The organism is Hymenobacter miniatus, from assembly GCF_016427455.1.
Taxonomy (GTDB): Bacteria; Bacteroidota; Bacteroidia; order Cytophagales; family Hymenobacteraceae; genus Hymenobacter; species Hymenobacter armeniacus.
This window is the reverse complement of record NZ_JAELXR010000007.1, coordinates 229,707-287,377: the sequence shown is the minus strand read 5'-3', so window position 1 is coordinate 287,377 and position 57,671 is coordinate 229,707. Positions and strand designations below refer to the sequence as shown.

The 57,671-nt window shown below is 64.3% G+C and carries 43 protein-coding genes (2 of these 43 cut by a window edge); 22 read left to right on the top strand and 21 right to left on the bottom strand.

Features of this window, described 5'->3' with window-relative positions; translation table 11 throughout:
• Positions 1-1,407, bottom strand: the 5' portion of a protein-coding gene (locus JAO73_RS13375; RefSeq protein ID WP_198977507.1) for an ABC transporter permease. Its footprint begins 1,098 nt before the window's first position; only the first 1,407 of its 2,505 coding nucleotides appear in the window; the start codon lies at positions 1,405-1,407; its stop codon lies beyond the left edge, outside the window.
• 276 nt (positions 1,408-1,683) lie between these two features.
• Here JAO73_RS13375 and JAO73_RS13370 point away from each other — a divergent pair, with 276 nt between their 5' ends.
• On the top strand, positions 1,684-2,649 hold the full coding sequence (locus JAO73_RS13370) for an OmpA family protein (RefSeq protein ID WP_198977506.1): 966 nt from the start codon (positions 1,684-1,686) through the stop codon (positions 2,647-2,649).
• Between the two features lie 49 nt (positions 2,650-2,698).
• Here the strand turns inward: JAO73_RS13370 and JAO73_RS13365 are convergent, their stop codons facing one another.
• The gene (locus JAO73_RS13365; protein WP_198977505.1) at positions 2,699-3,376 is read right to left on the bottom strand and encodes an ABC transporter ATP-binding protein; all 678 of its coding nucleotides are present in this window, start codon (positions 3,374-3,376) and stop codon (positions 2,699-2,701) included.
• A 163-nt stretch (positions 3,377-3,539) separates the two neighbouring features.
• On the opposite strand from JAO73_RS13365, the gene JAO73_RS13360 reads away from it, so the two are divergent.
• A complete protein-coding gene (locus JAO73_RS13360) occupies positions 3,540-4,286 on the top strand; it encodes an arylesterase (protein WP_233169193.1) in 747 nt (248 codons plus the stop codon).
• On the opposite strand, the gene JAO73_RS13355 is transcribed toward JAO73_RS13360, so the two are convergent.
• Positions 4,283-4,510: a hypothetical protein gene (locus JAO73_RS13355; RefSeq protein ID WP_190921945.1), complete on the bottom strand. Its 228-nt coding sequence runs from the start codon at positions 4,508-4,510 to the stop codon at positions 4,283-4,285. The two genes, JAO73_RS13360 and JAO73_RS13355, sit on opposite strands and share 4 nt — an antisense overlap.
• 106 nt (positions 4,511-4,616) lie before the next feature.
• Here JAO73_RS13355 and murI point away from each other — a divergent pair, with 106 nt between their 5' ends.
• The 4 genes from murI to pelA all read left to right on the top strand — a co-directional run bounded on the left by murI (position 4,617) and on the right by pelA (position 11,391).
• On the top strand, positions 4,617-5,453 hold the full coding sequence (gene murI, locus JAO73_RS13350) for a glutamate racemase (RefSeq protein WP_198977504.1): 837 nt from the start codon (positions 4,617-4,619) through the stop codon (positions 5,451-5,453).
• 140 nt (positions 5,454-5,593) lie between these two features.
• A complete protein-coding gene (locus tag JAO73_RS23235; RefSeq protein WP_198977503.1) occupies positions 5,594-8,740 on the top strand; it encodes a choice-of-anchor Z repeating domain-containing protein in 3,147 nt (1,048 codons plus the stop codon).
• 206 nt (positions 8,741-8,946) lie between these two features.
• On the top strand, positions 8,947-9,303 hold the full coding sequence (locus JAO73_RS13340) for a cupin domain-containing protein (RefSeq protein WP_198977502.1): 357 nt from the start codon (positions 8,947-8,949) through the stop codon (positions 9,301-9,303).
• A 51-nt stretch (positions 9,304-9,354) separates the two neighbouring features.
• A complete protein-coding gene (pelA, locus tag JAO73_RS23030) occupies positions 9,355-11,391 on the top strand; it encodes a pectate lyase (protein ID WP_233169192.1) in 2,037 nt (678 codons plus the stop codon).
• 148 nt (positions 11,392-11,539) lie between these two features.
• On the opposite strand, the gene JAO73_RS13325 is transcribed toward pelA, so the two are convergent.
• From JAO73_RS13325 to JAO73_RS13300, 6 genes are all read right to left on the bottom strand, one after another.
• On the bottom strand, positions 11,540-13,330 hold the full coding sequence (locus JAO73_RS13325; RefSeq protein ID WP_198977501.1) for a hypothetical protein: 1,791 nt from the start codon (positions 13,328-13,330) through the stop codon (positions 11,540-11,542).
• A 16-nt stretch (positions 13,331-13,346) separates the two neighbouring features.
• Positions 13,347-15,605: a hypothetical protein gene (locus JAO73_RS13320; protein WP_198977500.1), complete on the bottom strand. Its 2,259-nt coding sequence runs from the start codon at positions 15,603-15,605 to the stop codon at positions 13,347-13,349.
• A complete protein-coding gene (locus JAO73_RS13315; RefSeq protein ID WP_198977499.1) occupies positions 15,602-17,224 on the bottom strand; it encodes a BatA domain-containing protein in 1,623 nt (540 codons plus the stop codon). The genes JAO73_RS13320 and JAO73_RS13315 overlap by 4 nt, the downstream gene beginning before the upstream one ends.
• Positions 17,225-17,299: 75 nt before the next feature.
• Positions 17,300-18,172, bottom strand: coding sequence for a DUF58 domain-containing protein (locus JAO73_RS13310; protein WP_198977498.1), 873 nt, complete (start codon positions 18,170-18,172; stop codon positions 17,300-17,302).
• Between the two features lie 73 nt (positions 18,173-18,245).
• Positions 18,246-19,223, bottom strand: coding sequence for an AAA family ATPase (locus JAO73_RS13305; protein ID WP_190921953.1), 978 nt, complete (start codon positions 19,221-19,223; stop codon positions 18,246-18,248).
• Positions 19,224-19,371: 148 nt separating this feature from the next.
• Complete coding sequence (locus JAO73_RS13300; protein ID WP_198977497.1) at positions 19,372-19,995, bottom strand: DUF4159 domain-containing protein; 624 nt, start codon at positions 19,993-19,995, stop codon at positions 19,372-19,374.
• Between the two features lie 160 nt (positions 19,996-20,155).
• Here JAO73_RS13300 and JAO73_RS13295 point away from each other — a divergent pair, with 160 nt between their 5' ends.
• Positions 20,156-20,785, top strand: a complete 630-nt coding sequence (locus JAO73_RS13295; protein WP_198977496.1) for a porin family protein — start codon at positions 20,156-20,158, stop codon at positions 20,783-20,785.
• Positions 20,786-20,819: 34 nt separating this feature from the next.
• Here JAO73_RS13295 and JAO73_RS13290 read toward each other — a convergent pair whose 3' ends face one another.
• The 8 genes from JAO73_RS13290 to JAO73_RS13255 all read right to left on the bottom strand — a co-directional run bounded on the left by JAO73_RS13290 (position 20,820) and on the right by JAO73_RS13255 (position 34,382).
• Positions 20,820-22,154 (bottom strand): TldD/PmbA family protein, encoded by a 1,335-nt coding sequence (locus JAO73_RS13290; protein WP_198977495.1) that lies wholly within the window; start codon positions 22,152-22,154, stop codon positions 20,820-20,822.
• A 119-nt stretch (positions 22,155-22,273) separates the two neighbouring features.
• Positions 22,274-23,926 carry a TldD/PmbA family protein gene (locus JAO73_RS13285; RefSeq protein ID WP_198977494.1) on the bottom strand — a complete coding sequence of 551 codons (1,653 nt, stop codon included), beginning with the start codon at positions 23,924-23,926 and terminating at the stop codon, positions 22,274-22,276.
• Positions 23,927-24,012: 86 nt separating this feature from the next.
• Positions 24,013-25,332: a TldD/PmbA family protein gene (locus tag JAO73_RS13280; RefSeq protein ID WP_198977493.1), complete on the bottom strand. Its 1,320-nt coding sequence runs from the start codon at positions 25,330-25,332 to the stop codon at positions 24,013-24,015.
• A gap of 13 nt (positions 25,333-25,345) precedes the next feature.
• Positions 25,346-26,998, bottom strand: a complete 1,653-nt coding sequence (locus JAO73_RS13275; protein WP_198977492.1) for a TldD/PmbA family protein — start codon at positions 26,996-26,998, stop codon at positions 25,346-25,348.
• A 215-nt stretch (positions 26,999-27,213) separates the two neighbouring features.
• On the bottom strand, positions 27,214-28,026 hold the full coding sequence (locus JAO73_RS13270; RefSeq protein ID WP_198977491.1) for a phosphatase PAP2 family protein: 813 nt from the start codon (positions 28,024-28,026) through the stop codon (positions 27,214-27,216).
• A gap of 180 nt (positions 28,027-28,206) precedes the next feature.
• Entirely contained in the window at positions 28,207-29,658 is a 1,452-nt protein-coding gene (locus JAO73_RS13265; RefSeq protein ID WP_198977490.1) for an efflux transporter outer membrane subunit, read from the bottom strand.
• A gap of 115 nt (positions 29,659-29,773) precedes the next feature.
• Positions 29,774-30,964, bottom strand: coding sequence for an efflux RND transporter periplasmic adaptor subunit (locus JAO73_RS13260; protein ID WP_198977489.1), 1,191 nt, complete (start codon positions 30,962-30,964; stop codon positions 29,774-29,776).
• An 85-nt stretch (positions 30,965-31,049) separates the two neighbouring features.
• Positions 31,050-34,382, bottom strand: a complete 3,333-nt coding sequence (locus tag JAO73_RS13255; RefSeq protein WP_198977488.1) for an efflux RND transporter permease subunit — start codon at positions 34,380-34,382, stop codon at positions 31,050-31,052.
• Positions 34,383-34,836: 454 nt separating this feature from the next.
• Here JAO73_RS13255 and JAO73_RS13250 point away from each other — a divergent pair, with 454 nt between their 5' ends.
• The 10 genes from JAO73_RS13250 (at position 34,837) to JAO73_RS13205 (ending at position 47,741) form a co-directional block, all read left to right on the top strand.
• Positions 34,837-35,295 (top strand): DUF6799 domain-containing protein, encoded by a 459-nt coding sequence (locus tag JAO73_RS13250; RefSeq protein ID WP_198977487.1) that lies wholly within the window; start codon positions 34,837-34,839, stop codon positions 35,293-35,295.
• Positions 35,296-35,346: 51 nt separating this feature from the next.
• Positions 35,347-37,269, top strand: coding sequence for a WG repeat-containing protein (locus JAO73_RS13245; RefSeq protein WP_198977486.1), 1,923 nt, complete (start codon positions 35,347-35,349; stop codon positions 37,267-37,269).
• A gap of 250 nt (positions 37,270-37,519) precedes the next feature.
• The gene (locus tag JAO73_RS13240) at positions 37,520-38,992 is read left to right on the top strand and encodes a CoA-acylating methylmalonate-semialdehyde dehydrogenase (protein WP_233169191.1); all 1,473 of its coding nucleotides are present in this window, start codon (positions 37,520-37,522) and stop codon (positions 38,990-38,992) included.
• Between the two features lie 245 nt (positions 38,993-39,237).
• Entirely contained in the window at positions 39,238-40,590 is a 1,353-nt protein-coding gene (locus JAO73_RS13235) for an aminotransferase class III-fold pyridoxal phosphate-dependent enzyme (protein ID WP_198977485.1), read from the top strand.
• Positions 40,591-40,686: 96 nt separating this feature from the next.
• Positions 40,687-42,060: a dihydropyrimidinase gene (gene hydA, locus JAO73_RS13230; RefSeq protein WP_198977484.1), complete on the top strand. Its 1,374-nt coding sequence runs from the start codon at positions 40,687-40,689 to the stop codon at positions 42,058-42,060.
• A gap of 242 nt (positions 42,061-42,302) precedes the next feature.
• Positions 42,303-43,169, top strand: a complete 867-nt coding sequence (locus JAO73_RS13225) for a nitrilase-related carbon-nitrogen hydrolase (protein ID WP_233169190.1) — start codon at positions 42,303-42,305, stop codon at positions 43,167-43,169.
• A gap of 90 nt (positions 43,170-43,259) precedes the next feature.
• Positions 43,260-44,585, top strand: a complete 1,326-nt coding sequence (locus JAO73_RS13220) for an FAD-dependent oxidoreductase (protein WP_198977483.1) — start codon at positions 43,260-43,262, stop codon at positions 44,583-44,585.
• Positions 44,586-44,726: 141 nt separating this feature from the next.
• Positions 44,727-46,121, top strand: a complete 1,395-nt coding sequence (gene preA / locus JAO73_RS13215; protein ID WP_198977482.1) for an NAD-dependent dihydropyrimidine dehydrogenase subunit PreA — start codon at positions 44,727-44,729, stop codon at positions 46,119-46,121.
• A gap of 295 nt (positions 46,122-46,416) precedes the next feature.
• Positions 46,417-46,680, top strand: coding sequence for a hypothetical protein (locus JAO73_RS13210; protein WP_198977481.1), 264 nt, complete (start codon positions 46,417-46,419; stop codon positions 46,678-46,680).
• 140 nt (positions 46,681-46,820) lie between these two features.
• On the top strand, positions 46,821-47,741 hold the full coding sequence (locus JAO73_RS13205; RefSeq protein WP_198977480.1) for a DUF6268 family outer membrane beta-barrel protein: 921 nt from the start codon (positions 46,821-46,823) through the stop codon (positions 47,739-47,741).
• A 9-nt stretch (positions 47,742-47,750) separates the two neighbouring features.
• On the opposite strand, the gene JAO73_RS13200 is transcribed toward JAO73_RS13205, so the two are convergent.
• Positions 47,751-48,929 carry an XdhC family protein gene (locus JAO73_RS13200; protein ID WP_198977479.1) on the bottom strand — a complete coding sequence of 393 codons (1,179 nt, stop codon included), beginning with the start codon at positions 48,927-48,929 and terminating at the stop codon, positions 47,751-47,753.
• A 242-nt stretch (positions 48,930-49,171) separates the two neighbouring features.
• On the opposite strand from JAO73_RS13200, the gene JAO73_RS23230 reads away from it, so the two are divergent.
• Together JAO73_RS23230 and JAO73_RS13195 are read left to right on the top strand one after the other, a co-directional pair.
• Positions 49,172-49,303 (top strand): hypothetical protein, encoded by a 132-nt coding sequence (locus tag JAO73_RS23230; RefSeq protein ID WP_262896062.1) that lies wholly within the window; start codon positions 49,172-49,174, stop codon positions 49,301-49,303.
• A 16-nt stretch (positions 49,304-49,319) separates the two neighbouring features.
• Positions 49,320-49,637 (top strand): Rossmann-fold NAD(P)-binding domain-containing protein, encoded by a 318-nt coding sequence (locus JAO73_RS13195; protein WP_198977478.1) that lies wholly within the window; start codon positions 49,320-49,322, stop codon positions 49,635-49,637.
• A gap of 107 nt (positions 49,638-49,744) precedes the next feature.
• On the opposite strand, the gene JAO73_RS13190 is transcribed toward JAO73_RS13195, so the two are convergent.
• The 3 genes from JAO73_RS13190 to JAO73_RS13180 are packed head-to-tail and all read right to left on the bottom strand — an operon-like array spanning position 49,745 to position 53,625.
• The gene (locus JAO73_RS13190; protein ID WP_198977477.1) at positions 49,745-51,985 is read right to left on the bottom strand and encodes a xanthine dehydrogenase family protein molybdopterin-binding subunit; all 2,241 of its coding nucleotides are present in this window, start codon (positions 51,983-51,985) and stop codon (positions 49,745-49,747) included.
• Complete coding sequence (locus JAO73_RS13185) at positions 51,982-53,007, bottom strand: FAD binding domain-containing protein (RefSeq protein ID WP_198977476.1); 1,026 nt, start codon at positions 53,005-53,007, stop codon at positions 51,982-51,984. Before JAO73_RS13185 ends, JAO73_RS13190 begins: the two co-directional genes overlap by 4 nt.
• A 24-nt stretch (positions 53,008-53,031) precedes the next feature.
• The gene (locus JAO73_RS13180; RefSeq protein ID WP_198977475.1) at positions 53,032-53,625 is read right to left on the bottom strand and encodes a (2Fe-2S)-binding protein; all 594 of its coding nucleotides are present in this window, start codon (positions 53,623-53,625) and stop codon (positions 53,032-53,034) included.
• A gap of 584 nt (positions 53,626-54,209) precedes the next feature.
• Here JAO73_RS13180 and JAO73_RS13175 point away from each other — a divergent pair.
• From JAO73_RS13175 to JAO73_RS13165, 3 genes are all read left to right on the top strand, one after another.
• Positions 54,210-54,887: a response regulator transcription factor gene (locus JAO73_RS13175; RefSeq protein WP_198977474.1), complete on the top strand. Its 678-nt coding sequence runs from the start codon at positions 54,210-54,212 to the stop codon at positions 54,885-54,887.
• Positions 54,888-55,010: 123 nt separating this feature from the next.
• Positions 55,011-56,420, top strand: a complete 1,410-nt coding sequence (locus JAO73_RS13170) for a sensor histidine kinase (RefSeq protein ID WP_198977473.1) — start codon at positions 55,011-55,013, stop codon at positions 56,418-56,420.
• Positions 56,421-56,579: 159 nt separating this feature from the next.
• Positions 56,580-57,671 carry the 5' portion of a SulP family inorganic anion transporter gene (locus JAO73_RS13165; RefSeq protein ID WP_198977472.1) on the top strand. 540 nt of this gene lie beyond the right edge of the window, so the window shows 1,092 of its 1,632 coding nt (coding positions 1-1,092); the start codon lies at positions 56,580-56,582; the stop codon falls past the right edge of the window.

The following is a 57,671-nucleotide window of genomic DNA, read 5'->3' as shown; positions in this document are numbered from 1 at the left end:
CGTGAGGGTTTGGTTTTGGGGCCGAAACAGGTTGGCCAGGCCCTGCCGCCACACGTAGCTCCAGCCGCTGGGGAAGAAGTTGCGCACCAGTTCCATCAGCAGGCGGCCCACGGCGCCCAAGGCCACCACCGCCACCAGCAGCCCCGCGCCGAAACCCAGCGCCGTTTTCCAGCTCTGGGTTTGCTGGTAGGCAAAGGCCAGAATGAACAAGCCAATGACGGCCATCACGAGTCCGCGCCACGCGTCGGGTTTTTCCGCCTCGTCTTCAAACGCCGTGCGCAGCACCCGCAGCGGCGACACTCGCCGCACGCTCAGCAGCGGCAGCAGGGCAAACAGCACGGCCATCAGCAAGCCTGTAGCCAAGCCAGTCAGCACGGCCGGCCACGAGACGCTCACGGTGATGTCGACGGGCAAAAAGTCGCCCAGCACGCGCGGCAACAGGCCCTGCACCACTGCGCCCAGCGCCGAGCCCAGCACGGCGCCCACCAGCCCCAGCCCCGCGGTTTGAATCAAATAGATGAGCAGCGCCTGCCGGCCGCTGGCGCCCAGGCAGCGCAGCACGGCCACGGCGGCCAGCTTTTCGCGCACATACAGGTTCACGGCGCTGGCCACGCCCACGCAGCCCAGCAGCAGCGCCACAAAGGCCACCAGGCTGAGGTAGCGGGTGAGGTCGGCGAAGGCGCGGCCGGTTTGCTCCTGGCGGGTGGCCACGGTGTCGGCGTCAATGTCGGCCTTGTCGAGGCGGGTTTGCAGGGTTTTCACCACGGCCGCCACGTCGGTGCCCGGCGCAAACTGGTAGGAGCGCCGGTATTGCAGCCGGCTGCCGCGCTGCACCAGGCCCGTTTGGCGCACCAGCGCAAGCGGGATAAACACCGTGGGTGCCACCGCCGAGCTGATGCCCGACTGTCCCGGCGTCTTCAATACCCGCCCGATGATGGGCAGCCGCACCTTGCCCACCTGCACCGAGTCGCCCACCCGCGCCCCAAACTGGGCCAGCAGCGCATCGTCGACCAGCGCGCCCGGCGCGGTGCTGTCCTGCACGAAGCGCTGGGCGGCGGTGCGCGGCTCGGTCTGCCAGTCGCCGTAGAAAAAGCCGCCGTCGCGGGCGCGCACCTGCACCAGCCGCACCCCCCGGTTGGGCCGAAACTCGACCATGGAGGCAAAGGCCACCTCGCGGGTGCGAGCCGTACCCAGCTGGTTGAGCGTGGGCCGCAGCTCTTTGGAAAACCCCTTGCTGCCGGTCAGCACCAGGTCGGCCCCCAGCAGCTCCCGTGCTTGCCCGCTGATGCTGCTGGCCAGGTTGTCGCCAAAGGAATTGATGCCCACCAGCGCTGCGATGCCCAGAATGATGCTGGCCATGAACAGCAGCAGCCGCGCCCGGCTGCGGCGGCTGTCGCGCCAGGCCATGCGGAAAAGCCAGGAAAAAGCGGGGCGAGAAGCGGGAGGAGTGGGGGAGGGCGTCACGGGAAGGAATGTAAAATTGGGGGCGCGGCATGGCAGTCAGTGAAACCTGGGTTACCACTGCATCAGCGGAGGCATAGACGTAGAAAGCAGGCCAGTCACTTTAAGCAGCTGTTCCGACAACGGTAACGGCCTGCGCGAAGTTGGCCACTGAGGCTGTGCGTTATTTAGCGCCTAGTGAGTTGCTTAAGGCACAATGCCGCGAATAAATTCGGCCAGAAAATGAAATCAAGGGTACTGTTTTCGCAAATGATGGGTCGGGTGGGGTGTTGGCTAGCACTGTTTGCCGGTTTCGTTGGGTGCCATTCGGCGCGGGTAGTGCCGGCAATTAGCAGCGGCCAGCCGTCTGCCGGGGTTCAACTGCCGGAGAAGCCACTGGTTCGCGTGCAAGGCCATTTTTATGGTCCCAAAGACTCCTTAACGGTGGTTCCAGGGGTGGCAGTGGACTTTAGTTGCTGCGGAACTGATGCGGCGGTGCAGCACTGGCGCGACACCACCAAGGCCGATGGGTCGTACCGCGTGGCCATGCCTGCGGGCCGTACTTATCTGGTAGCCCTAAGCAAGAATGGTAAAAACATCGAAACACAGGAATTTCCCGTGCCGGAATCAGCTACTGATTCGGTCGTTGTTAAGAATTTCTATCTGAATTATGATGGGCCCGAAAATCCGGAGCGTTGGTGGCCGAACATTTATTTCGCTATCCGGCGGTTTGACTTACAACCAACGAGCCTGACCACGATGGACAGCGTTATCCGGCGGTTGAATGCTACTCCCAATTCGGGTCTGCTAGTAGAAGGCCACGCCGAGCCTTTCGAGGTTCCTCGTAGCGAGCCCGACCCCGAACGGTATTTGCTGCGTCTCGGCTGGCGCCGGGCTGAGGCCGCCTATACCCATTTGCTGCGAAAAGGCATTTCGGAAAACCGGCTGGTCAGCTTTAGTTACGGTGCCAAGCGGCCCGCCGCACCCGACGACTCTCCTGAACATCGTCAACTCAACCGCCGGGTTGAATTCAAAACCGTAGGGCTTGAGTTCATTCCATCAAAGGAAGAGAAACTCAGGCTAAATGGCTTGTCAAAAACGCCCGCTCATCTAACCAAAACACCCGTCTCTAAGAACCTGAAGCAAGCGTCCGGCCGCCGCGCAGTTCCACCAAAGCCCGTTTCTTACCCAAGCAAGAGCCGCCGCTGAAAAGCGGCTTTAAGCATCAAAAGCTGCTGGCGATGCTATTGACCTAGCCTTAGCCAAGCACTTCCTCCACCACTTTGCCGCCGCGCAGCCGCAGCGTCCGCTGGGTTTTGGCGGCTAGCTCCAGGTCGTGGGTCACCAGCACAAGGGTGGTGCCGGCCTCGCGGTTTAGCTCGAACAATAAATCAACCACTCGCTCGCTGGTGTCGGGGTCGAGGTTGCCGGTGGGCTCGTCGGCGAAGAGCAGGGCGGGGCGGTTGGCGAAGGCGCGGGCCAGGCTCACGCGCTGTTGCTCGCCGCCCGAAAGCTGGGCCGGGTAGTGGTGCGCGCGGGCGGCCAGCCCCACGCGGTCGAGCAGGGCCAGAGCCGTTTGGGAGGCGCCCCGCTGGCCGCGCAGTTCCAGCGGCACCAGCACGTTTTCGAGGGCCGTGAGGGTGGGCAGCAGCTGGAAATTCTGGAAAATGAAGCCCACGTGCTGGTTGCGCACGGCCGCCCGCTGGTCCTCACTCAGGTGGTCGAGCTGAATGCCGTTGAGCCACACGCTGCCCGCGGTGGCGCGGTCAAGACCCGCGCAGAGGCCCAGCAGCGTGGTTTTGCCCGAGCCCGAGGGCCCCACGATGGCAAACGTGTCACCGGCCTGCAGCTCGAAGCTAACGGCATGCAGCACCGTGAGTTCCTGGCCGGCGCTGGGGTAGGTTTTAGTGAGGTTGTCGACGCGAAGAATGCTCATGCAGGGAAAGTCTAGGCAATATTTTTGGCGGCCAAACGTCGGCCGGGGGCGTTTCGCCGTTTGGTGGTCGGGGAGGGGCTAAGGCTGGCTGGCCCCCAGGTCGCCCACGTAACCGGGCCACTCGCCGTTCGTTACGGGTAGCGAAGACGCGTAGCCCTTCCCCATGTTTTGTAGTCCTTACGGCTTCCTGCCCAAAACGCTGTCCATGAATAGAGTTAGTTTCTCATTTGCCGCCGCCTTTTTCTCCCTCGTGCTGGGAGCGTGCAATTCCAACCCGCCCGCCGAGCAAGCCACCGCCCCACGGGCCGCCGGCCAACGCACCGGCGCCGAGGCCGCCACGCCCACGGGCAAAAAGCGCCTGCTGTTCTTCGGCAACAGCCTCACGGCCGGCTACGGCGTCGAACCCGAGCAGGCATTCCCGGGCCTGATTGGCCAGAAAATCGACTCGCTCAAGTTGGGGTACGAAGTCGTCAACGCCGGGCTGAGCGGCGAAACCACCGCCGGCGGGCTCAGCCGGGTGGGGTGGGTGTTGCGCCAGCCCGTCGACGTGTTTGTGCTGGAGCTGGGCGGCAACGACGGCCTGCGCGGCCTGCCGCTCACGGCCACCCGGCGCAACCTGCAGGGCATCATCGACACGGTGCGGCGCCGCAGCCCCAACGCCCAAATCGTGCTGGCCGGCATGCAGATACCGCCCAACCTGGGCGCCAGCTACGCCGCCGACTTCAAAGCCATTTACCAGGACCTGGCCACCAAAAACAACCTCGTCCTCATTCCTTTCCTGCTGGAAGGCGTGGGCGGCGACCGCCGCCTCAACCAGCCCGACGGCATTCACCCCACGCCGACGGGGCACCGCATTGTGGCGCGCACGGTGTGGGCCGTGCTGCAGCCCTTGCTGCAGGCAAAAACCTAGATGACCCGCAGGCCGTCCACGTTCACTTCGTCGCGCAGCAGCTCGAGGTTGCGGTAGGCGAGGGGCCGGCCGGCGTCGGTGCTGAGGTCGGGCAGGGCGGCGCGGGCGGCGTCGAGGGTGAGCTGGGTGAGCTTGCGGGCGCCGAGGTATATGGCCACGGGGCGGCCCTGGCGGGCGTCGTGCGCGGCCAGGGCGTGGTCGATTTCGGCCAAAATGGTGCTCATGGCAAAGATGTGAGCTGAAAAGTAGGCGGAAATATACCGAGGTTTTCCAGAAACCAAAAACCCGGGCAGTCCGCGGTGGCGTGGCGCCCCGGCCTACCTTTGCGCCATGACAACTGCTGCTTCTGCCTCGGCGCTGGCCGCCCGGCCCATTGGCATGTTCGACTCCGGCATTGGCGGCCTCACCGTGGCGCGGGCCGTGGCGCGGCGCCTGCCCCACGAGCGCATCGTGTATTTCGGCGACACCGCCCACCTGCCCTACGGCGACAAAAGCGCGGCCGCCATTCAGGCGTACTCCGTCAAAATTTGCGATTTGCTATTGCGCCAGAATTGCAAGCTGATTGTGATTGCCTGCAACTCGGCCTCGGCCGCGGCCTACGAGCTGGTGCGCGAATACGTGGGCAGCAAGGCCAAGGTGCTGAGCGTGATTGACCCCATTGTGGCGCACTTGGGCCGGGCCTACGCCGGGCGCCGCGTGGGCCTCATCGGCACCAAGCAAACGGTGAATTCCAACGTGTATAAAAAGAAGGTCGACGAGCTGGACGCCGGCGTCGACCTGCACTCGCTGGCCACGCCCTTGCTGGTGCCCATGATTGAGGAAGGGTTTTTCCGCAACTCCATCAGCGACGACATCATCGGGACGTATTTGAGCAGCGCCGCGCTGGCCGACATCGACGCGCTGGTGCTGGCCTGCACGCACTATCCGCTCATTAAGGAACAGATAGCGCGCTACTACGCCGGCCGCGTCGACGTGCTGGACGCCTCCGACGTGGTGGCTGCCGACACCGAAGCCTACCTGGCCACCCACGGCCTGCTGGCGCCGCCCGCCGCCGCGCCGCCCGCGCACCACTTCTACGTGTCAGATTTCACTCGCTCGTTCGAGGAAAGCACGCGCATCTTTTTCGAGCAGGAAGTGCACCTCGAACATTATCCGCTGTGGGAATAATTGCGGGCAACCATTTGCCCCGCTACAAGGTCATTTTGGCGTAACTTTCCACTCGCCGCGCAGCCCTACCTTTGCGCCCCACCACCGCGTTTTTATCACTTCTTCATTTTTCTATTTCCGTTCACTTTTACTCCTTCTGTATGAAGCAATTCTTCGCTGGCAGGCTCCTCAAATGCCTGATGTTTCTGGTGTGCATGTGGCCCGTGCTGGGTTCTGCTGCTCCCTTCACTCCCGGTAACCTGGTGGTGGTGCGCGTAGGCGATGGCGGCGCGACGGCCCTCTCGGCCGCTGCCGCCCCCACCTTTCTGCTGGAGTACACGCCGGCCGGCGTGCTGGTGCAAACCATCGCGCTGCCCACGGCCGCCGCTGGCAACAACAGCATTCTGACCAACACCGGCTCGTCGGGCTCTGATGCCCTGCTCACCCGCTCGGTGAACGGCGCTTACCTCGTGCTGACCGGTTACGACGCCGCCGTGGGCACCACCGGTCTTGCCGCCACCACGTCGGCCGCCAACAACCGCGTTATCGGCCGCATTGCCGCCGACGGCACCTTCGACACCAGCACGCGACTGAGCGACGGCTTTAGCGGCGGCAACATCCGCTCGGCCGCTACCGTCGACGGCACCACGTTCTACGCCGTGGGCTCGACCGGCGGCGTGCGCTACGCTCCGCTGGGCAACCCGGCCTCCGGTACCAGCACCGTGGTGTCGGCGGTGCCGTCGAACAACCGCGGCGTGGGCATCTACAACGGCAACCTGTACGTGTCCTCGTCCACCACGACGGGCGGCAACTTCCTGGGCATTTCGCAGGTGGGCACCGGCCTGCCCACCGCCACCGGCACCACTACTACGCCGCTGCCGGGCTTCCCCACCGCCACGGGCCCCAGCCCCTACGGTTTTTACTTTGCTGACCTGAGCACCACCGTTCCCGGCGTGGACGTGGTGTACGTGGCTGACGACCGCACCACGGTAGACGGCGGCGTGCAGAAATGGAGCCTGGTGAGCGGCACCTGGATGTTGAACGGCGTCATCACCGGCGCCACGGCCACCACGGCGGGCCCGGCCCTGCGCGGCCTCAACGGCAGCCTCACCGGCACCACGGTGAACTTGGCCACCAGCTCTTCGACCAACCTGTACTTCATCACCGACAACGCCGGCTACAACGCGGCGCCCAGCAACCTGGCGCTACCCGCCTCCGTTGCCACGGCCGGCACCAACGCCAACTTCCGCGGTGTGGCTTTCGCGCCCGTGTCGACGGTGGCCGCCCCCACCATCACCAGCTTCACGCCCACCTCGGGCGGCCCCGGCGCTACCGTTACCATCACCGGCACTAACCTGACCGGTGCCACGGCCGTGACCCTCAACGGTGTGGCCATCACCGGCTTCACCGTGGTGAACGCCACCACCATCACCTTCACCGTGCCTGCCACGGCCACGTCCGGCACCATTGCCGTGACCACGCCCGGCGGCACCGTGACCAGCACTGGCACCTTCACCTTCAACGCGCCGGCCGCCGCGCCCACCATTACGAGCTTCACGCCCACCAGCGGCCCCGAGGGCACGTTGGTAACGGTGACCGGCACGAACTTTACCGGTGCCACCGGTGCTACGCTCAATAGTTTGGCCGTTACCAACTTCACGGTGGTAAGCGCTACTTCGGCTACGTTCACGGTGCCCACCGGCGCCACCAGCGGTGCCATCGCCATCACTTCGCCCAGCGGCACGGGCACCAGCACGGGCACCTTCACGGTGACCGCCCCGGCCGTAACGCCGGTTATCTCGGCCCTCTCGCCCACGGCCCAAGTGGCCGGCGGCCCGGCCGTGACGCTCACCGTAACGGCCACGGGCATCACGCCCACCACCACCGTTAACTTCAACAACGTTTCGTACACCCCCGCCAGCAGCACGGCCACGACCGTGACCGTGACCATCCCGGCTTCGGTGCTGGCCACGGCCGGCAGCTTCCCCGTAACGCTGACCAACTCGGCTGGTACTTCCAACGCCTTCACCTTCGTGGTGAGCAACCCCAGCACGGCTGGCGCTTTCGAAACCTTTGAGGCCGGCACCAAGACCAGCTACACCGCCGGCACCGTGACGCTGACCAGCGGCGTGTGGAACTTCGCCAATGCCCTCATCGGCGACTCGTTTGCCGACAAGTTCAACGGCCTGAAGTCGGCCCGCCTGCGCACCGGCGGCGCCATCACCATGAACTTCGACAAGGCCAACGGCGCCGGCACGATTATCATCAACTCGGCCCTCTACGGCACCGACACCGGCGCATCGTTCCTGCTGGAAATTTCGACCGACGGCGGCACCACCTACACCACCGTGCCCGGTGCGCCGGCCGCCCTCACGGCCACGCTCACGCCCTACACCTTTGCGGTGAACCAGGCCGGCAACGTGCGCCTGCGCATCAGCAACACCGTGACCACCACCACGGCCACGGCGCCCCGCATCATCATCGACGACATCTCGATTTCGGATTTTGTGGCCCCCAACAATCCGGTGCCGGTTATCACCACCATCTCGCCGAACTCGGTGCTGGTGGGCTCCAACGCGACCATTACCCTCACGGGCACGGGTTTCACCAGCGCGTCTACGGTGGTGGTAAACGGGGCAACCATTCCGACCACGACCATCCCGAGTACGTTCGTTTCGGCTACGCAGCTCACGGCCAGCGTGCCCGCTGGCGCTCCGGCAGGCACCTACACCGTGACCGTGGTGAACCCCACGCCCGGCGGCGGAACTTCCAACGGCGTGACGTTCACGATTGTGAACCCGGTGCCCACCATCACCAGCTTCACGCCCACCACGGGCGGCCCCGGCACCACGGTGACCATTACGGGCACCAACCTGCTGGGCGCCACGGCGGTCCGCATCGGCTCGTTCAACGTGCCCAACTTCTCGGTGGTATCGGCCACGAGCATCACCTTCGTGGTGCCCAGCGGCACGGGTAGCGTGACGGGCGTTATCACGGTGGTAACTCCCGGCGGCACGGCCACCAGCACCGGCTCGTTCAACCTGGTGTCGGCGGCGCTGGCCAGCCAAGCACTGCCCGGCCTGCTCGTGTACCCGAACCCGGCTGCTGACCGCGTGACGGTGAGCCTGCCCTCGGCGGGCGCTGCTACGGTGGCCCTGCGCGACCTGGCTGGCCGCTTGGTGCTGGCGCCGGTGGCGCTTGGTGCCGACAAGCAGGTGCTGCTGCCCGCTGGCCTCGCGGCCGGCGTGTACATGCTGGAAGTGCGCCAGGGCGAGGTGTTCGCCGTGCGCCGCATTCAGAAAAACTAAGTACTGCCGAATGCCCGGCCCGAATGGGCTGAGCTGAAGGACGCGAAAAGCCCCCGCACCCGCGGGGGCTTTTTTTGTGCGCCGTCGGGGCGGTTGCGGCATCGTTGTCGGGAACGATTGCGCAAGTAAAACCCGCCCGGGCTTTGGCCAGGGCGGCAAATGGTTGGACTTTTAATGGCGCATTGCACCTGATAACCCGTAATTCCATGAACCCCGACTTCTCTTCCGAACCCGGCCAACCGTCCTTCGTGCCCGATGCTCAGGCGGCCTGGGAAACCACCGGCCCCGGCGTGCGCCGCAAAGTGCTGGCCCACGGCCCCGACCTGATGCTGACGCGCGTGGCCTTCGAAACCGGCGGCGTGGGCGCCCGCCACAACCACCCGCACGCCCAGCTGAGCTACGTGGAAAGCGGCTCCTTTGCCTACACCATCGCCGACGAGACGCAGACGCTGCGCGCCGGCGACAGCTGCTACGTGCCGCCGCTGGCCTGGCACGGCGTGGAGTGCCTGGAAGCCGGTGTGCTGGTGGATGCCTTTACCCCGCGGCGCGACGATTTTCTGTAGCCAGTGGCTGCGCTGTTCCGCCAACCCCGGCCGGTCACTTTTTAACTCCCCATGAAAACAACTGCCTTGCGCCTGCTGGGACTGGTGTTGCTCTTGCTGCTGAGCTTCTGGCTGCTGCCGGTTCGGGCCCAGACCGTGACCGTGGCCGCGGATGGCTCCGCGAATTTCCGGACCATTCAAGAGGCCATCAACAGCTTGCCGGCCACGGCTGCCCGGCCGCGCACGGTGTACATCAGAAACGGCACTTACCGCGAGAAGGTGTACATCGACGGCAAAGCCAACCTCGTGCTCAGGGGGCAAAGCGAAAGGGGCGTTGTCCTGACCTTTCCGCAGGCCCGTGACCTGTGGCTGTGCGGCCCCGACGCCAAGGCCGGCGACTGGGGCGTGGCCACCCTCAACCTGCGCAACAGCCCCGACATCACCCTCGAAACCCTAAGCGTGGTGAACAGCTACGGCTTCGACGCCGCCGGCGAGGTCACCATTGACTGCCCCACGGCGCCCGGCGGCCAGAAGAAAGTAAGCAAAACCGGCCACCAGATGGCCCTGCGGGCCCTTCCCGGTGCCACGCGCCTGATAGCGCGGCACTGCACCTTCCGGGCCCTGGGCGGCGACACGGTGAGCCCCTGGGACACGGAAGCCGGCGCCTACTATTTCAAGGACTGCACCATGGAGGGCGGCGTGGATTTTTACTGCCCCCGCGGCTGGGCCTACGCCGAAAACTGCCGTTTCATTTGCCATAGCAAGGAGGCCGCCATCTGGCACGACGGCTCGGGCAGCCGCGACTCGAAAACGGTGCTGCGCAACTGCTCCTTTGTCGGCGATGACGGCTTCAAGCTGGGGCGCTTCCACCGGGAGGCGCAGTTTTACTTGGTCGATTGCACCTTTGCCCGGAACATGGCCGATGCCGACATCTACCATGCCGTTTCGGGCCCCGGGCCCAAGCAGTGGGGCCGCCGCGTATACTACGCCAACTGCCACCGCCAGGGCGGCGACTACGCCTGGCACCGCGACAACCTGGCCACCGCCGAGGGCGCGCCGAAGCCCAAAGACCTCACCGCCGCCTGGACCTTCGGCGGGCGCTGGAACCCGCTGATGGGCGCCATGGCCGCCGTGCCCGCCGCACAGCTCGATACCACGGCCGAAAAGATGCTGCTCTACCAGCGCACCGTGGGCGGCTGGCCCAAGGCTTTGGGCGAAGTGAAAATCAACTACGCCGCCCGCCTGAGCGAGGGCGCCCGCGCGGGCCTGCTCGACAGCAAAAACCAGAACGATGCCACCATCGACAACGACGCCACCACCCGCGAAATCCACTACCTGCTCAAAGCCTTTCAGCAAACCCACAACCCGGCCTACCGCCAGGGCGCCGAAAACGGCATCGGCTACCTGCTGAGAATGCAGTACCCCAACGGCGGCTTCCCGCAGTTTTACCCCGACCTGAGCGGCTACCGGCGCGAAATCACTTTCAACGACGACGCCATGATTCGGGCCCTGGGCGTGCTGCGCCGCGTGGCCCGCAAGGAAGAGCGCTACGCCCTGGTCGACCCCGAGCTGGTGCCCCTGGCGCAGGCCGCCGTGGCCCGCGGCGTCGGCTGCATCCTGAAAACGCAGGTACTCCAGAACGGCCGCCCCACCGCCTGGTGCGCCCAATACGACGAAGTGAGCCTGCTGCCCGCCAAAGCCCGCGCCTTCGAGCTGCCTTCGCTGAGCGGGGCGGAGTCGGTGAGCATCGTGCGCTTTCTGATGGACGAGCCCGCCACGCCGGCCGTGAAAGCTGCCATCGAGGGGGCCGTGGCCTGGTTTGAGCAGGTGAAAATGCCGGGCTACGCGCTCAAAGAAATTGCCGCCCCGCAGGAGAAAACCCACCGCGACCGGGTGATTGTGCCGCAGCCCGGCGCCACTCTCTGGGCGCGGTTCTACGAGCTGGGCACCAACCGGCCCATCTACGTGGGGCGCGACAGCCAAGTGCACTACCAGCTCAGCGAGATTGAAAACGAGCGCCGGGCGGGCTACGTGTACGCCAGCACCTGGCCGGCCGAGCTGCTCGAAAAGGAATATCCGGCCTGGCAGAAACGCACGGCTTCCAGGTAGGCTTGGCTGCACTAGCAAATGGTGTAGAGACGCAATATGTTGCGTCTCCTCGTTGAACGACTATCGTCTGAACGGTAACGCATAACGCCTTAACGATGCAGACGTGCGGTCCCGGCCGTTCAATGACGAGACGCAACATATTGCGTTTCTACAGCTTTTCTTCCAGCCATAAGTACCCAGCGGCCAGCAAAAACAGCCCGAAAAACCACCCCGCCGGCCACGGCTGAGCCACGGTTTCACTCGCCACGGCCGCGTCGGGTACTGCCAGGGCCCGCTGAGTTATTGCCAGCTGGCGTTCCTCTCGTTCCGGCCCAGCCCAGGCGCCGGCTGGGTACACGTAGAACGAATGCGTGACGCGCCCCGGACCAGTGAGTTGGTGCCAGCCCGGCGCCTGCGGCCAGAACTGGGCCGTGCTCCATTCGGGCAGCCGGGTGTCCTGGCGCAGCGCCAATCGGACAGTAGGCCCTACTGAAAGGGCCCGAACAGTGGGCTGGCTTTCGGGAAAAGCAGCGGTGAGGTGCAGCAGCAGCGGCTGTTGCGGGCGCGGCCAGCGCGTGCCTACCTGCCAGGCGGCTTCGGTAGGAGCGGGCGGCCGGGCGGCCGTCAGCAGGCGGTTCCAATAGGAGCGGTAGAGGTCCAGGCGCCCTTGCAGCCCCCACGGGAAGGTTTCGGGCACCAGCGATACCGCCACAAATCCCAGCCCCACCCGCCGGCTGGCGGCGGCCACGGCTTGGCCCGGGCCGCTGGCCAACGGCTGCAGGCCGGCCGCGGGCCGCAGCTGCGCGGGCAGCGGCGCCCGGGCCCCGGGGGGCGCATCGGGCCAGGTGAGGGGCTGGGCCGTGGCCTGCGCGGCGGCCCGGGCCACCACCGCAAAATCGTTCCGGCTGGGTACGCTGCGCGGGAGCGGCCCCGCTTCGGCTACCACCAGCAGGCCGAGGCGCCCGGCCGAGATGGCGCCTTGCAGCGCGCCGGTTTCGGCGGGCGTCAGGGCGGCCAGGGTAGCGGCATCGGCCACCACGATGGCGTAGCGGGCCAGCAGGGCCGGCGTGAGGCGGGCCAGGTCGGTGGCCGGCTGGTTCACGAAATCGGTTTGCACCAGGCCCCGGCTTACGGTGGTGCGCAGGGCCACGGGGTAATGCGCTTCGGCGAGGTAGTTTTTCAGGTACTTAAACTCAAACGACGGCGTGGCGGTGAGCAGCAGCACCGCGGGCAGCGGCGGCGTGGTCACTTCCACGGGCACGGGCTCAGCCGCGAGCTGCCGGCCGCCGCGGCGCAACTGCAGCTCGTACAAACTCAGCCCCCCCGTTTTGGGCTGGTAGCGCAGCCGGAAAGGCCCGCCGCCCGCCGGCACCCGCACCGAGTCGCGCACGGCGCCGGCCGCCAGCAGGCAGGCCCAGGCCGGAGCCTCAGCTTGGGGCAACAAGGCCGTGCCTTCCACCCGCAGCACGTCGCCCAAAGGCAGCTTGCTTTCCCACAACGCGGTGCTGAACCCTACCGTGGCTGCCTCTTGGTGTAATACTATGGGCGTATTGCCTAGCATCGGCAGCTCGGCCGCCGCCAAGCCCCGCCCGATGATGTGCAGGCCCTGCAGCTTGGGCTGCTGCTCGACCAGGGTTAGCAAGGAGTTGAGTGGTCGGCTTTTGGCGGAGGCAGCGACGTTCCCGTAGCGCCACACCGGCGTGCCAGCACCCAGCCGCCGGAGCAATTGCCGCAGCGTATCGGGCGAGTAGTTGGCCGTGAGCAGAATGGCCTGGCCGCGCGCCGCCGGCATCTGCCGCGTGGGCGGAAAGGCCGTGAGCCACAGCGCCCCGGCCGCCACCAGTCCCGCCAGCGCCCGCAGCAGGCGCCGCCGATGCCCGCGCCAGGCCTGTGCCAGCAGCCCCAGGCCCAGCAGCACGCAAAACCCCAGCAAAACGTAATAGGCAGTAGGTTGGGCCATGATAATTGGGGGCATGCTAGCGGCTTAACTCCTGGAAATAACGCCGGCCCAGCCGGTCGGGGGCAGCCGGCGGCACGGGCACGGGGCTGGGCGCGGCCAGCAGGTCGGTGAGGGCGCGCTCCACGGGCAGGCGGCAGTCGGGGCAGGTGGGGCGGCCGGCGCGCACGTCGGCCACCAGCTGGCGCAAGGCCTTGAGGGCCGGCAGATACAGCCCCGGCCGCTCCAGCGCCGCCCCGGCCAGCACCGAGCCGGCCTGCTCCAGCACCGGCGCCTCGGCCGGCCGGGCCTTGGTGCCGGGCCCGTGCGCCGCAAGCCAGCGCAGGGCGGCCCGCACCGCCGGCTGCGACACCGCGGCCGCTACCTGCTGCTGGCGGCGCGGGGCCGCCGCGCCCTTCAGCTCGCCGGTGAGGCGCAGGGTGGCTTCGGGCATGGGCGGCGGCGTGAAGCCGGCTTTCTTGACGAAGGCGCGGGTTTGCTGCTGCACCTGCTTCAGCAGGCGCAGGGCGCGGTACTCGTAGGGGCGAGCCGCTGCCAGCTGGCCGGTGCGCAGGCGCAGCTCGGCCGCCCACATCTCGTTGAGCACGGCGCGCAGCTTGGCTTTCACGGCGGGCTCCAGGAAGTCGGCAGTTTCGGCGTCGTCGTGCTTGTGCATGTATGGGTCCATCAGCTCATCGGTTTCGGCCGTGGGCGAAGCTTTGGCCGAAGACGCCGCCAGGGGCGCGGCGTGGTCCTCGTGCGGGTGCTCTTCGGGGGCTTCGGCGGTGGGTGGGCCGGGGGCCTCTTCCTCTTCGGCAATGGGCGAGTGTGGCGCCGACCCCATGACCTGCTCCGATTCTTCGCCCATAAACTTGCCGTAGCGCAGGCGCAGCGTCTGCTGGTCGAAGCCCAGGGCGTTGGCGCGGCTGGCCACGGTGGCCGCGTCCAGCTTCGGCTTTTCGGCAATCAGCTTTTCGGTGTCGATGATGATTTGGCGCTGGCTGCGGAAGTAGGCGGGGGCCACCTTCACGCCCATGCCCACGTCGGCGGGGCTGTCGGCCACGGCCGTGTCCTGCCACTGCACCAGGTAGGCGTCGGTGCGGGAGGTGTGTCCGGCATTGTCGCGCGCCGTGAGGTAGAAATACAGCTCATCGCCATACGTGAGGCCCAACCTAGGCAAGTTGAGCGCGCCGGTGAGGCTGGCCTGGACCGCGCCGCCGCGCAGGGCCGCCGTCAGGTCGCGCCGCGCCTCCCGGAACTTCACTGCCTCGCCCTGGCCCTGGGCCACGGTGATGACCATTTCGGCCCGGCTCAGGCCGTAGTCGTCGCGTGCGGTGGCGCGCACCGCTACTTCGGGCCGCCGGCCGTAGGCCTCCACCAGCGTGTAGGGCTTGGGGGTTTGAATGCGCAGCACCGGCGCCTGGTCGGCCCGCACGTCAATGGCGTAATCGTCGGACACGGTGCCGCCCAGCCGCAATCGGTAGAGGGTGGAAGCGGTAAGCGTCAGCTCCGTGTAATACCGTCCCGGCTGCCCCGCTACCGGTTGCATCGGCCGCCGGAGCCGGCCAATTTCCAGCGTCGGTGCCAGCCGGCCCCCGCCGCTCACTCGCAACTGCCAACGCACCCGCGACCCTTCCGGGCATTGAAAAGATGCCTGCGCCGGCCCGAACGCCGCCTGACGGGTATAAGCCGGCGGCGTCACCAGCAGCTGGGTTTCGGCGATGCGGGCGGGCGCCTGGCTCGGCACGGCGGCCTGCTTTTCGGAGAAATGCACCGCCACGGCCCGGGGCGCGCGGGCCGCTTGCTTGGCGGGCCACCACCAGGCCACGGCCGCAGCCAGTAGCAACAGCCCCGTAGCCGAAACCGCGCGCCGGAACGAAACCGGAATGGTCAGCCGCTTTTCTTCCTGCAATGCGTGCAGCCGCTGGGCCACCCGGCGCTGCTGAAACCGCTCCAGCAGGTTAAGCTCATCGGCCCCGCGCAGCAGCAGGCCGGCGCTATCCTCCAGCTCCGGAAATTGGCGGTCGAGCCGGGCCGTTATCACGGCTGGGCGTAGGCGTCGCAACGGCCACAAGAGCCAGACCCCTATGCCTAAACCGACGACGGCAGTTGCTGCCAGCATCCCGCGGCTGGCCGGCCAGCGTTGCGCCAGCAGCCCCAGCAGCAGGGCAGCCGCCACCGCTGGCAGCAGCACGGCCGCCGCCCGCCGCCACGCATAGCTGCGCCGCACCGCGGCCAGCCGCTGGCGGGCCCGGGCACCAGTCATGCTGGCGGAAGCTGATTCTAAGGCTTGGCTCATAGCGGCGTGGTGAGGGCCCGTTTTTCCCGGCGGAAAGCCAGCAGGCGTTCGAGAGCGAATAAAATTCCAGCGGCCAGCACCAGCCAAGGGCGCAAATCGGCCGCTTGGAAAGCAGTAGGTACTGAAGTCGTCGCCAATGGCGTGCCGGCTTCGCTCCCGCGGGCCGCCGGCAGTTGCGCGGGGTCCAGCGCCCGCTGGTCGAGCGCCGCCAGGGCCTGGTCGGTGGGCGAGGTGGCCGCCACCCGAGTATCGACCGGCACCGGGCGCAAAAGCGTCAGCAGGCGGGCCGGCAAAGCTGGGTTGTCGGCTAGGTCGCTCCAGGCAGGGTCTAGGCGGGTGTGCAGCCGGTACAGCGCCCCCTGGCCCAACGACCGGACTGAAAGAACTGCCCGGCCCCGGCCATCGCGCCAGAGCGGCTGGTCGGCCGGCGCCGCGCCCTTGCCGTCGCGCCGAAGGATGTGAACAGGCGCTTCGGTGGCTAACTCTGGTACCAGCCGGGCGTCGTCGGCCACTCCCGGCGCGGCGGCTTCCTGCCAGACTTGCGCGCCGTTTTGCGCGGCCACGTGCCATTCCTCGGGCAGCGACTCATCGGTCAGCCAAAACAGCCATTCAGCGCCCGGGCGAGGTGGCACCGCGCTCAGGCGAATGGTTGGCGCCACCGAAAATCCCACCGAGGCGGCACGCAAGGCCGCCTTCAGGTAGCGGGCCTCGGCTGCGTAGCCCGGCGCGGCATATAGCTCAATAACCAGCGGGGCCGCAGCAATGGTAGCCGCTGGACCAACTCGCTCACCGTCAGCCGGCCGGGTCGGCACCAAGGCTGCCGGCTTGCCGGCGGTAGCTTGGTAGCGTAGCGGCGCCAGACCCGGCACCCGAATTTGCTCCCCGCTGCTCCGGGGCACGGCGGCAGCGGCTCTCCGGAAAGTCGTCTGCGATTCCGTGCTGCGGCCAATGGTCAGGTACAGGCTGTCGCCGCGCTGAGTAGCGTCCTGCAGCCAGGCGGCGCTGGATAGGCTGGGCAGCGTCTGCCAGGTGATGCCGGAGCGCAAGGCAGGGTGGGGGCCCTGCACGCTGCGTAGCGCCGCCGGCGTCAGCACGTACAAAGGCTGGCCGGCAAAGGCATCAGCCGCCTGCTGCACGCGGGCCCAGCCGAAGCTGCCGGCCCGCGGCCCGGCGCTCAGCAAACGGGCGCTGTCGCGGGGCCCGGCCGCCTGGGCCCGCCACGCCGCCCCCGACATTTTGGGGAAGCCCGTCGTCAGCCAGCGTAGCCCGTAGCCCCGCCGCCGCAGTGAGTCCACCGTGGGCCGCAGGGTGGCCAGGGCGGGGTTGCCTAGCACCTCGGGGCTCAGCAGCACCTGGCCCCGGCTGCGCGGCCGCGCGCTTTGCCACACCGGGCCGGCCAGCGCCAGGGCCAGCACCGCCAGCAGCGCGGCCCGCAGCAGCAGCAGCCCAAGCTGCTCCAGCCTCAGGTTGCGCAGGCGGCGGTTGGCGCCCGCGGCCAGCCAGCGCAGGCTGCCCACCGGCACCTCGCGGCCCGGCCGGCGGTTCCACAAGTGGATGGCCACCGGCACCAGCAAGCCCAGCAAAGCCAGCAACGCAGACGGGGTGAGCAGGGTGAGCAAAGCGAAAAGGGAAGGCGTAGAAGTTAGGAAAGTAGCGCTTGGCCAAACGGATTTCGGTCCAACCGGGGCCCGTCCCTACGTGGCATTGCGGCGGCGCAGAAACTCGCGCATGGCGCCGTCCAGCGGTTGGGACGTATCGAGTAAATGGTAATCGAAGCCCTGCCGGCGGGCGGTTTGGGCGGTTTCACGCAGCCAGTGTTGCAGTTGTTGCAGGTAGGCCGCGCGCTGCTGGTCGGCATCGAGCTGAATGGTCTGGTTACTTTCTAAGTCCCTGAAAGTAACCGGACCTTTGTGGCTGAATGAAAGTTCGTTATGAGCGGCTAGATGCAGCAGCAATACGTCGCCGCTCACGGCCCGCAGGCGGGTAAGCAGGGCCTGGATTTCGCCGGTTTCCTCGTACAGGTCGCTCACGCATACCGTCAGGGCCCGCTGCCGCCGGGCCGTGAGCGGGGCCAGCGTGGCGGCGTCGGGGAAGTGGCCGGCGGCCGTGGCCGTTTCGAGGGCGTGGTAGAGGCGCGGGAGCTGGCGGGCGTCGGCGCGGGGCGGCAGGTGTCGCAGGCCGGCGGGGCTCAGCACGGTCAGCCCCACGGCGTCGCCCTGCTGGGTGGCCAGGTAGGCCAGTGCGGCCAGCAGCAGCCGGGCGTAGTCGAGCTTGGTGAGGCCGTTGTCGTCGCGGTGGTTCATGCTGGCGCTGGCGTCCAGCAGCAGGTGCACCGTCAGGCTGGTGTCGACTTCCGACTCGCGCAGGTAGTACCGGTCCGAACGCGCCGCCAAGCGCCAGTCGAGGCGGCGCAGGTCGTCGCCGGGCTGGTAGGGGCGATACTGGCTGAATTCCATGCCCGCGCCGTGGCGCCGGCTGGCGTGCGCGCCGTTGAGGAAGCCCTCGGCCGCTTGCCGGGCAGCCAGGGACAAGTTGCGCAAGCCGTGCAGGAGTTCGGGAGACAGCATTAAATAGCGCGGACTTTTAGTCCGCGAATCGGGGTTGAATGCAAAGACGCTTACACGGGGCTGAAAGTCCGCGCTACACCTTCACTGCTTTCAGCAGCTCCGCCACGGCGTCGTCGGCCGTCAGGTTCTCCGCTTCGGCGTTGAAGTTGAGCAGCACCCGGTGGCGCAGCACGGGCGGCGCCAGCGTCCGGATGTCCTCCAGCGTGGCGGCAAAGCGGCCGTGCAACAGGGCCCGCGCCTTGGCGCAGAGGATGAGCGCCTGCCCGGCCCGCGGCCCCGCGCCCCAGCGTCCATACGCCTTAATAAAGGCCACTTCCGACGTGGCCGGCCGCGTGGCCCGCACCAGCCGGTTCACGAAGTCCATGAGCTCGGGGCTGAGGCTGACCTGCCGCACCAGCGCCTGCAGCGCCCGAATGTCGGCCCCGCCCAGCACTGGCGAAACCGGCTGCCCCGCCGCGCCCGTGGTGCCGCGCAGCACCGCCAGCTCCTCGTCGGCCGTGGGGTAGCCAATGCGCACATAGAGCAGAAACCGGTCAAGCTGGGCTTCGGGCAGCGGGTAAGTGCCGCTTTGCTCGATGGGGTTTTGGGTGGCCAGCAGGAAGAAGGGCTTGGGCAGCGCGTGCTCGGTACCGGCGTAGGTCACGTGGCCTTCCTGCATGGCTTCGAGCAAGGCGGCCTGCGTCTTGGGCGGCGTGCGGTTAATTTCATCGGCCAGCACCAGGCTGGCAAAAATGGGCCCGGGGTTGAACTTGAAGGAGCGGCGGCCCGTGCCGTGGTCTTCCTCCAGCACCTCGGTGCCCAGGATGTCGGTCGGCATCAGGTCGGGCGTGAACTGGATGCGGCGGAAGGGCAGGTCGGTGGCCGCCGCCAGGGTGCGCACCAGCAGCGTTTTGGCCAGGCCGGGCACGCCTTCGAGCAGGGCATGGCCGCCGGCCAGCAGGGCCACCAGCACTTCGTCGAGCACGGTTTCCTGGCCCACGATGACCTTGGCAATCTCGGCCTTAAGGACGGGCAGCTTGGCCAGGAGGGCGTTTACTTCTTGTTCGGTCATTCGGTTATCGGGAGAGGAAAAGGCACGTCATGCTGAGCGTAGCCGAAGCATCTTGCGTGTGGTAGTAATTCAATTTTCACAACATCTGTGATTTAGTGATGGCACGCGAGATGCTTCGGCTACGCTCAGCATGACGTTTGCCCGTCGTTCACGTCAAGGCATACAGCAGGATGTTCACCCCAAACTTGGTGTTGTCTTCGGCCAGAAAGCGCTTGTTGCGAAAGTCGTAGTCCCACTCGCAGCCGTAGTCTTTGTTGGAATACAGCACGCCGATTCGGCCCTTGATTTCGATGGCTTTGAGGTAGTCGTGCACCAGGTCGTCGCCCCAGCCGTTCAGCTCAAAGCCGGTATTGGGCGGGCCGTCTTTGAAAGTGAAAAACTGCGAGTAAATCGGGTGGGTTTTGGGGATTTTCTTGAGGGCGCCGGCGCCGAAACACTGCCGCATCTGCTCCTCAAAGGAGCGGGCAAACAGGCCGTCGATGTCGTGGTTGCAGTCGTCCACAAACACGAAGCCTCCGTTGCGCACGTACTGGGTAAAGTTCTGTTTTTCAGCGCCTGAAAACTGTACCAACCGGTGGCCGCTCAGGTAGCAGAAAGGGTAGTTAAACAGTTCGGGGCTGTCGAGCGCCACCACTTTTTCCTTGGGGTCGACGGGCACGGTGGTGTACTGCACCAGCGAGTGCAGCAGGTTGGCGGGCATGCGCTCGTCCACCGCGTCCCAGTCGCCGGAGTGGTACTTCAGGCGCACAAAAGTGAAAGGAGCAGCGGGCACAGAATACGGTAGCTGAAAAAGGATGTAATGGGCTGGCAATGAAGCCGGAGCGGAATGGCCGCGCGCCAACAAGGAATAATTCCCACTCGTACTACGTTGGAAACAAGCGCTGGTGGAATTCCATCGGCCCGTATTCTACGCTCTCGTTATGCGTTTTGCTATGAAAAAGCTTCTCGTTATTGGTCTGCTAACCTTATTCATCACGCCCTTCGCGCACGCCCAGTTTGGGGTGAAGGGCGGCCTGAACGTGGCCGAGCTCACGGGCCGCGACGGCGAAAGCGCTTCGTACAAAGCCTTTTACCACGTTGGTGTCTTCTACCAAGCCCACTTGCTGGGGCCGCTTTCCATTCAGCCCGAAGTGCAGTACTCGCTGCAGGGCGGCAATCTGAAATCGGCTTTCACCAACTATGATAGCCAGCTGCACTACCTCACGGTGCCCGTTCTGGCCAAGCTCACCGTGGGGCCGGTCTTCGTAGAAGGCGGGCCGCAGTTCGGCGTGCTGCTCAATGCCGACCAGTCGGGCAACATGCAGGTGGGCCTAGCCGAAGACGGCACGCCCGCCTACGGCAAAGTGTCGCGTCCGGCCACGGGCAGCTTCAAGCGCGGCGACTTCAGCCTGGTGGGCGGCGCCGGCCTCAAACTGGCTTCCAACTTCTCGCTGGGCGCCCGGCTGGTGGCTGGCCTCAACGACATCAACGACGTGCAGAACCTGTCCGGCATCAACGACCCGCGCCTGCAAAACCGCGTGTACCAGGTATACGCGGCCTTCCAGTTCGGCGGCGGGAAATAAGCAGCGTGGACTCGGTCGAGTCCACGCTGCGTTCTTATACCGCGTCGGAGAGGCTGGTGAAGGTGAAGTCCCGGATTTTGAGCGGCGGAATCAGATTGCCGCCCAGGCGCACCGGCTTGCCGATGGCTTCCAGGTTGTTGAGCATGATGACCGGGCTCTCGTTGAAGCGGAAGTTCTTGATGGGAAACTTGATTTGGCCGTTCTCGATGTAGAACGTGCCGTCGCGGGTGAGGCCGGTATACAGCAGCGTCTGCGGGTCGACGGGGCGGATGTACCACAAGCGCGTCACCAGGATGCCCTTGGCCGTGCCCTTGATGAGGTCGGCCGTGCTTTGGGTGCCGCCTTCCATTATCCAGCCGCCGGGAGGGGGCAGGTCCGGAATGCCGGCCTTCTGGGCCCAGTAGCGCGACGAGTAGAGGTTCTTCACCACGCCCTTTTCAATCCAGGTCACGCGTTTTTGCGGGCGGCCGTCGCCGGCAAAGGTGATGTCCGGAATCTCGGCGTTCATCGGGTCCGAGTAAATCGTCACCCGCTCGTCGAACAGCTTTTCACCCTTCTTGTTGCCGCCGCCCTTCTTGCTCAGGAAGCTGCGGCCTTCGTCGGCCGAGCGTGCGTCGAGGCTGCCCATAAGCACGGCCATCAGCGAGGTGTCGACGTTGGAGAGCAGCGCGTTGGGCTCGAGAATGACGGTGTACTTGCCAGGCTCCAGCGCCTTGGCGTTTACCGACGACGAAGCCTTTTCGGCCGCGATGCGGGTCAGCCGGGCCGCGTCGAACTTGCTGGCGTCGGTGTAGTCGGCGGCGGCGTAGCCCGAGCCTTTGCCGTCGGGCGTGCGCACCGTCACGCTAAACTCCACATTGGTGTACTGCTGGTAGGCTTCGAGGCCCTTGCTGTTGCGCTTGGCCACAAAGCCGGCCATGTCTTCCAGAAAGCCGGCCGACGTCACCTTGCGCTGGTCGCAGAGCGCCGTGCTGGCGCCCACCTGCTGGGCCCGGTAGTCCGGGTCGATGGCGGCGGTGCTGGCCGCAAACGCCTTGGTGCTTTCGGTGTATTGCTGCGGGCCCAGCAGGGGCATGTATTCGGGGCTTTCGGGCGCGAGCTTGGCAATTTCTTCGGCCCGCTGCACGCAGCGGCGCAGGGTGGCGTCGTCGAACTCGTTGCAGGTAGCGGTGCCGCTTTTTTTGCCGAAGTAGCTTGTCACTACCAGCGACACGTTGTCGAGGGCGCCGGCCGTGCTGATGGTGTTGCGGGCCGAGCGCACGTTGCCGCCGGTGCGGCCGTTGAGGTTGGCCTCGCATTCGTCGGCCGTGCTGAAGCTCAGCACCTTCTTGAGGATGTTCTGGGCTTCGTCTTTAGAAAGAATGGGCATAAGTTGATGTGCTGATTAACCGATGTGTCAATGTGCTGATGCAGCAATGCGTTGATAGCATGGGCAATTGAGATGGGCATGCGAAAAGCAGCACATCTGCAAATCACCTCCTCAGCACATCAACCCAGCTTGCGGGCGGTGTTGATGACGTTGACGCCGTTGAAGCGCGTGGTGGCCGAGCCGTGGCTCACGGCCGAGCTTTGGGAGGGCTGGCCCTTGCCGTCGTTGAAGGCGCCGAACAAGCGGTAGTCGGATTCGTCGCAGATGGCGGCGCAGGAATTCCAGAACTCCTGCGTGTTGGCCTGGTAGGCCACGTCCTCGAGCATGCCCGTAATCTGCCCCTTCTCGATGGCGTAGAACACCTGCCCGCCGAACTGGAAGTTGTAGCGCTGCTGGTCGATGGAGAAGGAACCGTTGCCGGCGATGTAGATGCCCTTGTCCACGTTCTTCACCAGCTCGTCCACGCTGAGCTTGGCCTTGCCGGGCTGCAGGCTCACGTTGGGCATGCGCTGGAACTGCACGTCCTGCCACGACTGCGAGTAGCAGCAACCGTCAGATTCCTTCTGGCCCACGATGTGGGCCTGGTCGCGAATCTTTTCGTAGTCGACGAGCTTGCCGTCCTTGATGAGGTCCCAACGCTTAGTCTTAACGCCTTCGTCGTCGTAGCCCACCGCGCCTAGGGAGCCGGGCTGCAGCTTGTCGGCCACGATGTTGACCAGCTTCGAGCCGTAAGGGATGCCCTTGGCCTTCCACTCCAGCGTGGCGAAGCTGGTGCCGGCGTAGTTAGCCTCGTAGCCCAGCACGCGGTCGAGCTCCAGCGGGTGGCCCACCGATTCGTGGATGGTCAGGCCCAGGTGGTGGGGGTCCAGCACGAGGTCGTACTTGCCCGGCGTCACGGACTTGGCGGTCAGCTTTTCCTTCACCTGCTTGGCGGCGGCGGCCACGTCTTCCAGCATGTCGTAGCTGTTCTTGTAGCCCACCACGTTCGAGCCCGCGGGGCCGGCTACCTTGTCGGCCGCCTTGGCCGAGAGGTACTCGTAGCCCAGGCCCATGGGCGAGCTCAGCGACTGCCGGGAGCGGAACTTGCCGCTGGCCCGGTCGATGGCCGTGACGCTGAACGTGGGATAAATCCGGTGAATGTCCTGGTCGATGTAAGAGCCGTCGGTGCTGGCGAAGTACTTCTGCTCGTTCACCTGGAACAGGGCCGAGTTAATGAAATTCACGCCCAGGTCCAGGGCTTTGGCGTTGACGCCCAGCAGCAAATCTACTTTGTCCTTAATCGGGACTTCAAACGCGTTTTGCTGGATGGGGGCTTTCCAGGCCACTTCGCCGTGGCCCTTCTCGGGCGCCAGCTGCACCTTCTCTTTTTGCACTTTCGAGTTGGCCTTGGCAATCTGCACGGCCAGTTGCGCGGCTTTCGCAATGCCGGCCTCGGTCACGGTGTTGGTGGCGGCAAAGCCCCAGGTGCCGTTGGCGATTACGCGCACGCCCACGCCGTAGCTCTCCGTGCTGGCGATGTTCTGCACCTGCTTCTCGCGGGTGAAGATGCCCTGGTTGAGGTAGCGGCCGATGCGCACGTCGGCGTAGGAGGCCCCGGCGGCTTTGGCCGCGTTCAGGCCGGCGTCGGCCAAGCGTTTTTTCTGGGCGGCATCGGCGCCCGGCTCCAGCAGGCGGGCCGGGTCCACAAGGTCGCCGGCGAAACCCGGAAAGCTGGGTAAGAACAGGGCGCCGGCCGCCAGGCCGGAAATTCCCACAAAGTCGCGACGTTTCATTGAAGGGTACTGAGGTGATGAAGGAGTGGCGAGCCGAAGCAGCGCAAGGCCCGGACTAAAGTAGCGGTGAGAACCGATGGGTTGCTTTACACCGCGTCGGAGAGGCTGGTGAAGGTGAAGTCCCGGATTTTGAGCGGCGGCACCAGGCTGCCGCTCAGGCGCACCGGCTTGCCGAGGGCCTCCACGTTGTTGAGCATGATGACCGGGCTTTCGTTGAAGCGGAAGTTTTTCACCGGAAACTTAATCTGCCCATTCTCAATGTAAAATGTTCCGTCGCGGGTGAGGCCGGTATACAGTAGCGTCTGCGGGTCGACGGCCCGAATGTAGTAGAGGCGCGTTACCAGAATGCCTTTGGCGGTGCCCTTGATGAGGTCGGCCGTGCTTTGGGTGCCGCCTTCCATTATCCAGCCGCCGGGGGGCGGAATGTCGGGGATGCCCGCTTTCTGGGCCCAGTAGCGCGACGAGTAGAGGTTTTTCACGATGCCTTTCTCCACCCACGTCACCTTCTGCTGCGGGCGGCCGTCGCCGGCAAAGGTCAGGTCGGGCACGTCGGGGTGGGTGGGGTCGGAGTAGATGGTCACCCGCTCGTCGAACACCTTGTCGCCCTTCTTGTTGCCGCCGCCTTTCTTGCTCAGGAAGCTGCGGCCCTCGTCGGCGTTGCGGGCGTCCATGGCGCCCATCATGTTGTTGAGCAGGTCGATGGCCGCGGCCGGCTCCAAAATGACGGTGTACTTGCCCGGTTCCAGCGCCTTGGCGCCCACCGACGACGCCGCTTTGTCGGCCGCCACGCGGGTGAGGCGGGCGGCGTCGAACCGGGCCAGGTCGGAGTAGTTGGCAATGGCGTAGCCCGAGCCGGTGCCGTCGGGCGTGCGCACGGTGATGGAAAAGTCGACGCTGCTCAGCTTTTGGTACGCCTCCAGCCCCTTGCTGTTGCGCTTGGCCACGAAGCCCGACGAGTCGCTGAAAAACGCGGCCGACGACAGCTTGCGCTGGTCGCACAGCGCCATGCTGGCCCCAATCTGCTGGGCCCGGTAGTCGGGCGTGATGTCGGCCGTGCGCTGCACAAACGAGCCTGGCGAGGCCAGGTACTTCTGCGGGCCCAGCAACGGCACGTACTCCGGGCTTTCGGGTGCGAGCCGGGCAATTTCCTCGGCTCGCTGCACGCAACGGCGCAGGGTGGCGTCGTCGAACTCGTTGCAGGTGGCCAGGCCGGTGCGCTTGCCGAAGCGCGACTGCACGGCCAACGACACGTTGTCGGAGGCGCCGGCCGTGCTGATGGAGTTGCGGGCCGAGCGCACGTTGCCGGCGCTGCTGCCGTTGAGCGTTGCCTCGCACTCGTCGGCCGTGCTGAAGCTGAGTACTTTTTTCAGGATGTCTTGGGCCTCGGTTTGCGAGAGAAGGGCCATGTTATTGTAGCGGTTAGCCCAGCTTGCGGGCGGTGTTGATGACGTTGACGCCGTTGAAGCGCGTGGTGGCCGAGCCGTGGCTCACGGCCGAACTCTGCGAAGGCTGTCCTTTGCCGTCGAAAAACGACCCGAACAGGCGGTACTCCGACTCGTCGCAGATGGCGGCGCAGGAGTTCCAGAACTCCTGCGTGTTGGCCTGGTAGGCCACGTCTTCCAACATGCCGGTTATCTGGCCTTTTTCGATGGCATAAAACACCTGCCCGCCAAACTGGAAGTTGTAGCGCTGCTGGTCAATTGAATACGACCCCCGGCCCGCAATGTAGATGCCCTTATCGACGCCTTTAATCAATTCGTCCACGCTGAGCTTGGCTTTGCCCGGCTGCAGGCTCACGTTGGGCATGCGCTGGAACTGCACCGAGTCCCAGGAGTCGGCGTAGCAGCAGCCGTCGGATTCCTTCTGGCCCACGATGTGGGCCTGGTCGCGGATTTTCTCGTAGTTCACCAGCACCCCGTCCTTGATGAGGTCCCAGCGCTTGGTTTTCACGCCCTCGTCGTCGTAGCCCACGGCTCCAAGCGAACCCGGCTGCAGCTTGTCGGCCACGATGTTGACGAGTTTGGAGCCGTAAGGAATCTGCTTGGCTTTCCACTCCAAGGTGGCGAACGAGGTGCCGGCGAAGTTGGCTTCGTAGCCCAGCACGCGGTCGAGTTCGAGCGGGTGGCCCACCGATTCGTGGATGGTCAGGCCCAAGTGGTTGGGTTCGAGCACGAGGTCGTACTTGCCGGCAGTCACGGACTTTGCCGTCAGCTTTTCCTTCACCTGCTTGGCGGCCAGGGCGGCATCGGCCAGGATGTCGTAGCTGTTGCGGTAGCCCACGAGACCCGTGCCGGCGGGGCCCGCAATCTTATCGGCCTCTTTGGGCGAGAGGTACTCGTAGCCCAGGCCCATGGGGGCGCTCAGCGCGTCGCGGCTGCGGAATTTGCCGCTGGCCCGGTCGATGCCCGTGACCGAAAACGTGGGCCAGATGCGGTGCACGTCTTGGTCGATGTACGAGCCGTCGGTGCTGGCGAAGTACTTCTGCTCATTGATTTGAAAAAGCGAAGAATTCACAAAGCTGGCGCCGTTGTCGAGGGCCTTGGCGTTGGCGGCCAGCAGCAGCTCCACTTTCTGCGCCACTGGCACCTCGAAGGCGTTTTGCTGAATGGGCGTTTTCCAGGTCACGTCGCCGTAGCCTTTTTGCGGGGCCAACTGCACCTTCTCCTTCTGCACCTTGGCGTTGGCTTTGGCAATGGCCACGGCCAGATGCGCGGCTTTGGCCAAGCCGGCCTCGGTCACGGTGTTGGTGGCGGCAAAGCCCCAGGTACCGTTGGCAATCACCCGCACGCCGGCCCCAAAGCTCTCGCCGCTGGCAATGTTCTGCACCTGCTTTTCGCGGGTAAAAATGCTTTGGTTGAGGTAGCGGCCGATGCGCACGTCGGCGTAGGAGGCCCCGGCAGCTTTGGCAGCGTTGAGGCCGGCGTCGGCCAAGCGCTTTTTCTGGGCGGGGTCCAGGCCCGGTTCCAGCAGCCGGGCGGGGTCGACGGGCGTGACGCCCCGGCTGGGAAAGGCGGGCAAAAACAGGGCACCGGCCGCCAGGCCGGTCAGTCCCACAAAGTCGCGTCGTTTCAAAGCAGCGTAATAATTCGGGAATAGCGAAAGGAGATTCGTAAAGATGGGCACAAATCTTAATGGAAAAGACAGCAACCTGCCCATTGCGTTGCGCAGTTGCCAAAAAAATACCAACATGGCCCTGCTTCGAACCCAACAGGCACAAAAAAGCCCCCAAAACCCCCGGCATCGCGGGTGGTTTCGGGGGCTTTTTCATGCTGAAAACCAGCAGGAGCTTATTTGGTGGGGCGCCAGCTGATGGTCATGCCCGGTGTGCCGTTGCCGAAGTAGGTGGGCGACAAGCCCACGTCGCGCCCAATGGACTTGCGGCCCCAGCGGTTGCGGTGGGAGAGGTAAGCCAAGTGAGCCGACAGGATGCCGAAGCCAGCGCCGGCCACCACGTCGCTCTGCCAGTGCTTGTCGTTTATCATGCGCAGGGCGGCCACGCTCGTGGCAATGGTGTAGGCCCCGATGCCGTACCACTGGCTTTTGTCGCGAAACTCGGTGTGCACGATGCTGGCCGCCAGAAACGCCTGCGCCGTGTGCCCCGACGGAAACGACAGGTTATCGGACCCGTCCGGCCGGGTTTCCTTGGCCAGGTATTTCACGGCAAACGTGGAAGCCAGCATGATGGCCTCGCCTTTGGCTATGATGAGCAGCGTATTGATGCGGTCGTTGCGCGACTCCACGCCGGCCAGCGCCACGGCCGCCAGTTCAAAATAAGGGGCAATAATCAGCGTGTTGTCAAATCCTGTGCTCACCGGTCGAAACTGCTTCTGCACAAACTCCCGGTTTCGCTGGTTGATGCCCGCGTCGCCCTGCGCCGTGATGGCGCCGTAGGTGATGAGCACGGCCGGGATGGCCACGGCTTTCACCAGCTTGCTTTTATACCAGGGTGCTTTTACGGCCGAAGAAACGCCGCCGGGGTTGGCGTATTTCTTAGTGGTATCGGTGGCCGGTGGCGCGGTGGGCACCTGCGCGAAGGCCGGGCCGAGGCTGGCCGTCAGCAGAAAAAATGACGTGAGGAAGGAGAACAGTTGCGAGCGCATGAACAGGAAGAAGCGTAATGGAACGGAAGATGATACGGGCTTCTACGGGGAACGTAACATTAACGTAACATTACCGGCGTCGAAAACGAGGATTTTTACGCGCTGCTGCCGAAATACACAAAAAAATGCCCCTGCTCAGCAAGCAAGGGCATATCTGAAGGTGCCGCCGACCCGCGGAGGCTATTCCCAACCGCCCCCCAGGGCCCGCACCAGGCCTACGGTGGCGCCCAGCAGGTTGCTTTGGGCCTGGGTGAGCAGCGTGGCCGCATCCAAAGTTTGCCGGTCGGCGTCCACCACTTCAAAATAATTGGTGAGGCCGGCGCGGTAGCGCTCCTTGGTGAGGGCGCTGGCGAGGCGGGCGGCGCGCAGGGCCCTGCTGCGGGCCGCTACCTGGGCCTGGTACTGGCGCACGTCGGCCTGGCTGGTTTCCACTTCCTGAAACGCGGCCAGGGCGGCCTGCCGGTAGTCGGCCACCAGCGCGTCGGCTTCGGAGCGGGCCACTTGCTCGTTGGCGCGGTTGCGGCCGCCGTTGAACACGGGGATGCTCACGCCGCCGCCCACGTAGTAAGTGTAGCTGTCGGATATTCGGGCCAGGTCGCCCAGCCGGGCGCTTTGCGGACCTAGGAAGCCGTTCAGGCGCAGGGTGGGCAGGCGGGCGAGCTTGGCCACGTCGACGCGGGCGCTGGCGGCGGCCAGCCGGCGCTCGGCCTGCTGCAAATCGGGGCGGCGGGCCAGCAGCGCGGCGGGCAACGACGCGGGCACCGCCGGGGCTGGCAGCGGCCCGGCCTGCGGCGGCAGCGCATAGCTGCTGGCGGGCACGCCCAGCACCGTGGCCAGCGAGGCCTCCAGCCCGAGGCGCTGGCGGCGGGTTTCGGCCTCGCTGGCGTCGATGTTGGCCAGCTCGGTTTCGGCGCGGTGCACGGCAATCTCGTTGTCGACCCCGGCCTGGAAGCGGGCGCGGGTGAGCTCCAGGCTGCGTTGGCGGTCGGCGCGTGCGGTGTCGAGCACCTGCAATTGCGCATCAAGCCCGCGGATGCTGAAGTAGTAGGTGGCCGCATCGGCCGTGAGCGACAGCTGCACGGTGCGGCGGGTGGCTTCCTGCACCTGCGCATCGGCTTCGGCGGCCCGCACGCTGCTCCGGATGCGGCCCCACACGTCCACCTCGTAGCTGGCGTTCACGGGAATGTAGTACTGCGTCTGCACCACGCCCAGGTTGCTGGTGCCCAGCGCAAACGGCAGCGGCCGCGTGGCCGACAGCCGCGTGCGGTACACCTGCGGGTCCACCGTCACCAGGGGCGACCGGTAGGAATTGGCCACGCGCACGTTGGCGCGGGCGCTTTCTACGCGGGCCACGGCCGCTTGCAGGCTGTAGTTCTGGGCGATGGCCTGCGCTTCCAGCGCCGTCAGGCCGGGGTCGTTGAACAGCGACCACCACGCACCGGGCGCCGGAGGCTGGTTCACGGTGGGCGGCGTGCTGCTGGCCACGGGCGCGGGCGGCGTGGCGGCCGTGAGGCTGTCGGCGGTATTCTTCCAGGCCGTGGGCGTGGGCAGGCTGGGCGGTGCGTAGCTGGGCGGCCGCACGCAGCCCGCCAGCAACAGCAAGGTCAGAAAAGGGGAGAGGCGGAAGGTCATTACCAGAGACTAGAACGTCATGCAGAGCGCAGCGAAGCATCTCGCGTGCAACAACTAATAACTTACCCCAAGCGAGATGCTTCGCTGCGGTCTGTACGACCGTCAGAAGCCGCGCCTATTTCACCGGCGACGACACCCGCGGGGCATCGGGGTCGTTGGGCCGAGGCTTGGGCGGGGGCGGGCCGGCCGGCTTGGCGGGCGGGGTGAAGGCTTTGGTTTGCACGGCCTCGCCTTCGGTCAGGGTTTCGGCGGGGTTAAGCACCAGCTGCTCGCCGCCTTTCAGGCCCTGCGCCACTTCCAGCTGCGAGCCAAAGTCGCGGCCCGTCACAATGGGCTGGTAGTGAATCTTGCCGTCTTGCACCGTGGCCACGCGCGCGTCGGTGCCGCCGGGCACCAGCGCATTGGCCGGGATGATGACGCTGGGGGCCGTGCGGGGCAAATGAAACCGCACCTGCGCGTAGCTGCCCGGCCGCAGCTCGCCACGGGCGTTGGGCACCTGCACTTCGGTGAGTAGCGTGCGGGTGCTGGCGTCGAGGGCGCCGGCGTCGCGCACCACCTTCGCCTTGAAGGCGCGGCCCGGAAACTCCGGCACGAGGTAATCGGCTTCGAGTCCGTTTTTGATGGCTGGCGCAAAGTTCTGCGGCACCTGCACGTAGGCGCGCAGCTTGTCGGTTTGCTCCACCTTATAGAGCTGCGAGCCGGGCGCGTTGCTGCTGCTCACCAGCGTGCCCACTTCCACGTTGCGCTGCGTCACGATGCCACTAAACGGTGCCGTGATGCGCCGAAACGCCTGCTGCGCCAGCAGCTGCTGCACGGCGGCCTGCTGGGCCGCGTACTGCGCCCGGGCCGCGTCGAGCTCCTGCTTGGAGATGGCGCCCGGCAGGGCCACGCCGGCCAGGCGGTTGTAGCTGGTGCGGGCCAGGCCCAGGGTGGCGCGGGCTTCGGCAATCTGCTGGTCGAGTTCGGGCGTGGTCACTTCGGCCAGCACCTGCCCGGCTTGCACGCGCTGGCCGATGTCGGCCGACCACGACTTCACGAACCCATTGGCGCGGGCGAACACGAAGGTTTCGCGGTTCGATTTGGTGTCGGCGGGCAGCGTGAGGGTGGTGGTGTCGGGGGCGGCTTTGGCCGGGGCCACGGTCACGGTGGGGGCGGCGTTGGCTACTTGGCTGGCTTCGGCGTCGCGGGCTTTCTCCTGCTTGTGGCGCGGCATGTAGCCCAGCAGAAACAGCCCGCCGAAGACCGCCAGCACGATGAAGATGAGCAGCCAGAACCGGCCGGAGCCGGAAGAGTTGGAATCAGACATTAGGAAGGGTCAAACAAAATTCTGGTCGTCATGCGGAGCACAGTCGAAGCATGACGTTCGCGTACAAGTTCTTGGTAGCAAAATGTCAAGCCGCGGCATTCTGCACGGGCGCGGGTTTTTTGAGGTACGAAAACATAATGGGCACGAAAAACAGCGTGGTCACGGTGGCCAGCATCAGCCCGCCAATCACGGCGCGGCCCAGCGGCGCGTTTTGCTCGCCGCCCTCGCCCATGCCCAGCGACATGGGCAGCAGGCCGATAATCATGGCCAGGGCCGTCATCAACACCGGGCGCAGGCGGGTGAAGCCGGCGTCCAGGGCCGCATCGCGCGGACTCAAATCTGGTTCTTCCTCGCGCCGCTCGTTGGCGAAGGTGACCAGCAGAATGGAGTTGGCCGTGGCCACGCCGATGCACATGATGGCGCCCATCAGGGCCGGCACGCTCAGGGTGGTTTGCGTCACAAACAGCATCCACAAAATACCCGCCAGCGCGCCGGGCAAGGCCGTGATGATAATGAGCGGGTCCATCCAGCTCTGGAAATTCACCACCATCAGCAAATACACCAACACAATGGCGCCGGCCAAGCCCAGGCCCAGCCCGGCAAACGACGTGCGCATGGAATCGGCTTGGCCGCGCAGGGCCAGCGTGGTGCCTTTGGGCAGGTTCTTCTCGGCCTCGGCCAGGATTTTACGAATGTCTTTGCTCACGCCGCCCAGGTCGCGGCCGCTCACGCTGGCGTACAGGTCCACGGTGCGCTGAATGTTGTAGTCCGACGCCACGGCCGTGGTTTGGCTGCGGCGAATGGTGGCAAAGCTGTTCAGCAGCTGGGCCTCGGGCTGGGTGGCGCTCGTCACGCCGATGTTGCCGATTTCATCGAGCGAAGACAGCGCCCGCGGCGGCGTTTGCACGGCCACCGTGTAGCTCACGCCGGTGGTCGGGTTCAGCCACTGGTTGGGGTTGGTTTGGGTGCTGGAGGAAAGGCTCACCAGCACGTTGTTGGCGATGTCGCGCTGGGCCAGGCCGGCCTGTTGGGCCCGCACGCGGTCGATGTCGACGCGCAGCTGCGGCTGGTCAAAGGCTTGGTACACAAAAGCATCGACCACGCCCGGTACTTTGTTGATTTTGGCCCGCAGCTCGGACGCAATTCGCCGGTTGGCCAGCTTGTCGCGGCCGGTCACCTGAATGTCGATGGGGGCGGGGAGGCCGAAGTTCAGCGTCTGGTTCACGATGTCGGCCGGCTGAAAGAAGATGGTCAAATCCGGCAGCTCCTTGCGCAGCCGCCGCCGGATTTCGTTGATGTAGTCGGCCGTGGGGCCGTGCTCTTCCTTCATGCTCACCAGGATTTCACCGTCGCCGGCCCCGATGGTGGGGTTGTCGCTCAGCAGCAGGTTGATGGGAATCACCGGCAGGCCGATGTTGTCCAGCACCAGGTCCAGCTCCTCGGCCGGAATCACGCGGCGAATCACGCCTTCCACCTGCCGGAACCGCTCTTCCGTTTCTTCTACCCGCGTGCCGGTGGGCACCCGCACGTGCAGCCGCAGCTGCCCGGCGTCCACCGTCGGAAAGAAGTTCTGGCCAATCAGCGGAAACAGCCCCAGCGAACCCACAAACAGCACCGCAAAGGCCACCACTACCTTGGGCCGGTTGCTCAAAGCCCAATCCAGCGCCTTGCCGTAGCCGGCCCGGAATTTCTCAAACCGGTGCTCAAAGGCCACGTGCAGCTTCCACACCCAGGTTTGGGTGATGCCGTCGGCCGATTTGCGCTCCTCGTCGGTGATGGGGTCTTCGGCTTCCTCTTCGGGCGTGCCGCTGGGATGGGCTTTTTCGTATTGCTCGCGCCGGATGCGTTCCAGGTCGCGCTCCACGTCGCTCACCGGCTGGCCGTTGCGCTGGTGCTGGCTGGGCAGGTCGGGCTCCTGCTGGGCATGGTAAATGGGCAACTCCTTGCGCAGCAAGTACATCACCAGCGTGGGCACCAGCGTCCGGCTCAGAATGTACGAGGCCAGCATGGCAAAAATGACGGCCGTGGCCAGCGGCGCGAAAATGGCCGACGCCACCCCGCCCAGGAAAAACACCGGCACAAACACAATGCAGATGGCCAGCGTGGCCACCAGCGCCGGCGTGGCAATCTGCTGCGCGCCGTCCAGAATGCTGCGTTTCAGCAGCTTCTTCATGCCCATGTTGCGGTGGATGTTCTCGATTTCCACCGTGGCGTCGTCCACCAGAATGCCCACGGCCAGCGAGAGCCCGCCCAGGGTCATGATGTTCAGCGTCTGGCCCAGCATGTTCATCACGATGATGCTGACCAAAATGCTGAGCGGAATGCTCGTCGCAATAATCAGCGTAGACCGCCACGAGCCCAGAAACAGCAGTATCATGAGCGCCGTGAGGGCCGCCGCAATGCAGGCCTCGACGATGACGCCCTTGATGCTGGCCCGCACAAAAAACGACTGGTCGAACAGCAGCTTGATGTTCAGGCCGGGCGGGGCGTTGGCCTGAATGGTGGGCAGCGCCTTTTTGATTTTTGAAATGATGTCGAGCGTGCTGGCCGCCCCGCTTTTCAGGATGGGGATGATGGCCGTGCGGCGCCCGTTCTGGCGCACAATGTTGGTTTGCACGGCCGCGCCCTCGTGCACAAACGCCACGTCGCGAATGTAGACCGGCGTGCCGTCGATGGTCTTCACCGGCAAGTCGTTGAGCGTGGCAATGGCCTCGGGGCTGGAGTTCAGCTTCACGTCGTATTCCCGGTCGCCAATTTTGGCCGAGCCCGCCGGGATGATGAGGTTCTGGGCCAGCAAGGCGTTCACCACGTCGTTACCGCTCAGGTTTTTGCCGGCCAGCTTGTCGGGGTCCAGGTCCACCATTATTTGCTTGGGCTTGCCGCCGTTCGGCAGCAGCACCGAGGCGCCCTGCACCACCGCCAGCCCCGGCCGGATGAAGGCGTTGGCCGCGTCGAACAAGTCCGACTCGCCCAGCGTCTCGGAGCTGAGCGACACCTGCGAGATGGGAACGTTGGAGGCCGAGTAGCGAATAATCAGCGGCGGCGTGATGCCCGGCGGCAAGGCCCGCAGCAGCGTCTGGCTGATGGCCGTGACCTGGGCCACGCCGGCGTCGGGGTTGGTGCCGGGCTGGAAAAACACCTTAATCAGGCCCACGCCCTTGAGGCTTTGGCTTTCCTGGTGCTCCACGTTGTTGACGGTGGTGGTGATGGCGCGCTCCACCGGCACGATGATGCGCTGGTTCATCTCCTCGGGCGAGATGCCGGAGTAGCCCCACACCACGCCCACCACCGGAATCGGAATGTCGGGAAAAATGTCCACCGCCATGCGCTGAATCGTCAACGCTCCGCCCACCAAAATCATCAGCGCCATCACCACAAAGGTGTACGGACGCGCCAGCGCCAGTCTAACTATCCACATACTGCTACTTCTGCTAATGCTTGCGCGTCGCCATGGCCGCAAGGGTCTTCAACCGGATATTGAAGAGAAATGTTGGCCTCCGAGGGTGAAATTATCCCCCTTGAACCCCTTGAAACGGGTTTTCTCGACCAAGAGGGCCTAATTCATCGACTGAGGCGGTGCATTCCGATACCGATTTTTTGAACACCCGCACCCCAGCCAATCACCGGGCGGTTTCGGTATCGTTTGCGGTTAAACGCGGGCGGTAGTAGCCAATGCATTGGCTTAGCGGTAGCCAGGTTTGAGGGCAGATGGATGGTTTGGCGTCGGCCGCTCTGGCCGGCACATGGCGCATGCACTGAGGCAGGCCCGCCAAAAAAGGCATTAAAAGCAGCTTGGCGCCGTATTTGTCGTATACGCGCAACCGGGCCGGCTAATATATAGCTGCGCCGCCGGGCTTTTCGGTTGTTAATTTATGTTGATGCGTACCCTCGGGCTTTGCGGGGCCTTATTGTCGTCCTTGGCCGCGCCGGCTCAACAAGCAGGAAATAACGACGGCTTCCAGCGCCGCAATGGGCAGATGGTGGTTGTCCGAAACGGGCAGGCCCGGCCCATGGCGCATGACGTGCATTTGCCCACCGGCGCCACCGTCACCAAAGACGGCTTCGTGGTAAGCCCCAGCGGCCAGCGGGCCGAGTTGCGCGAAGGCCAGGGCTGCGACCTGCGCGGCCGGCCGGTGGCCGTGCGCCAAGCCCCCAACGGAAGCCTGACGCTGGCCGCCCCCGCCGCCGCGGTGCCCGTCGAGAATGCCCCCCGCAGCGTGCTCGCCGAACTGTTTGGCGAAGGCAACTACCGCTATTTCAAGCACAAGAAAGCCAAGAAAAAACACGGCAAGGGCAAAGGCCACGGCCGCTGGAAAGGGGAGGACGACTAACCCGGTTTCGCGGCCCGTCCCCTTTGTTTGCCCTTTTCGTTTCTGCACTTCATGGTTCACCATTTCCTAGCCAGTCCTTTTGCCGACGACGGCCGCGCCACTCAGTTCGCGGCCGTGCTTGCCGCCCTGCAGGCCGACCCCACCGATTCACTGTTGCTGGGCAACCTGGTGCTGGAAGACGAGGCCGCCCCCATCGACGCGCTGGTGGTGCGGCCGCACGGCATCACGGTCTTGGTGCTGGTGCCCACCGGCGGCCGGCTGGGCATGCCGGCCCTGAGCTACGGCCACTGGCAGCTGGGAGGCGCCCCCTTGGCCGGGGCCGAGGGTTTCGACAACCCGTTTGAGCAGTTTGTAGCCCAAAAAGCGGCCGTGGCGGCCTGGCTGCGCGCTCGGTTTGGCGCAGACCAGGTGAACCTGCATTTTATCAGCGGCGTGGTGCTGTTTGGTGCGCCGGTTGCGTATGCGCCCGACGTCGAGCCCGCCCTCAACGAGGCGCCAGCCGTGTTTCAGTTGCTGGGCGAGCCCGCCGACCTGCCGCGTCGCCTGCGCCAACTGTCCACGCCCGAAATCGACCTGAGTAGCGCCGACCTGGCCGAGTGGGCCGCCGAGTGGGCCAGGTTTGCCGCCTTGGCGCCGCCGGAGCCGGAGCATGGGGCCGCGCCGCAACGCCCGGCAGCTGCCGCATTCCAAGGCGATGAGGCCGGGCCCGCCAGCAGTTTCCTGAGCCAGAAAGCCCGGGCCTTGTGGAACTGGCTGGGGGCGGCCGACGTGCCCGACGAGGACCCGGACTACGGCAGCTACGATGCCGCCGCTGCCCGCCGCGAAGAAAAGCAGCGCCTTGAGGAGCTGCGCCGGCAAATGCAGGCCGACCTCAGCGGCCAGCTGCAGGCCCTGGAGGCCCGCGAAGCCGAGCGCGAACGCAGCATTGCCCAGCTCCGGGCCCAGCTGGCCCAGGCCCCCACCGTGGCCGCCGATGCCACGGCGCTGGTGTCGCGCCTTCATGCCGAAACCCGCGAAAAGGCCGCCCTCGAAGCGGCTATGCAAGCCTCCCGGGCCGAATCGGCGGCGCGCAACCGCGAGCTGGATGCTAAGATTCAGCAGCTGGGCCAGCTGCTGGAGCGGCTGAATACCCCGGTGGCTACTGCTACTGCGGCGCCCCAACCCGCAGGCGCCGCACCACCCACGGGCCCGGCAACAGAGTCTTCGCAGCCAGCGGGGAAACAAACGGAAAGCTATTCCTTCCACAAGTGGCAAAAGCTGGGCAAAGGCTACTGGCTGCATCTGCTGCGCGCGCTTCGCCAGCGGCCCCGGGTCGCGGCGGTTGTCCTTTTATTATGCGGGGTGGGAGCCTGGACACTTAGCCACCTCGGAGGCGCTCCCCTCGTACCTTTTCAGGAGAACGGGCGGTGGGGGTATGCCGATGCCCAAGGCAAGGCGGTTATCCCGGCCCGTTTCACCACGGCCGGTCCTTTTCAGGCGGGTCGGGCCGTGGTGGCTCGGGACGGGGCCTACGGCTTTCTCGACGAAGACGGCAAGGAAGTGGTGCCACCGGCTTACGATGCGCTGAACCCCTACGCCGGCGGCTATGCGCGCGTGCGGGTGGGCGATGCCTACACCTACATCGATGCGGCCGGCGAGGAGTTCGACCACTACTACTTCAACGGGCTCGACTTCGCCGAAGGCCACGCCGCTGTGCTCGACCACCGCGGCTGGTACTACATCACCGGCCCCAAGGCGCCCGATAAGCCTGTGCTCTTCAAAGAAGCCTATTCCTTCGTCGACGGGCTGGCCCGGGTGAAACTAGCCGACGGCTACACCTTTATCACTCCCGGCTACCTCGACGACCCGCAGGACGGCACCGCGCCATTCGGTCGCTACGAGCTGGCTTCCGATTTTGCCGACGGGAAGGCCCGCGTCACGCAGCACGGCCGCAGCTTTCTGATTGACAAGCGCGGCGAAGAAATCAACGAATAAAATTATGGGGTGGCCGATGAGGCTCGGCGGAAGGGTTCGGCGTGCCATGTTCATTGCTTGAAATCGTTGGAAACCAATGGGCAATGCGCTCGTCTGGAAGTGTCGGATACCTTGATTAACTTAACGGTTAGCAGGCCCAGCAAAGGCCGCTGGCAGGGGAGATACAAAAATATTGTTCCGGAAACGATTGTGTCGTTGTTCCATCTCCGGCAAAACCCTTAGCTTGCGCCCCGCTTAACAATAAGGTAATATGGAAGTCCAGACTTTGAAGTATCCCGCCATCCGCAATTACGTGGCGGGCAAACCCCTCGAAAATGCCTCTACGTCTGCGATGGACGTATTTAGCCCCCTCACGGGCGAATTGATTTCCACGGTGCCCCTGAGCGGAGCCGCGGCGCTGGACGCCGCCGTTCAGGCCGCCAAAGCCGCCTTCCCGTCGTGGTCGGCCACGCCCATCAAGGAGCGGGTGCAGATTTTTTACCGCTACAAAACCCTGCTGGAGCGCGACATGAAAGCCCTGGCCGACCTCGTGCGCGAAGAGAACGGCAAGACCTACGACGAGGCCCGCGCCGAAGTCGAGAAAGCCATCGAGCTGACCGAGTTTGCCTGCTCTATGCCCCAGCTCATACAGGGCGAATTTCTCGAAGTGAGCAAGGGCGTGGAAGCCCGAGCCGAGCGCAAGCCGCTGGGCGTAGTGGCCAGCATCGCCCCGTTCAACTTTCCCAACATGGTGCCCCACTGGACCATCCCGAACGCCATCGTGCTGGGCAACACCATGATTCTGAAACCCTCGGAGCAAGTGCCCCTGAGTGCCGTGCGGATTGCCGAGCTGCTGAAAGAAGCCGGCCTGCCCGATGGCGTGCTAAACGTGGTGAACGGCGACAAGGAAATCGTGGAAGCCATCTGCGACCATCCTGACATTCAGGCGGTGAGCTTTGTGGGCTCAACCAAAATTGCCAAAGTCGTTTACATCCGCGCCACCAGCAACCTGAAGCGCTGCGTGGCCCTCGGCGGCGCCAAAAACCACCTCATGGTGCTGCCCGACGCCCACCCCGACATGACGGCCTCGAACGTGGCCGCCAGCATGTCGGGCTGCGCGGGCCAGCGCTGCATGGCCGGCTCCACCATGGTAGGAGTGGGCCCGGTCGATGACATCGTGGCCAAAATCGTGGAAGAAGCCCGCAAGATTGTGGCCGGCCAGAACCTCGGCTCGGTCATCAGCAAAGAAGCCAAGGAGCGCATCGAAAAGCACATCACCGAAGCCGAAGCCGCCGGCGCCAAAGTCCTGCTCGACGGCCGTAACGCCGTGGTGCCCGGCCACGAAGACGGCTACTACGTGGGCGCCACCGTCATCGACTACGTGACGCCCGACATGCGAATTGCCCAGGAAGAAGTCTTCGGCCCGGTGCTCGCCATCATGCGCACCAACACCCTGGACGAGGCCCTGGCCATCGAAAACGCCAACCCCTACGGCAACGCCGCCGCCGTGTTCACCAGCAGCGGCAGCAGCGCCCGCTACGTGATGGACCACGCCAATGCCGGCATGATTGGCGTGAACATCGGCGTGCCCGTGCCCCGCGAGCCCTTCTCCTTCGGCGGCTGGAACGAATCAAAATTCGGCGCCTGCGACATCACCGGCAAAAGCTCCATCGAGTTCTGGACGCAACTCAAGAAGACCACGACCAAGTGGAACCCCGAGTCGCGCGTGAACTGGATGAGCTAGAAAGCTAGCCGCCGCTGGCCGCAGTTTAGCGCGAAGCGCGTAACTGCTGGCCGACGGTAACAGTGAGTCTGTGACTCACGACGCAAGTGTGAGTTGCATTAACTTGACGATAAATAAACTAAAAAATTGCCGCTCTGCGGCAGCGAGTTGCAAACTCGCATTACCTATAGCCAGCAGTTACGCGCTTTGCGCTAAACTGCGGCCAGCAATGCCCGCAAACGCGGTCAGCAAACCGCAATTAGCCCATGGAAACCACCTTCGCCACCGATAAAGACCAAATCCTGCACGACAACCTTGACCACACGCTCTTCTCGTGGTCGAAGCAAACGGGCCTGAACCCCATCAACGCCGAGCGTGCCGAAGGCGTGTACGTGTACGACCGCGACGGCAAGCGCTACATCGACTTCTCGGCCCAGCTCATGAACGTGAACATCGGCCACGGCGACCAGCGCGTGACCGAAGCCGTGGCCGCCCAGATGCGCGAGCTCAGCTACGTGTACCCCGGCATGATTACCAAGGCCCGCGGCGACCTCGGCCGGCGCCTTGCCGAAATCACCCCGCCCAACCTCACCAAGGCATTTTTCACGTTGGGCGGGGCCGAGTCGATTGAGAATGCCATCAAGCTGGCCCGCATCTACACCGGCCGCCACAAGATTGTGTCGCTGTACCAGTCATTTCACGGGGCCAGCTATGGCGCCATGAGCGTGGGCGGCGACCCCCGCAAGTTTGCCGTCGACAGCCAGGCCATGCCCGGCACCGTGCACGTCGAGAACCCCTATTTCTACCGCTGTCCCTGGCATTCCGAAACGCCCGAGCAGTGCGCCCAGCGCGCCGCCGACGCCATGGAGCGCATCATCGGCTACGAGAACCCCGGCAGCGTAGCCGCCATCATTATGGAAGGCGAATCGGGCACGTCGGGCTGCATCAAATACCCGCCCGGCTACTGGACGCGCATCCGCGAAATCTGCGACAAGCACGGCATCCTGCTCATTGCCGACGAAGTGATGTCGGGCTTCGGCCGCACCGGCAAGTGGTTCGGTTCCGACCACCATAATGTCAAAATCGACATCATGTGCATGGCCAAGGGCATCACCGCCGGCTACCTGCCCCTGGGCGCCGTGATGGTGGACGAGAAAATCGCCAAGTCATTCGACGACAAGCCGCTGCCGCTGGGCCTCACGTACTCGGCCCACCCGGTGAGCTGCGCCGCCGCCGTGGCCGTGCTCGACATCTACGAGACGGACAGCCTGCTTGAAAATACCGTGGAAATGGGCAAGTACATGGATGAGCAAGTGGCCCAGCTCATGCGCCACCACCCCAGCATCGGCGACTGGCGCAACACCGGCCTCTTCGGCTGCTTGGAACTGGTGAAAAACCGCGACACCAAGGAGCCCATGGCCCCTTGGAACGCCACGCCCGCCCAAATGGACATCATGAACCAGGTAGCGGCCAAAATCCGCGAGCTGGGCATGTACACATTCGTGCGCTGGAACTACATCTTTATCTGCCCCCCGCTGAGCATCACGAAAGACGAAATTGACGAGGGACTGGCTATTATCAGTGAGGCTATCAGCATTGCGGATAAGTACGTGCATTAGCATGCAGTGCGGCCTTTGTAATCCGCAAAACACCATAACTTGAACTGTTATTAATTGCGTGGGGACGCGGACTAAAAGTCCGCGCTACTTTTCCTTATGGCTTTACTCCTCAAAAACGGCCGCGTCGTCACCGCCGATTCGGACGCCGTCTGCGATATTCTGATTGAAGGCGAAACCATCGTTTCCATCGGCCGCAATTTATCGGCCGAGGGGGCGGAGGTAATTGACTGCACTGGCAAACTGGTCATGCCCGGCGGCATCGACCCGCACGTGCACCTGGAGATGCCATTTATGGGCACCTTCAGCTCCGATACCTACGAAACCGGTACCCGTGCTGCCTTGCACGGCGGCACTACCACCGTTATCGATTTTATCCTGCAAAAGCAAGGCAATTCGCTGCGCTCGGCCTTTGAGGAGTGGAGCGGCCGCGCCACTGGCAACGCGGTGGGCGACTACAGCTTTCACATGGCTGTAACGGATTTCAACCCGAGCACCAAAGAGGAAATCAAGGACATGATTGCCGAGGGCATCACGTCCTTCAAAACCTTCATGGCCTACAAGGGCGCGCTCATGATTGATGACGCGCAGATGGTGGGCCTGATGCAGGAAGTGAAGCGCCACGGCGGCCTTGTAACGGCCCACGCCACCAACGGCGACATGATTGACACGCTCATCGCCCAGCACCGGGCCGCGGGCAAGCTCACGCCGCTCTATCACTACCTCTCGCAGCCCGAAGTGACCGAAGCCGAAGCCTCTGGCCGCTTCGCCGACATCGCCAACTACACGGGCGTGAACGCCTACATCGTGCACCTCACCTGCGAGGGCGCCCTCAACCAGGTGCGCCGCGCCACCGAGCGCAACCAGCGCGTGCTGGTCGAAACCTGCATTCAGTACCTCACGCTCGATGCCTCGCTGTACGAGGACGAGGCCAATGGCGCGAAGTGGGTGATGTCGCCCCCGCTGCGCGAGAAGAAGGACCAAGCCACGCTCTGGGCCGGCATCAATCAGGGCCTCGTAAACGTGGTGGGCACCGACCATTGCCCATTCATGTGGGAGCAGAAGCTGATGGGCAAGGACGACTTCTCGAAGATTCCGAACGGTCACCCCGCCATTGAGCACCGCATGGAACTGCTGTTTTCGGAAGGGGTGAGCAAAGGCCGTATCACGCCGCAGAAATTTGTGGAAGTAACGTCGACTAACCCCGCCAAAATCTTCGGCATGTTTCCGCGCAAAGGCACCATCAGCATTGGCGCCGACGCGGATTTGGTGATATTCGACCCCCAGAAAAAGCACACCATTTCGGCCAGCACCCACCACATGAATGTCGATTATTCGGCCTACGAAGGCTGGGAGCTAACCGGCAAAATCGACACCGTGCTGCTGCGCGGCCAGGTAGCCGTTGATGCTGGCGAAACGAAGGTGTCGAAAGGTTACGGGCAATTCATCAAGCGCGGCAAGACGAATAGTTAACTATTCGTTATTGCGAGGCTGCAGCCGTGGTACCCCAAGGCCAGCGCAGCTAATCCGTCCTCCCAGAGCGACCAGCCGAGACGTGACAAAGCCCTTCTTTTTGCTTAACTTTTAGCCCGCTTTGGGCTAGCTATTTGATTTAAACTTCATCACAGCTTAAGGCTAGTTGCTGAGAATAGGACGGATTGCCGCGCTGCGCTCGCAATGACAGAACTGAATTAAACCCCACCACAACCTACACAATGCCCAGAATAATTAAATCCGGCCTCATCCAGATGAGCTTGCCGATGACCGAAGGCGAAGGCTCCATCGAGGAAATCAAGGAAGCCATGGTGCAAAAGCACATTCCGCTCATTGAAGAAGCCGGCCGTCAGGGCGTGCAGATTCTTTGTTTGCAGGAAATCTTCAACACCCCGTATTTCTGCCCCGGCCAAGACAAAGCCTGGTACGCCTCGGCCGAAGCCGTGCCCGGTCCGACCACGGACCGCATGGCCGAATACGCCAAGAAATACAACATGGTGATGATTGTGCCCGTGTACGAGCGCGAGTCGGCCGGTTTCCTCTACAACACGGCCGCCGTGATTGATGCCGACGGCACCTACCTCGGCAAGTACCGCAAAAACCACATTCCGCACACCACCGGCTTCTGGGAGAAGTTTTTCTTCAAGCCCGGCAACATGGGCTACCCCGTGTTCCAAACCAAGTATGCCAAAGTGGGCGTGTATATCTGCTACGACCGGCACTTCCCCGACGGCGCCCGCATCCTGGGCCTGAACGGCGCCGAAATCGTCTACAACCCTTCGGCTACCGTAGCCGGCCTCTCGCAGTACCTCTGGAAGCTGGAGCAGCCTGCGCACGCGGCCGCCAACGGCTATTTCATGGGTTGCATCAACCGCGTGGGCGAGGAGAAGCCCTGGGACCTGGGCCGCTTCTACGGCACCAGCTACTTCGTGGACCCGCGCGGCCAAATCATCGCGCAAGCCGATGAGTACAAAGACGAATTGCTCATTGCTGAATTCGACCTCGACATGATTGACGAGGTGCGCAACACCTGGCAGTTCTTCCGCGACCGTCGCCCCGAAACCTACGAAAAACTGGTAGAACTGTAGGCCCTTAGCTGACATAAAAACGGTCATGCGAAGGCTAGTCGACGCATGACCGTTTTTTATTTCCTAATAATTTCGAATCAATCCGCCCCAATGGCTGAATTTTCTACACCTACCACCGAGCAACAATTCGCGGAAAATTTCGCGCAATTGAAGCCGGTGATGAACCGCACCGAGGCGCTGTACGAAAGCTCCCGCTGCCTGTTTTGCTTCGATGCGCCGTGTATAAAAGCGTGCCCGTCGGGGATTGATATTCCGCAGTTTATTCGCCAGATAAATTCGGGCAACGACACCGGCGCGGCGCGCACCATTTACGAGGCCAATTATTTCGGTAACGCCTGCGGCAAGGTGTGTCCCACGGAAGTGCTCTGTGAAGGCGCATGTGTGTATAACCTGCAGGAAGTGAAGCCGATTGAGATTGGCCGCCTGCAGAGTTTCGCCACAACAAAGGCAATTAAAAGCGGCAAGCATCTGTTTGGTCCCGGCGCGGATAATGGCAAGCAAGTAGCTGTAATTGGGGCCGGCCCGGCTGGCATTTCGGCGGCTTGCGAACTGCGGGCGCTGGGCTACGGCGTTGATGTTTTCGAGGCTAAAGCCCAGCCATCGGGCCTCACGGTATACGGGGTGGCACCGTACAAAATCACCAACGAAGAAACGCTGGCCGAAATGGCCTATTTGCAAGCACAATTCGGCTATAATGTGCATTTTAATTCCGCTATTTCTTCCCGTGAGGAATTAGAAAAGCTGGAGGATAAATACGACGCTATTTTCCTCGGAATTGGTTTGGGCAAAACCAACGAATTGGGCTTGCCGGGCGAGGATAAAATTAATTGCACCGGTGCGGTCGAATTTATTGCTGAATTGCGGCAGCACCATCATGAAGTTGCGGTGGGACGCAAGGTAATTGTGCTTGGCGGCGGCAACACGGCTATGGATGCGGCTTCAGAATCTTCGCGCCTCGGTGCTGAACATGTGATACTCGCTTACCGCCGCGCCAAGGAGGAAATGGGCGCTTACGAGTTCGAATACGACCTAGCCAAAGGGGTAGGGGTGAAGGGCTTGTTTAACGTGGCCCCGGTGGAAATCACCGGCAACGGCTACGTAGCGGGTGTGAAATTCATTCGCACCGAAACCAAGGACGGCAAGGTGCAGGAAATTGCCGGCTCTGAGTTTGTGGAACCTTGCGACATGGTGATTAAAGCCACTGGTCAGGCAAAGCAGACGGAATTCCTGAGCCTGATTCCCGGCCTGAAAGTGGATGGCAAGGGCCGAATTATGGCCGACGCGCATACCGGCCAAACGTCGAACCCGAAATACTTCGCCTCAGGCGATGCCTGGAATGGCGGGGCTGAGGTAGTGAATGCGGCAGCAGAGGCCAAACTCACGGCGCGCGGCATTCACGCTTATTTGAGCAAGTAAATTTTCTTTTTTGCACAAAAACGCACGTCATGCAGAGCGCAGCGAAGCATCTTTACCGCTTCGTTGTGACAGTATTATTTACTTGTTGCGGGCAAGATGCTTCGCTGCGCTCTGCATGACGTGCGATATACATAGAACGTCATGCCCGACCTCTCAATAAATTTCGCCGGCATCAAATCGCCGAACCCGTTCTGGTTGGCTTCGGCCCCGCCTACCAACTCCGGCTACCAGGTGATGAAAGCCTTTGACGCCGGCTGGGGCGGCGCGGTGTGGAAGACGCTGGGCGTGCCCGTCGTGAATGTGTCGAGCCGCTACGGCGGCGTGAACTACCGCGACAAGCGCCTCGTGGGCTTCAACAACATCGAGCTTATTTCGGACCGGCCACTTTCGCACAACCTGCGCGAGATTGAGGAAGTGAAAAAGCGCTTCCCCAACCACGCCGTTATTGCCTCGCTCATGGTGCAGAGCCGGCAGGAGTGGCACGACATCGTGCGCGCCTCGGAGGATGCCGGCGCCGACGGCCTGGAGCTGAACTTTGGCTGCCCGCACGGTATGTGCGAGCGGGGTATGGGTTCGGCGGTAGGGCAGGAGCCTAAAGTGCTGCAGATGATAGTGGAATGGGTGATGGAAGTGGCCCAGAAGCCCGTCATCGTGAAACTCACGCCCAACATTTCCGACATCACCGAGCCGGCCCTGGCCGCCCGGCGCGGCGGCGCCGACGCCATTTCGCTCATCAACACGATTCAGAGCATCGTTGGGGTTGATTTGGACCGTTTCGCCCCGTACCCGATTGTGGACGGCAAGGGCACCAACGGCGGCTACTGCGGCCCGGCCGTGAAGCCCATTGCCCTGAACATGGTGAAAAACTGCGCCCAGCACCCTGACATTCAACTGCCCATCTCGGGCATTGGCGGCATCGAAAACTGGCGCGATGCGGTGGAGCACATCCTGCTGGGCGCCAGCTCGGTGCAAGTGTGCACGGCGGCCATGCATTTCGGCTTCGGCATCATTCGGGAAATGACGTCCGGGCTGGAGCAGTACATGGTGGAGAAGGGCTTTAACACCATCTACGACTTCGTAGGCAAGGCCCTGCCCAATGTGCTGCACTGGGAAGACCTGAACATGAAGTACAAGGTGACGGCCAACATCAACGAGGACAAGTGCATTGGCTGCCAGCTGTGCTACACGGCCTGCGAAGACGGTGCCCACCAGGCCATCAAGCTCAACGCCGGCACCCGCGTGCCCGAAATCATCGAAGAAAACTGCGTGGGCTGCAACCTGTGCTCGCTGGTGTGCCCCGTCGAGCAGTGCATCACGATGGAGCAGACCGATTCTGGCACCCAGCACCTCACCTGGAAGGAGCGCACCGAAGCCGGCGACATTCCCACCACGTTTGAGGACGAAAAGGCTGGCGGCCGCCACCACTGGGTGCCCGAGCCCAGCGCCGCCCTCGGCAAGGAGCGCCACAAAACCCTGCCCGGCAAAGCACGCCTCTATTCGGGCGAAACCGAGGTGCCGGCCCAGGCCGAAGCATAAGTGCGCCAGCACTTGTGGACTTGAAAATACAAACAGCAGAGAAGCCCCTTGGCGACGTGCCAAGGGGCTTTGGGCTTGATATGGGGCGTTGGGTTGGCGTCCGTGGAGCAACAATGGGGTTGGTAACGGGTGAGCTTGGCCCTTCGAAAACCACAACGGCAGGTGGAACAGAAACGTATGAGTAAAGTGCTTGTAGGCTAGGGCAAACGCGACGGAAAAGTCAACTATTTCGCCTGGCCATTTGTCTTATATACAAGTCAGTCTTTGTCATTCAATGTGCTTACGCACCTTCGCCATGAAAACGAAATCAGTGATTTTTGCCTTGGGCCTGTGCATGCTCCTGCTGAGCGGCTGCGTGGCTTCGGTGGGCACTGGCTACGACTACGGGTACTATCCGCCGGCCCAGCCGTACTATCCTCGCCCGTACTATGCCCGCCCCTATTATTACACGCCCCGCCCCGCGGTGGTGGTGCCGGTTCGGCCGTACTACCGGGGCAGCTACCACGGTGGCTACCGCGGCGGCAATGGCTACCACGGTGGCAACGGACGCCGCCGCTAACTACGGCTAGCGCCCTGCAAAGTCGAAAGAGGCTGTTCGCTGACGAGGCGGACAGCCTCTTTTTTGTGCTGGCCAGTCGGAAAGACCGGATATGTGCGGCCGGGTGTTCGTTCTTTGGCAAAATCTTGAGTTTCGCTGGTATGAAGTTATTTGACCGGGGGTTGCGGCGCCTGCCACTATTCGCGCTGGTGCTGGGCCTGCTGCACTGTGCCACGAGCCGCGCCCAGGGCTATGCGGAAGGCGTGGGCCTGAGCTACGAAGTGCTGCCCCTGAAGCTGAGCGGCCGTGAGGCCGCCTTCCGGGCCGATGTGTACCGGGCCAATGTCATTGTTCCCCTTGCCGTATCGGCCGATAGCAGCCACGGCCTGCTGCTGGGGGCTGGCCTCGAAGCACTTCGGTTTAGCGGCGAGCGGCCGGGCTTTGCCGTGAACAATGTATATGGCTTTTCGCCCATTGTGGGCTACCGCCAACGCATCTCGCCCAGGCTGGAGCTAACCGCGCTGGCGCTGCCGGCGCTGAACTCTGACCTGCGCGACGTGCGCGCGGCCGACATCACCTGGGGCGGGGTGGGGCGGGCCACTTTTCGCTTCAATCCCCGCCGTGCGTATCGGCTCACGGTGGGCTACCGTCAGCAGTTTTACGGGCCGCAGTACGTGCTGCTGCTGGGCCTCGACTGGCGGCTGGGGGAGCGGTGGCGGCTGTTTGGCGACTTGCCCACCACGTTCAACGTCAGCTACGCGGCCGGGCCGCGCCTCAACGTGGGCTTCAACCTCAACGGCATCAACACGGCCTACCGCCTGCAGGAGCAAAACCGGTATTTTCAGTACCAGCAAGGGCACTACGGGTTGTTTGCCGAAACCTACCTGAGCCCCCACTGGGCCGTGCGGGCCACGGCCGCCTACGCCGTGACGCGGCGATTGGAAGTGTATGCCCAAAACGACCAATGGCCCGCCACCATCGATTACATTGGACTGGGGCAGGCGCCTACTCCGCTCAGCCCCCGCATCGAGAAGGGCATGGCATGTAGGCTGGCGCTGAGCTACCGGGTGCCCGCTCCGTAGGCCGGCAGCTTACGCAGAGAAATCGGCTGGTGTGGCGGCTTCTAAAGTAGGCGCTGAAGCGGGAGACTTCGGCGAGTCGGCGTGAATCGAGGCCGACGTATCGCGCAGGTGCTGCGGCTGGCGCCCGTTCTTGACGGCCTGAATCTCGGCCACAATGGCCAGCGCTATTTCTTCGGGCGTTTCGCCACCCAAACTCAGCCCAATGGGGCTGTGCAGCCGGTGGCCGAGCACATGGCGGCGCTCAGCTTCTGACAATTCCAACTCTTCTAGCAGGCGGCCGGCTTTGGCGCGCGGGCCCAGCAGCCCGACGTAGGGCGCGGCCGTGGGCAGCAGGGTTTGCAGCGCGGCCAGGTCGTAGGCGTAGTTGTGGCTCAGCAGCACGTGGTAGGCGGCGGCGTCGGGCTGCTGGGTTTCCAGCTCGCGCACGGGCACAATGCGTACTTGGGTCGCCTCCGGAAAACGGGCGGCGGTGGCCAGGTTTGGCCGGCCATCCACCACGGATACCTGCCAGCCCAGCGACGCGGCTAGGCGCACCAGGGGCTGGGCGTCGTTGCCGGCGCCGTACACCACCAGCCGCAGCGGCGGCGTCAGGATTTCCAGCAGGGCCCGCACGGGGCCGGCGTCGGTTGCTACGTCCAGCACCCGCGACTGGCCCTGCGTCAGGGTGGCTTGCGCTGCCTGTGCCAGGGGCGCGGCCAGCAGGGGAGTGCCCCGCACTACGCCACCGGCCGATAGCAGCAGCCGTTGGCCCACGGCTGCCCGCAAGCCGTTGGCATCCGCTTCAAACACGGTGGCCAGCACCGCCGGCTCCGGATGCTGGGCAAAGCTGCGTAGCAGCTCCATGGGGTTGTCGGGCGCGTTGAACTCCAGCGGTTCGAGCAGGATGCGCACCACGCCCTGGCACCCCGGGCCGAGCCCGTGGCGCGGGTCGTCTTCGTCGCGGGTGTCGTAAGTGACCAGCGCCGGCTCGCCTTGGAAAATGGCTCGGCGCGCCCGCTGGCGGGCATCGCCTTCCAGGCAGCCCCCGCTGATGGCGCCGGTCAGCTCGCCGTCTTCGGTGACGAGCATGCGGGCGCCGGGGCGGCGGTAGGCCGACCCCAGCACCTCGACCACCGTGGCCAGGGCGCAGGGCCGGGCGTTGGCGCGGTGGCGGTCGTAGGCAAGGAGGAGGCGTTGGAGTTCGGTCATGGGGAGCGGGTGGAGCCAGGAATACGCCTGGTGGCGGGGCCGGGTTCTGCAAAACCACCTGGCCGCAAGCGTGGTTTTGCCTCCAAGTGAGCCGAATGCCATTGGCGCGTGTATTGGCGGGGCTTGGGCAAGGGTTGTGAGCGGAAGTGGTGCTACGCGCCGAGCACAGCTTTTCTACGCCTCTGCCCAGGACGCGCGGCCCCACCGCGTTGTAGATTGCCTGCCCCGATTTATTGCCATTTATGCGCGTTGCCATTTCCGTCTACCGACTGAGTTCGCTCACCGAAACAGAAGAAAAGGTGCCGGGCGTGTTTTTTCCGGGGCCGCATTCTGCTGCTCAGTTGCCCATCAACCTGCCGTATCGGAGCAGCTAGTACAAAATCGGCCTTTGTGCATACCCGCGACATTGCCCGGGCCGCCGCCGAGCTGACCACGTCCGCCGCCCCGGGGCGGCACGTGCGCTACGTGGCCAGCGACGAGCGCACCGCCAACGAAGTGGCACATGTGCTGAGCGCCGCCATTGGCCGGGCCAGCCTGCTGCGGCACGGTTTGCCCGCCACCCAGACCGACGAAGTGGTGGACATCTGCGCCAGCATTGGCAACGGCATACTGGGCGAAGACTACAACCAGCACAAGCCCCCGCTGGGTCAGGAAAAGCTGGAAGACTTTGCTCAGGAATTTGCGGCGGCCTTCGCGGCCGCGGGGTAGCACACGGCCGTGAGTTGATTCGGCACTTCCCAACGCCAAAACGCCCCGCAACTGGTTTGTTGCGGGGCGTTTTTATGTCACTTCAACGGCATCAGCCGCCGGAGCCTCTACAGCAGCTTATCAATCGTCACGGGCAGGTCGCGCACGCGCTTGCCGGTGGCGTGGTAGATGGCGTTACTCACGGCAGCGGCCACGCCCAGCAGGCCAACTTCGCCGAGACCTTTCACGCCGAGCGGGTTCACTTTGTCGTCTTCCTCGTTCATGAAAATCACGTCGATGTCGTGGATGTCGGCATTCACCGGCACGTGGTATTCGGCGTAATTGTGGTTCATGTAGCGGCCGAAGCGGTGGTCCATCACCGACTCCTCCATCAGGGCCGCGCTGATGCCCCACACCACTGAGCCCAGCACTTGGCTGCGGGCCGTTTTGGGGTTGATGATGCGGCCGGCGGCTACGGCATTCACCACGCGGGTGACGTGCACGGTCATCAGGTCGGGGTCAACTTTCACTTCTACAAACACGGCGTTGTGGGCGTGCATGGAGTGGGTTGGCGGCTTTAGCATTTCCAGCTTGGCGAGCGTCGTGGAGTTTTCGGCTTCCATCTTGGGCTCGCCGCTGGCTTGCACGAGGTCGCGCAGCACCACGGCCTGGGTGGCATCGGCGCGCAGGCGCAGCTGGCCGTTGGCAAACTGCACGTCGTCAATTTTGGCATCCTTGAAAGCCGGGTGGTCCATCTTCTGCGCCTGCTTCAGCAGGGCTTCGCCGAGCTTGGCGCAGGCTTCCTGCACGGCCACGCCAATAGACGCCGCCGTCCAGGAGCCGCCCTGCACGGGGGCTTCGGGCAGCTCGGTGTCGCCCAGCACGAAGGTCACGGCTTCGATGGGCAGGCCCATGCATTCGGCCGCAATCTGCGTCATGATGGTGTAGGTACCGGTGCCGATTTCGTTGGTGCCGCTGCTCACGGTGAGGTGGCCGTCGGCGTCGAGGCTGGCTTTGGCCACGGCGGGCTGCTTGGAGGCATCCCAGATGCCGCCGCCCATGCCCCAGCCCACCAGCAGGTTGCCGTCGCGCATCGAGCCGGGTTCAGCGGTGCGCTTCTGCCAGCCGAATTTGGCCGCGCCCTCGGCGTAGCACTTGCGCAGGGCCTTGCTGGAGTAGGGCAGCTTCTGGGCCTTGTCGAAATCGGAGTAGTTGCGGATGCGGAATTCGAGCGGGTCGAGGCCGGCGGCGTAGGCCATTTCGTCCATCGCAATTTCCAAGGCAATGGAGCCCGATGCCGCGCCCGGCGCCCGCATGTCCTGCGGCGTATACACGTCGATTTTACTGAGGCGGTAGCCCAGGCTCACGTTGTCGCAGTCGTAGAGCGTGCCGCTCCAGCCTACCACGTTTTCGGTGAAATCCTCAAACTGCGAGGTTTCGGCCACGGCCACGTGGTTGATGCCCGTGAGCGAGCCGTCGGCGGCGGCGGCCAGGGCCACGTGCTGCAGGGTTTCGGGCCGGTGGCCGAAGCTGAACATCTGTTGGCGGGTGAGCGACACGCGCACCGAGCGCTGTAGCTCCAGCGAGGCCAGCACCGCCAGAAACAGCTGGTACTGCGGCCGCAGCCCCGAGCCGAAGCCGCCGCCGGTGTACTTCGACACCACCCGGGCCTGTTCCTTGCTCAGGCCGAAAACCTTCATCACGTACTGCTGGCTGTTGAAGGCGCCCTGCGTTTTGTCGTAGATATTCAGCTTTTTATCGCCCAGCCACTCCATGGTGCTGGCAAACATCTCCATGGGGTTGTGGTGCTGGGCGTGGTGCGAATACTGCGCCTCCATGTGGGTCACGCCTTGTTTCCAGCCCTTGCCAAAGTTGCCGCGCGACTTCGGCGGCTGGTAGCCGCTTTTGCCGCGGCCGGGCTCAAACGCCTCATCGAGGTGCTTCGCCAGCTCGGTTTCGTGCGCTGCCTCCTCGTACTCCACGTGCAGGATGGAAGCGGCATAGCGGGCCAGCTCAAACGTGTCGGCCACCACCAGCGCCACGGGCTGCATGCTGAACTTGATTTCGGGCGAGTGCAGCGGGCGGAAAGGCGAGCCGCCGGGCGCGATGTCGTCCTTGTAGCTGCGGTCGAGCCAGGCCAGTGAAGGCACGTTCTCGTGCGAGAAAACCTGGTGCACACCCGGCAACGCCAGCACCGGCGCGGCGTCGATTTTTGTAATTTTGCCCTTGGTAATGGGGCTGCTCACCACGTAGCCGTAGAGCAGGTTGGGTACGTTGAATTCGGCGGCGTACTTGGCGGTGCCGGCCACTTTCGCCGGGCCATCGACGCGGTTGGTGGGTTTGCCGATGTAGTCGGTGGTGTGGCTCATGGGTTGGAGTTTTGGAAGGCGTTGGCGTCGAGCGCCTGATTCATTTCGGTGGCTTGCTTGAGGGCGCGCACAATGGCGCGCTTGGCTAGCTCAATCTTGAAGTTGTTGGTGCCCTGGCCTTTGGCGCCGGTCAGCACCTTGGTCGCCGCACGGCGGAAGGTATCTTCCGTAGCGGGCTGGCCAATGAGCAGGGCCTCAGCTTCCTTGTCGCGCCAGGGCTTGTGGGCCACGCCGCCCAGCGCCAGACGGGCATCCGTGATGGTGTTGCCGTCCAGCTCCAGCGCTGCCGCCACGCTCACCAGCGCGAAGGCGTAGCTGGTGCGGTCGCGCAGCTTCAGGTAGCTGAAATTCTTCTCGAAGCCCTTGGCCGGCAGGTCCAGGCCGGTGATGAGTTCGCCGGGTTCCAGGGTGTTGTCGCGCTCGGGCTGGTCGCCGGGCAGGCGGTGGAAATCCTCAAACTTGATGGTGCGCTCGCCGTTGGGCCCGCTCACGCGCACCGTGGTGTCGAGGGCGGCCAGGGCCACGCACATATCGGAAGGGTGGGTGGCAATGCAGTGCTCGCTGGCGCCCAGAATGGCGTGCACGCGGGTGTAGCCGCCGATGGCCGAGCAGCCCGAACCGGGTTCGCGCTTGTTGCAAGGCGTGGCCAGGTCGTAGAAATAGTAGCAGCGGGTGCGTTGCATCAGGTTGCCGCCATCGGTGGCCATGTTGCGCAGCTGCGGGCTGGCCCCGGCCAGAATGGCCTGGTTCAGCAACGGGTAGCGCTTCTCCACTTCGGGGTGCCAGGCTGTGTCGGCATTGGTGGCGAGGGCACCGAGGCGCAGGCCGCCGTCGGGCAGGTTTTCGATGGCGTCGAGGCCCAGCTTTTTGAGGCCGATGAGGTGCGTGGGGCGGGCCACGTTTTCCTTCATCAAGTCAATCAGGTTGGTGCCGCCGCCGAGGTAGGCCGCGTTGTCGTGCGCGGCATTGTCCTGCACGGCAGCCGCCACGGCCGTAGCTTGGGTGAAAGTGAATGGGTTCATCTTACTGAAATGAGGAGTGAAGGATTATTTCTTCGGCGGCTCAACCGGCGCGATGTCTTGGGCGGTGGCGCCGGCCGACCAAGCCTTGTCCTCCAGGACTAATCCTTCGTTGTTAAGCACTTCCATCACCGCACTCAGAATGTTGCTGTAAGCGCCGCAGCGGCACACGTTGCCGCTCATCAGCTCGCGCACTTCGTCTTCGGTTCGGGCCTTTCCTTCGTTGATAAGGCCCTGAGCCGAGCAAATCTGGCCCGGCGTGCAGTAGCCGCATTGGAAGGCGTCGTGGTCGATAAAGGCCTGCTGCAGCGGGCTCAGTTGGCCCTCGGTGCCCAGGCCTTCGATGGTTTGGATGCGCGAGTCTTCGTGCGTCACAGCCAACGAGAGGCAGGAATTGATGCGCTTGCCATCCACCAGCACGGTGCAGGCGCCGCATTGGCCGTGGTCGCAGCCCTTCTTGGTGCCCGTCAGGTCGAGGTACTCGCGCAGGGCGTCGAGCAGGGTGGTCCAGGGCGCGATGTGCAGGGTGTGGGCCTGGCCGTTGATGTTCAGGCTGACGGCTTGGGTAGGGGGCAGGGCCACCGGCGGGCGGCCGAGTGGAGCTTGGGTAACGTGGCTCATAAGGTGGAAGTGAAGAAAGTGAGAGCCCGGAAAAAGCACTCGCAATCAGCGCATTCTGTCCACGGCCGTGCTTGGTATACGTGCCTTCGAACCCATAATGTTGCTTGGCTTGGCCACCCGCCACGGTTCCGCTTGGCCTAAATGGCGCTTAGGCCGCGCACTTTTGGCCAGGGCAAGGAAGGCAGAATTCGGGCTAATTCCCTCACCGAGAAGAACCCGCCGTTGGGCCGGCAGAAAAGAATGCTCGGCTAGCCGAGTTTTTCGCCACTACGGTGGAAAGGTAATTTTGAAATAAATAATTGGCTTTGGCTCCGCCGCTCGCCCTGTTTCACCGTTGTCCGTTTCCCGATGCTAGCCAACTTTCAGCACCACTTCCGGTTTTATCTGGCATTGATTCTTTCCGGGTTGTTGGCCGCCGGTGTACGACTGCAGGCCGCGCCGCTCGGGGCCGCCCCACAGCAGGCGGAGCGCGCTGCCAGCCCTGCCGCTGCGGCCCCAAAGACTGGCCTCCCAGCCACCCGCTGAGCCATCGGGCGGCCGCGCGCCGCGCCGGATTTGCGGGCTAAGCCCTACCTTCCGGCCCCATGAAAATCCTTTTAGTTGAAGACGAGCCCTCCGTTGCGGCATTTCTGCACCAGGGCCTCACCGAGCAGGACTACACCGTCGACCTAGCCGCCGATGGGCTTCTGGGCCTGCGCCGGGCCCAATCCACGCGCTACGACTGTCTGATTCTGGACCAGATGCTGCCCGGCCTGAGCGGGCTGGAAGTGTGCCGCCAGGTGCGCGCCCACGACCCCGGCGTGCCCATTCTCATGCTCACGGCCCTGGGCGAAACGGACGACAAAATCCGGGGCCTCGACGCCGGCGCCGACGACTACCTCGTCAAGCCGTTTGCATTTGAAGAGCTGCTGGCCCGGCTGCGGGCGCTGGTGCGCCGCCGCACCGAAGCCCCCGCCCCCAAAGCCGTGCTGCACCTGGCCGACCTCAGCCTCGACCCCAGCGCCAAGCGCGTGGAGCGGGCGGGGCAGGCCATTCAGCTCACGGCCCGCGAGTTTTCGCTGCTGGAGTACCTGCTGCGCAACCAGGGCCGGGTGGTGTCGCGCGCCGATTTGCTGGAGCACGTTTGGGACATGAGCTTTGACACGGGCTCGAATGTCATTGACGTGTACATCAATTTCCTGCGTAAAAAAGTCGACAAAGGCTTCGAGCCCAAGCTCATTCACACGCTGGTGGGCATGGGCTACGTGATGAAAGTGGATTGATTTGCTGATTTTTTGATGTGCTGATGTGCTTTTTCGGCCTTATGGCCGGGCAAGGGGGGCGTAATCGGAACATCGGCATCCGCATCAGCACATCAGCACATCACAAAACCAACCCATCAATCCATGTCCATTCGTCTTCGTCTGGCGCTGCAGTTCGGGCTGATTCTGGCCGTGATACTGCTCCTGTTTGCGCTGAGTGTCTACTTTGCCACGCTGCAGTCGCGGCGCGCGCTGTTCACCCAAAGCCTGTTCAAGCGCACGCTGGTGGTGGGGCACGCCTATGCCGAAGGCCAGCGCAACCAGCACGAGGGCAACCCGCCCGCGCTCTACCGCCGCTACCTGCGCCAGCTCTACCGCACCCTGCCCGACGAAGAAGGCCGCGTGTACGACCAAACCAACCGCTTGGTGTTTCGGGAAGGGCAGGGGGCGGCCAAGCCCGTGCCCATCGAGTGGCTGGCCGAGGTGCGCCGCAACGGCCGCGCCGTGCTCGAACCCGAAAAAAACTACCACGAAACCGTGGGCCTCCTCTACCGCGACCCGCGCCTGGGCCCGCTGGTGGTGGTGGCCTCGTCGGTAGATGAGGACAGCCGCCAGCAGCTGGGCGAACTGCGGCGCCTGCTGGTGCTGGGCTTACTGGCTGCCTTGGTGGTGATGGGCCTCGGGAGCTGGTTTTTTGCGGGCCGGGCCCTGCGGCCGCTGCGGCGCATGGTGCGCGAGGTCGACGGCATCACGGCCACCGACCTGAGCCAGCGCCTGACCCAGGGCGCGGGCAGTACCGACGAAATCGGCCACCTCACCCAGCGCTTCAACCGCCTGCTCGACCGCCTGCAGGCGGCTTTTGCGGGCCAGCGCACGTTTGTGCGCGACGCCTCGCACGAGCTGCGCACGCCGCTCACGGCCCTCATCGGCGAGCTGGAAGTGGCGCTGCTGCAGGCCGAACGGCCCCCGGCCGAGTACCGCCGCGTGCTGCAAAGCACCCTCGACTCGGCCCGGCAGCTCAACCAGCTCACCAACGGCCTGCTTTCCATTGCGCGGGCGTCCGACGACCCCTCGCAGGTGCCCATGGCCGAAGTGCGGCTCGACGAGCTGCTGCTGCAGGCCCACGAGCAATTGCTGCGCCGCCATTCCACCTGCCGCGTTGACCTCAATTTTGGCGATGGCGAAGACGCCAGCGCCTTCGTGGTGCACGGCAACGAGACCCTGCTGCTCTCGGCCGTGCTCAACGTGCTGGACAACGCCTGCAAGTTTTCGGCGGGCACGGGCCGGCCCGTCACGGCCACCCTCACGCGCACGGCCTCCCGCCTGGCCCTGCTCGTGACGGACGAAGGACCCGGCCTGCCGCCGGCCGATGTGCAGCAGGTGTTCGTGCCGTTCTTTCGGGCGGCCTCGGCCCGCGGGGTGCCGGGGCACGGCATTGGGCTGCCGCTGGCGGCCCGCATCATGGCGCTGCACGGGGGCACGGTGCGCCTCGAAAGCGAGCCCGGCCACGGCACCCACGTGTGGCTGGAATGGCCATTCCGACCCACTAAATAGCGGCTTAGGGCTTTTAATGCCCTTTTAATTTGCCTTTAATTTCGTCTTAATAACGGGCCCGTAACCTTGCGTTGGATTCCGAAAAACAGGACGTAGCCGGTGCGTTTGCGCCACCGGCTTCTTGTTTTTTATCTAGTTCTATCGTTCAGGTTATAGCTTATGTCCCAGATTATTTCCTCGCCCACCCGCACGGGTACCCCCATCGTTGCGCCGGCGCCTTCGGCGGCACCCGAGCCTGCCAAGGGCGTTTTTGGGACCATCGGCCAAGATGCCCCGGCGGGCCTAGTGGTATTCCTGGTGGCCTTGCCGCTGTGCTTGGGCATCTCGCTGGCCTCGGGCGCGCCGTTGCTGGCTGGGCTGGTCACGGGCATTGTGGGTGGCCTGGTGGTGAGTTGGCTGAGCGGCTCGCAGCTGAGCGTGAGCGGCCCGGCCGCCGGCCTCACGGTGATAGTGCTGGGCGCCATTGCCTCGCTGGGCTCGTTTCAGGCGGTGATGGCGGCCACGGTGGTGGCCGGCGCTATGCAAATTTTGCTGGGCGTGGCCCGGGCGGGCGTCATCGGCCTGTATTTCCCGGCGGCCGTCATCCGCGGCATGCTCGCGGCCATTGGCCTGATTCTGATTCTGAAGCAGATACCCCACTTCCTCGGCGCCGATACCGACTACTTTGAGGACATGGATTTCCTGCAGTTCAATGGCCTGAACACGTTCTCGGCCATTGGGGCGGCGGCCAAGGGGCTGAGCCCGGGCTCGGTGCTGGTCGGCTTCGTGTCGCTGGCCCTGCTGCTGCTCTGGGACACGGCCGCGCTGCGCCGCTTCAAGCTGGTGCAAAAAGTGCCGGCCGCCCTGGTGGTGGTGCTCACGTCCATTGGCATCAACCAGCTGCTGCGTACCGTGGCGCCCGACATGCAAGTGCGCCCCGAGCACCTCGTGAAGCTGCCCGTGGTGTCGTCGCTGAACGAGCTGATGGCCCAGATGTCGTTTCCCGATTTTGGCGCCTTCGCCCGGCCCGCTACCTACGGCGTGGCCCTCACCATTGCTATCGTGGCTTCGCTCGAAAGCCTGCTGAGCGTGGAAGCCGTCGACAAGCTCGACCCGCACAAGCGCCGCACGCCCCCCAACCGCGAGCTGATGGCCCAGGGCGTGGGCAACGTCATCAGTGGCTTGCTGGGCGGCCTGCCCCTCACGGCCGTGATTGTGCGCTCGTCGGCCAACATCGCCGCGGGCGGCCAGAGCAAGCTGTCGGCCTTCATC

Coding starts and splice junctions, on each gene's coding strand:
- JAO73_RS13205 (WP_198977480.1), top strand. CDS start 46,821: ATGAAGTTATTTGACCGGGGGTTGCGGCGCCTGCCACTATTCGCGCTG.
- JAO73_RS13245 (WP_198977486.1), top strand. CDS start 35,347: ATGGTTCACCATTTCCTAGCCAGTCCTTTTGCCGACGACGGCCGCGCC.
- JAO73_RS13325 (WP_198977501.1), bottom strand. CDS start 13,330: ATGGCCCAACCTACTGCCTATTACGTTTTGCTGGGGTTTTGCGTGCTG.
- JAO73_RS13370 (WP_198977506.1), top strand. CDS start 1,684: ATGAAATCAAGGGTACTGTTTTCGCAAATGATGGGTCGGGTGGGGTGT.
- JAO73_RS13310 (WP_198977498.1), bottom strand. CDS start 18,172: ATGCTGTCTCCCGAACTCCTGCACGGCTTGCGCAACTTGTCCCTGGCT.
- JAO73_RS13240 (WP_233169191.1), top strand. CDS start 37,520: ATGGAAGTCCAGACTTTGAAGTATCCCGCCATCCGCAATTACGTGGCG.
- JAO73_RS13200 (WP_198977479.1), bottom strand. CDS start 48,929: ATGACCGAACTCCAACGCCTCCTCCTTGCCTACGACCGCCACCGCGCC.
- JAO73_RS13190 (WP_198977477.1), bottom strand. CDS start 51,985: ATGAGCCACACCACCGACTACATCGGCAAACCCACCAACCGCGTCGAT.
- pelA (WP_233169192.1), top strand. CDS start 9,355: ATGAAAACAACTGCCTTGCGCCTGCTGGGACTGGTGTTGCTCTTGCTG.
- JAO73_RS13360 (WP_233169193.1), top strand. CDS start 3,540: ATGTTTTGTAGTCCTTACGGCTTCCTGCCCAAAACGCTGTCCATGAAT.
- JAO73_RS13250 (WP_198977487.1), top strand. CDS start 34,837: ATGTTGATGCGTACCCTCGGGCTTTGCGGGGCCTTATTGTCGTCCTTG.
- JAO73_RS13270 (WP_198977491.1), bottom strand. CDS start 28,026: ATGCGCTCGCAACTGTTCTCCTTCCTCACGTCATTTTTTCTGCTGACG.
- JAO73_RS13185 (WP_198977476.1), bottom strand. CDS start 53,007: ATGAACCCATTCACTTTCACCCAAGCTACGGCCGTGGCGGCTGCCGTG.
- hydA (WP_198977484.1), top strand. CDS start 40,687: ATGGCTTTACTCCTCAAAAACGGCCGCGTCGTCACCGCCGATTCGGAC.
- JAO73_RS13170 (WP_198977473.1), top strand. CDS start 55,011: ATGTCCATTCGTCTTCGTCTGGCGCTGCAGTTCGGGCTGATTCTGGCC.
- JAO73_RS13340 (WP_198977502.1), top strand. CDS start 8,947: ATGAACCCCGACTTCTCTTCCGAACCCGGCCAACCGTCCTTCGTGCCC.
- JAO73_RS13180 (WP_198977475.1), bottom strand. CDS start 53,625: ATGAGCCACGTTACCCAAGCTCCACTCGGCCGCCCGCCGGTGGCCCTG.
- preA (WP_198977482.1), top strand. CDS start 44,727: ATGCCCGACCTCTCAATAAATTTCGCCGGCATCAAATCGCCGAACCCG.
- JAO73_RS13265 (WP_198977490.1), bottom strand. CDS start 29,658: ATGACCTTCCGCCTCTCCCCTTTTCTGACCTTGCTGTTGCTGGCGGGC.
- JAO73_RS13320 (WP_198977500.1), bottom strand. CDS start 15,605: ATGAGCCAAGCCTTAGAATCAGCTTCCGCCAGCATGACTGGTGCCCGG.
- JAO73_RS13280 (WP_198977493.1), bottom strand. CDS start 25,332: ATGGCCCTTCTCTCGCAAACCGAGGCCCAAGACATCCTGAAAAAAGTA.
- JAO73_RS13255 (WP_198977488.1), bottom strand. CDS start 34,382: ATGTGGATAGTTAGACTGGCGCTGGCGCGTCCGTACACCTTTGTGGTG.
- JAO73_RS13260 (WP_198977489.1), bottom strand. CDS start 30,964: ATGTCTGATTCCAACTCTTCCGGCTCCGGCCGGTTCTGGCTGCTCATC.
- JAO73_RS13175 (WP_198977474.1), top strand. CDS start 54,210: ATGAAAATCCTTTTAGTTGAAGACGAGCCCTCCGTTGCGGCATTTCTG.
- JAO73_RS13220 (WP_198977483.1), top strand. CDS start 43,260: ATGGCTGAATTTTCTACACCTACCACCGAGCAACAATTCGCGGAAAAT.
- JAO73_RS13225 (WP_233169190.1), top strand. CDS start 42,303: ATGCCCAGAATAATTAAATCCGGCCTCATCCAGATGAGCTTGCCGATG.
- murI (WP_198977504.1), top strand. CDS start 4,617: ATGACAACTGCTGCTTCTGCCTCGGCGCTGGCCGCCCGGCCCATTGGC.
- JAO73_RS13290 (WP_198977495.1), bottom strand. CDS start 22,154: ATGCCCATTCTTTCTAAAGACGAAGCCCAGAACATCCTCAAGAAGGTG.
- JAO73_RS13285 (WP_198977494.1), bottom strand. CDS start 23,926: ATGAAACGTCGCGACTTTGTGGGAATTTCCGGCCTGGCGGCCGGCGCC.
- JAO73_RS13295 (WP_198977496.1), top strand. CDS start 20,156: ATGAAAAAGCTTCTCGTTATTGGTCTGCTAACCTTATTCATCACGCCC.
- JAO73_RS13365 (WP_198977505.1), bottom strand. CDS start 3,376: ATGAGCATTCTTCGCGTCGACAACCTCACTAAAACCTACCCCAGCGCC.
- JAO73_RS23230 (WP_262896062.1), top strand. CDS start 49,172: ATGCGCGTTGCCATTTCCGTCTACCGACTGAGTTCGCTCACCGAAACA.
- JAO73_RS13305 (WP_190921953.1), bottom strand. CDS start 19,223: ATGACCGAACAAGAAGTAAACGCCCTCCTGGCCAAGCTGCCCGTCCTT.
- JAO73_RS13355 (WP_190921945.1), bottom strand. CDS start 4,510: ATGAGCACCATTTTGGCCGAAATCGACCACGCCCTGGCCGCGCACGAC.
- JAO73_RS13210 (WP_198977481.1), top strand. CDS start 46,417: ATGAAAACGAAATCAGTGATTTTTGCCTTGGGCCTGTGCATGCTCCTG.
- JAO73_RS23235 (WP_198977503.1), top strand. CDS start 5,594: ATGAAGCAATTCTTCGCTGGCAGGCTCCTCAAATGCCTGATGTTTCTG.
- JAO73_RS13235 (WP_198977485.1), top strand. CDS start 39,238: ATGGAAACCACCTTCGCCACCGATAAAGACCAAATCCTGCACGACAAC.